We start from the raw sequence: 53,396 nt of genomic DNA, 5'->3' as shown, positions 1-53,396 counted from the left end.
AGGCGATCCGCATGGGCACCTCGCTGGAAGACGTGCACGCAATGTGCAAGATCGACCCGTGGTTCCTCGAGCAGATCGCCGGCATCCTCGACATGGAGGCGCGCATCCGCGAGCACGGCATCCCGCAGGACGCCGCCAATCTGCGTATGCTGAAGGCGATGGGTTTTTCCGACGCCCGCCTCGCATCCCTGGTGAGGAAGGACGTCGAAGAGATCCAAAAAATTCGCGAAAAACTCGACGTTCATCCGGTTTACAAGCGCATCGACACTTGCGCCGCCGAGTTCGCTTCGCCCACCGCCTATATGTACTCGACCTATGAGGTGCCGTTCGCCGGCGCGCTCGCCAACGAGGCTCAGGTATCGTCGCGCAAAAAGGTCGTTATCCTCGGCGGCGGCCCCAACCGCATCGGCCAGGGCATCGAGTTCGACTATTGCTGCTGCCACGCCGCCTTCGCGCTGCGCGACGCCGGCTTCGAGGCGATCATGATCAACTGCAACCCGGAGACCGTGTCGACCGACTACGACACCTCCGACCGGCTCTATTTCGAGCCGCTGACGCCGGAGGACGTGCTGGAGATCCTGCGCGCCGAACAGGCGTCGGGCGAGCTGGTCGGCGTCATCGTCCAGTTCGGCGGCCAGACGCCGCTGAAGCTGGCGGATGCGCTGGAAAAGGCCGGCATCCCGATCCTCGGCACTTCGCCCGACATGATCGACCTCGCCGAAGACCGCGACCGCTTCCAGAAGCTCTTGCACAAGCTCGGCCTCAGCCAGCCGAAGAACGGCATCGCCTACTCGGTCGAGCAGGCCCGCCTAGTCGCCGGCGAACTCGGCTTCCCGCTGGTGGTGCGCCCGTCCTATGTGCTCGGCGGCCGTGCCATGCAGATCATCCACGACGAGAGCATGCTGCAATCCTATCTGCTCGACACCGTGCCCGGCCTAGTTCCGGAGGACATCAAGCAGAAATACCCCAACGACAAGACCGGCCAGATCAACACGCTGCTCGGCAAGAACCCGCTGCTGTTCGACACCTATCTGTCAGGCGCCATCGAGGTCGATGTCGATTGCCTCTGCGACGGCAAGTCGACCTACGTCTCCGGCATCCTGGAGCACATCGAGGAGGCCGGCATCCATTCCGGCGACAGTGCCTGCTCCCTGCCGGTGCACTCGCTGCCCTCGGAACTGGTCGACGAGCTCGAGCGCCAGACGGCAGCCCTTGCCCGCGCGCTCAATGTCGGCGGCCTGATGAACGTGCAATATGCGATCAAGGACGGCACCGTCTATGTGCTGGAGGTCAACCCGCGCGCGTCGCGCACCGTGCCGTTCGTCGCCAAGACCATCGGGCGGCCGATCGCCAAAATTGCCGCCCGCATCATGGCCGGCGAAAGCCTGGAAGACGCCTTCGCCCATTACGGCGCCATGCCCGACCCGCGCAATCCCGGCCACATCGCGGTCAAGGAAGCGGTGTTCCCCTTCGCCCGCTTCCCCGGCGTCGACATCTTGCTCGGCCCGGAAATGCGCTCGACCGGCGAGGTCATGGGCCTCGACCGCGATTTCGCGCTTGCCTTCGCCAAGAGCCAGCTCGGCGCGGGTGTTGATCTCCCCCGCGCGGGCACGCTGTTCGTCTCGGTGCGCGATGAGGACAAGAAGGGCATCCTGCCGGCGGTCAAGCGCCTTGCCGGCCAGGGCTTCAAGGTGCTCGCCACGTCAGGCACCGCCCGCTTCCTCGCCGAAAACGGCGTCGCCGCCGAGAAAATCAACAAGGTGCTGGAAGGCCGCCCGCACATCGAGGACGCCATCCGCAACCGCCAGGTGCAGATCGTCTTCAACACCACGGACGGCCAGAAGGCGGTCTCGGACTCGAAGTCGCTCCGCCGCGCCACGCTGATGCAGAAGGTGCCGTATTACACGACGCTGTCGGGCGCGGCTGCGGTGGCTGAGGCGATTGCGGCGCTGCGGGCGGGAAGCCTCGAGGTGAGACCGCTGCAGGAGTATTTTGCCTAGGGCGATTAGCCAATCTCCCTCCTTGTGGGGGAGATGGCCGGCAGGCCAGAGGGGGGCGCTGTCCCGCCGGCGCTTGTGAACCTGCCACTATCCGCTCAGCGCTGATACCGACAAACGATTAATCCGCCGCATCCAGCATGAAACGGCGGTCGGCTTGCTTCCTCCAAACATACATCCTCACGTCACGCTCACGCCGATCGCCTTTTGCATCGAACGTCAGATCGCCAACCACGGTAGGGATCGGCTGGCCTGATCTTATGGAAGCGGCAACAGCCCTTGGTGCCTGGACTCCAGCCATTTTGATACCATTGGCGATCACTTGAACAGCCGCGTAAGTCTTCAACGTATAGGCTTCCGGCTCGAAACCTTGCGATCGAAAGCGCCTGACGACGTCCTGTGCGGCTGGGTTATCACGGTCCTCGAATGAAAACATGATCAGGGTGCCTTCAACTGCCGGCCCCGCTATTGCCGACAGATCTTTGACCATAGCCCCGTCCCCGGAAATGAACTGGACTTTCAATCCGGCCTCGCTGGTTTCCCGAATAAGCCGCCCGAAATCATCGGCGAGCCCCGCGAAAAAGACCGCTCCGATCTTTGCGGCCTCGATCTTGGCGACGAGTCTGGAGAAGTTGGCTTGTCCAGGCTCAATCCTACTGAACAGCTTTTCGGGTCGGCGCTTGGCCAACAATGCCTTTCTCGCTTTTGCGGCTAAGCCATCGCCATAGGGTGTGCCGTCGCTCACAATCGCCAGATTTCTTGCGGAAAAGTGTCCTGCCATATACTCGCCAGCAAATGTGCCCTGCACATCGTCTCGTCCCGCCGTACGGATGGTGTTCCATAGCTTGGCGTCGGTGAGTGCAGGATTCGTCGATGCCGGACTCACCATCAACGTGTTGTTCTTCGCGTAGATGATCGACGCCGGGATTGAAGCGCCGGAATTGTAGTGGCCAATGACGAAGCGAACACCGCCTTTTGCCAGCTTCCTAGCGACGGAAATTGCCGCGTCCGGCCTGCCCTCGTCATCAAGAAATGTGAGTGTTATCTTCCGCCCACCGATGCCGCCCTCACCGTTGATATCGTCCGCTGCCAGTTGGGCACCACGCCGCATCTCCTCGCCATAGACGGCCCAATCTCCGGTCATCGGCCCGACCACCGCCATAGGGATGTCGGATGATTCCGCGACGGCAAGGCGGGGTGCAATTGTCGCCAGCAAGGCAAACACCGCCAATCCAAGCAAGCGCAAAAGGACAAATCTCTTCGGCAATTTGCTCAATGACTCACCCTCCGTATCCCCGGGCGAGATCTGAGGAGGAATTCACTTGAAACACAAGCAGAAATTGCCGCTTTTCTCTAGGCACCATATGATCCCAGCGCGTAAATAAAAACAGCTCAGCCGCCTGCTTGTCCCACCCCGATCAGTTGGACTAGCCGAGAAAACCAATAAACCGCCCCGCAAACAGCACGGACGTCCACAACACCAGCGAAAGCGCCGCCAGGACGATGGCGACCCCACCAGCCGGCTCGTCACCGCCTTTTGCGCGGCGCATGAAGACGAGGAAATTGGCGCCGGCGAGGAGGATGAGTGTCATCTTGGCGAGGAAGATCGGCATCGCCGCATATTCGCTCGCCCTGACTGAAAACAGCAGCGAGCCCGTGACCAGCGCACCGCCGAACGCGCCCAATGCGGTGCGGCGCAGCAGCGCCACGAACGCCGGCTGCGGCAGTGAGCGGAAGGCGCCCAGGATCCTGAGGTCCATCAGCCAGACGCTGGTCAGCAGCGCGCCGATCGACATGATGTGCAGCGCGTTGACAATGGGGTAGGCGACGAAGGAGGCCTTCAGTCCCCGCACAAGCGCGAGTTGCTCGATGCCGGCGAAAAACCCGTCCATTCAGGCCGGCGGCACGCGGTCGGGATAGACATCATAGGTCTTGCCGCCGACGATGATGCGGACTGCCTTCATGCGCTTTTCGCTCTCGTCGCGCGAGCGGTGGCCGATCGCGGTCACCTCGTCGCCGACCTTGGCAACACCTTCCGTGAAGCCGGCGGCAATGGTGCGGGAGGGCGGAGCCATCTCCACCCGCCAGACCGCTCCCTCGGCGTCGACATCCAGCGTGGCGTGCGGATTGCCGATATAGATGGCCGTGATCCGGCCCTTGAGTTCGAAAAACCCGTCCTGCGTCCACGACCAGCCATGATGGGCATAGGCTGCGGTGGCGGCGGCCAAGATCACCGCCGCGGCCAGCGCGACGCTCCGGTTGAAAGGTGACTGCATCGCTCGTCTCCTCGGTTCCGGCATTAGAGGGTAGGTCAGCGCGCGGCAGCGTCAAATCACATGAGGGCCTTTTGGGGCGCTGCGCTCCACAGCCATGGTAACGGCATGGATCCTAGGGTCTGCGCTCCGCTTCGCGTTCGCTCCGCCCTAGGATGACGAAGCGAGGGGAGGTTCCAGCCAATCTCCAACGTCCGCGATTGGCCTTATGCACTGTACCTTCGTCATCCTAGGGCGGAGCAGGAGCGAAGCGACGTCGCGGAGACCCTAGGATCCATGCCGTTACCTTCGAGCGTCGGAGCCTCTGCTGAACATCGCCGCACTTACCGAGGCGCTTGCCCCGAACCTCACCCCGCCCAATCCACCTCGACCATTCCCAGCCGCTGATAGAGCCTGACGGCGGCGGCGTTCTCGACCGTGTTGGTCTTGAGGTCGACATGCACCGCGCCCCTTGCCTGAAACACCGCAAAGGCGTGCCGCATCAGCGCCTCGGCGATGCCCTTGCCGCGCGCCTCGGGATGGACGGCAAGGTCCTTGACGAAAGCCCGCGTCCAGCAGAGTGCCGCGCCCGCCAGCCGGCCCTTGCGGTCGATGACCAGGAAACACAAAGCGGGATCGAATTCGGCGTCGCCCGAAATGCGCGGCCACCATTCGTCGAACGGCCCGTCGGCTCCGTCGTCGAACACCGCGGTCAACAGCGCATGCAGAGCAAGCGCATCGGCGGCTTCGAAGCCGCGCATGAAAAAACCTTCTGGCCAGCGCGGCGCCAGAAGCGTGTCGTCGAGGACCTTGCGCAGTCTTATTTCGTTTGGCGCCGGCGGACGCGGCTCAGGCATCGGGCTGCATGCGGCGGCGCAGGCGGTCGCTGCCGAGGCCGGTTTCGCCCAGCATCCCCCTGCGTTTGGCGTCGTAATAATAGCCGCTCTGGTAGAGCCGGTCGGCGCGCTTGGGGTTGCCGCCTGAGACCAGCCAGGCGCCGCGCAGATATTTCACCGCATATTTCAGATTGGTCTCGGCGTCGAACAGGCCGCTCGCCGGCCCGTTATAGCCCATGCCGCGCGCCGTCGCGTGCTTGATCTGCATCAGCCCCCAATGGCCGCGATTGTAGGCTTTCGGGTTGAAGGTGCTCTCGCGGTTGACGACGCTGCGCACCAGATCGACCGGCACCTGGTAAAGCGCGGAATATTTCTCGATCAGCCGCTCGATCTCGCTGCGGCCGCCGGCGTTCGACTGGCCCTCTGCCAGGTCGGTCGCGGCCAGAGCGGCCGGGTTCTGCGGCACGGTGTACGAAACCGGCTGAACGCCGGGCATGGCGGCGGTCTGTTCGGTGACCGGCATGGCGAAAGCGGCCGTTGCGATGGCTGGCTGGGCATCGGCCGTCATGACGGCTGGCGCAGAAGCCGCCAGCGGCGGCGGCCCGGCAAAGGCGGCGGCCGGCTCGACCGGCAGCGCTGCCGTCTGGGTGAGGCCGGACGGTTCCGGCAGGACCGAAACCGTGTCGGGCAGCGCCAGCGTGAAGCCGGCATCGGTGTTGGCAGAGTTTTCCGTGAAGGCGGGCGCCGAGGTCACCGGCGAAGTCGAGGTGCAACCGCTGAGAGCGGCCACGGCCAACACCGCCGCAAGGACGGGAAAGAGGAATTTTGCTGGCAAGCGGCGCTCGGGTCCGGTTCGTCGGGTGTTAAGAAGTCCTTACACCAGCATCTTTCCCCCGGCAATCCGCGGTAGGCGGTGGTTTTCGGGTGGCGAGCCGGGCCGGGAAATGCGATATTGTTCTGGATTTGTACTTCGAAGGATTCCGGAAAGGAGCACGCCATGGACGCCTCTCATGCCACCGCCGGCCACGCGGTATTCGAAACCGTGCTCGGCTTCATGGGCATCGCCTGGAGCGATGCCGGGCTGACCCGGCTCTGCCTGCCGCAGCGCAGTCGCGACGCGGTGGAGCGCCGGTTGCTGCGCCATGCCTCAGACATCGACCAGGCAGCCAAGCCCGAGCCGCAATGGGTTACGGAGCTGATCGCCTCGATCAAGGCCTATGCCGCCGGCGAGGATATCGATTTCTCCGGCGTGCCGGTCGATCTCAGCGGCGTCGACGAGTTCCGCCTGGCGATTTATGACGCGGCACGAAAGCTCGCCTTCGGCGAAACCACCACCTATGGCGAACTGGCCAAACGCGCCGGCCATGCCGGGCTGGCGCGTGAGACGGGCGCCGCACTCGGCGCCAACCCGGTGCCGCTGGTCATCCCTTGCCATCGCATCCTTGCCGCCGGCGGCAAGATCGGCGGATTTTCCGCGCCCGGCGGCTCGGCCACCAAGGAAAAGATGCTGGCAATGGAAGGCGTACGCGTCGGCCCGCCGCCGCCGGCACAAGTGTCGTTCGGGTTCTAGGTGTGCTGATATTCAGGTGACGCCCGCACCCCTGGGACGTCAACCGCCCCTAATCCGGAAGCAGGCGCCGGCGGAAACGCCGGTCGATCTCCACCCGCTTGCATTTGTAGACGGTGCAGGAATTCGTGTCGGCACTCGGCACCGAGGCCCGCGCCCTGACCTCGCCGATGTCGCAGAATTGCTGGCTCCGCACATAGCGGTCGTAGAGCGCCAGCCCCGGCACGCGCGCCGATCTGTAACGCAGGATGACGGCGCCCTCGCGCGCGATCGTCGCCTGCACCTTGCCGCAGCTCACGCGCGTCGGGTCGTAGCGCGAGACCGCCTGCGCCTCGGCGGCCACCAGCGTCAGGCAAGCGGCAAGCAGAACGATTTTCATGGCCCTCTCCCCCAAAACCCGGTCGCGCCCGAAGCCGGCGCGGTCTTCCCGCGTCAGGCGCGCAACGACGACGCTCTCACGCGATTGGGGCGGCCGTTGGGCAGCGTTGCCGCCGCGCCATTTTCCGCCCCGTCTTGTTTTTCGCGCGAAAGCATATTATATGCGGTCCATTGATATTTCGGCCGATCGATCCGGGCCTCGCGATATTCGCGTTTGCTGACGTTCTATCTCCAAAATCTCGATACAAACCGGCTGGGTTTCGGTCCAGTCAAACTAAAGCAAACGTAAAGGACTATCGAAATGGCAACAGGTACGGTCAAGTGGTTTAATTCCACCAAGGGTTTCGGCTTCATCCAGCCTGACAGCGGCGGCGCGGACGTTTTCGTTCACATCTCCGCAGTCGAGCGCGCTGGACTGTCGACCCTGGTCGAAGGCCAGAAGATCAACTTCGAGATCGAGCAGGACCGCCGCACTGGCAAGTCGTCCGCTGGATCTCTGAGCAAGGCAGCCTGATTTTGCGAATGGTGCGCGCCGGGCGATAGCCCGGGGCGCGCGGCAAGTCACGGATGTACTGGCGGTCGCGCGAGAAGCGCGCCGGAGCGAAAGACCCCGACAAGTCGAAGCAGCAGATTGCTGCCGGCCCGGCCAAAACGCTCCCGATCAGGCTACCAAGCATGGGAAGGCGGGATTTTGTCCCGCCTTTTTGCTGTCTGGATTCCGATGAACCACCGCCTTGGTCCTGTGGGACCACTTTGTGGTGTTTTTACCCCGGTCATGGTACCATCAACCCATGAGCAAGCTTGAACAGATTGAGAAATCCGTCGCCGAACTAAGCCCCGAAGAGCTCAAGGCGTTCGCCGCATGGTTCGAGGCGCTGCAGGCCGACATGTGGGACCAGCAGTTTGAAGGCGATGCCAAGGCCGGCAGGCTGGACAGGCTTGCCGAGCAGGCCTTGGCTGATCATCGCGCCGGCCGGACTCGGCCTCTGTGAAGCATTTTGCCACTCCCTCGTTTTGGGAGGCTTACGCAAAACTGCCCTCGTTGATCAAAGCAAAGGCGAACAGACGTTTCGCCAAACTGAATTCTGAGCCGTTCCACCCGTCGTTGCATTTCAAACAGGTCGGGCGCTGTTGGTCGGCGCGGGTTGATGTCAATTACCGCGCCGTAGCTGTTCGCGACCACGATGACGTGGTCTGGTTCTGGATAGGCACCCATTCGGAATATGATCGCCTGCTGAAATAGCCGCGCGTCCATTCACGCCACGGGCCGAAAGCCGCTAGCGCGACGTCCGGAGCGAGCCGCGAAGCGGCGATAAGCGTGAGAACAGAATTAAGGCAGCCACTCCAGCGGCACATGCCCCGGGTCGGCCTCGACCCGTTGCAGCCAGGCGGCGACCGCCGGATAGGCGTCGAGCTGAAAGCCGCCCGTCTCGGCCGTATGCGTATAGGCATAGAGCGCAATGTCGGCGACGCTGAGCGCACTGCCGGCGAAGAAGCTGCTCCCGGCCAGGTGCTTATCCATGACGCCGAGCGCCTTGTTGCCGCGCTCCAGCGTCAGCGCCAGCCGCTCGGGCGACGCGTCCTTGGCTCTTTCAGGGAAGGTCAGCAGCGCTCTGCGCACGGCGATATAAGGCTCGTGGCTGTATTGCTCGAAGAACAGCCACTGATAGGCCAGCGCGCGTTCGTATCTGTCCGCCGGCAGGAACCGCGTGCCTTCGGCGAGGTAGAGCAGGATGGCATTGGATTCGGCCAGCCGGCGGCCGTCGTCGAGTTCGAGCAGCGGCACCATGGCGTTCGGGTTTTTCGCGACATAGTCGGGCTTGCGCGTGTCGCCGGTGTGCGAGCTGACCTCGACATTGGTGAAAGCGATGCCGAGCTTGGCCATCAACAGGCGCGGCTTGTAGCAATTGCCGCTGTCGATCATTCCATAGAGTATCATCGGTGCTCCACCTTACTCGCAACCACCCGTCTCAGGGCTTGATCCAGCCTCTATCGCGGCAGCGGCGGCTTCATCCAGTGATTTGTTTTGGCGTAACCATCAGCGCCGCTGATGCATTTATCCGAACAAGGGAATGACGTTGCTATCCCTGCCAAGCAGCCTGTCGATCGACAGCGGCTCCTCGTCGAACAGCGTTCCGGCCAGCGCCGGCCGGGCGAGGTAAAAACCTTGCAGCAGGTCGACGCCGCCGTCCAGCGCGACGCGCAGATGCGTGGCGTTCTCGATGCCTTCGACCAGCACCTTGGCGCCACGGTCGTGCAGCGTCGAAACCAGCGGCCGGAAAAACCGCTCGGCGGCGGCATGGCGGCAGAATTCGGCGAACCAGGTGCCGTCGATCTTGACGATGTCGGGCTGCACCAGAGCGACCCTTTCTTCCGTCGAATGCCCGGTGCCGAAATCGTCGATGGCGATACGGACGCCGTCGCGCCGCATCTCACGCGCCAGGCTGACAAGCACCTTGTCGCCGGCCGCCTGCTCGGTGATCTCGCAGACCAGCATGCCGGGATGCAGGCCGAAATCCGCCAGATGCCTGGTCATCAGCCTGATTTCGGCCAGCGCCCGTGCGGGGTCATCGTTGATCAGCGGATTGTAGTTGAAGAACAGGTCGAGCCCGTCGACGCCGATGTTGCGGAAGTTGCGCAAATGCAGCACCCGACATATGGTTTCGACAAACAGCCGATCCGCTGCCGGCAGGCCTTCGAAGAACATTTGCGGCGCCACCGGCCTGCCTGCACGATGCGGCTCGATCAGTCCCTCGACCGCGACGGCGGCGAGAAATCTGCCGCGCGGCGCGAAGACCGGCTGGTAGGCGCTCCTCAGCCGGAATGCGCCGTAGACGCCATATTCGATGCCGACCTCGTCGGCAAAGATCGCTTCGCCGACCTTGCGCCGCATATCGGCTTGCCCGGTCACGATGCCACCCTGCGGCCAAAGGGCCGCATCGGCCGTCGCGATGGCGGAACCGCCGCAGGCACCTTCTCCGCATCGGCCGACACCGCGGCCGCCTGCCCGCTCGTGTCGAAGACGCGGAAGCTGGTCGGCGCGAGCTCAGGGCGTGCCAGCACGTAGCCCTGCACCATCGAGGCGCCCGACTTTTCGGCAAGCTCGAGCTGCCAGCCCGTCTCGATGCCCTCGAACACCGTACGGATGCCTTGCTCTTCGAAGCTGGTCACCATGGCGGTCAGCAAGGCGAAGCCGGCACCGGATTCCATCAGCGTCATGATCCAGTCGGCATCGAACTTGACGATGTCCGGCCTGAGTTCCTTGATGCGATTGATGTCGGATTCGTCGGCGCCGTAATCGTCGACGGCAATGCGCAAACCGTTGCCCCTGAGCGCCTCGACGAAATTGTAGAGCGTTTCCTGCGACGCCGATTTCTGCTCGGTGACCTCGCAGACGACGCGGCGCGGATCGATGTCGGCCTCGTGCAGCACCAGCCGCATGTCGCGCAGTGCCTTGTCGGCGATGCCGCGGTCGGTGAACACCGACGGATCGAAATTGATGAAGATCGAGGCGTCTCGCGGTAGGCAGGCGCCGGCGTTCAGAAGGTGCAGCGTCCGTGTCAGCGCCTCGATATGCAGGCGGTCGACCGCCGGACAGCTGTTGAAGAAACTCATCGGCTGCTGCGGCTCGCCGTCGCGGAACGGCCGGATCAGCCCTTCGAAGGCGACGACGGAAAGCTTGCCCTTGTTGAAGGCGAAGATCGGCTGGAAAGCGCTTTGCAGCGTATAGAGCCCCCAGACACCGCTGGCGGTGCCGTCATCATGGCGGATGATATGGGCAAGCTCGATGCTGCGCGTCACGGTTCCTCGCTGTACGAGACTGGCAGACCGGCCACGGTCCTGCCCGTTCAAGCTTTTACCGATCGTTGATGAATTTATTGTTGCCAGCATTGCGCGCTGGCTCATCCGACAATGCCTGCGCTGGGCTTGCGCCGGGGCTTGCGCTTGACCAGATGATGCGACATGAGAGGCGCCGCGGCGCCTTCGCCGCGCCGGTCCTTTCTGGAGATATCTCTCATGGCCTTTCTTGCCGACGCCCTTTCGCGCGTAAAGCCTTCCGCGACCATCGCGGTGACGCAGAAAGCGCGCGAGCTGAAAAACGCCGGCCGGGACGTGATCGGGCTGGGCGCCGGCGAACCGGACTTCGACACCCCCGACAACATCAAGAACGCCGCAATCGAGGCGATCCGCCGCGGCGAGACGAAGTATCCGCCGGTCTCCGGCATCGTGCCGCTGCGCGAAGCAATCGCGAAAAAGTTCAAGCGTGAGAACAATCTCGACTACCGGACGGAGCAGACCATCGTCGGCACCGGCGGCAAGCAGATCCTGTTCAACGCCTTCATGGCGACACTGAACCCCGGCGACGAGGTGATCATCCCGCGGCCCTATTGGGTGAGCTATCCCGAAATGGTAGCGATCTGCGGCGGCACCTCGGCCTTTGTCGAGACCTCGATCGACAACGGCTTCAAGTTGACGGCGGCCGTGCTGGAGAAGGCGATCACGCCGCGCACCAAATGGCTGTTGATGAACTCGCCGTCCAACCCCTCGGGCGCCGCCTATACCGAAGCGGAGCTCAAGAGCCTGGCTGACGTGCTGTTGAAGCACCCGCATGTCTGGGTGCTGACCGACGACATGTACGAGCATCTGACCTATGGCGACTTCGTCTTCAAGACGATCGCCGAGGTCGAGCCTAAGCTTTATGAGCGCACGCTGACCATGAACGGCGTGTCGAAGGCCTATGCCATGACCGGCTGGCGCATCGGCTATGCGGCAGGCCCGGTGCCGCTGATCAAGGCGATGGACATGATCCAGGGCCAGCAGACCTCCGGCGCCTGCACCATCGCCCAATGGGCGGCGGTCGAAGCGCTGAACGGCCCGCAGGATTTCATCCCGAAGAACAAGGCGATCTTCCAGGGCCGGCGCGATCTCGTCGTCTCGATGCTCAACCAGGCGCGCGGCATCACCTGCCCGTCGCCGGAGGGTGCTTTCTACGTCTATCCCTCCTGTGCCCAGCTGATCGGCAAGAAGACCAAGAGCGGCAAGGTGATCGACAGCGACGAAACCTTCTGCTCGGAACTGCTCGAGGCCGAGGGCGTGGCGGTTGTTTTCGGCTCGGCCTTTGGCCTCGGCCCGAACTTCCGCATCTCCTACGCCACATCGGAGACACTGCTCGAAGAGGCCTGCACGCGCATCCAGCGCTTTACTGCCTCGCTGGCCTGAGACGTTTCAGCCGCCATACTGCTCGTCGCTGACCTTCTCCAGCCAGTCGACATGCAAGCCGTCGAGCGCCTCCTGCATGGCGATGTGGGTCATCGCCGATTTGGCCGCGGCGCCGTGCCAGTGCTTTTCGCCGGCCGCAAAGGAGACGACGTCGCCGGCCCTGATCTCCTGGATCGGCCCGCCCCAGCTTTGCGCGAGGCCGGCACCGGACGTGACATAGAGCGTCTGGCCGAGCGGATGCGTGTGCCAGTGGGTGCGGGCGCCGGGCTCGAAGCTGACCAGCGTGGCCCTGAGCCGCGCCGGCGCCTCTTTCTCGATGATCGGCGTCTGCAAAACCCGGCCGGTGAAATATGTCTCCGGCGCAACGATCGTCGGCACGCTGCCGCAGGCAATGATCTTCATCGTCGCAATCCTCGATTTGATTCCTCGGTGTGCGGACTTAGACCCTACCACTTTCGTCCGATGCCGGCTGCATGTCCTGCCCGGCTACGGGCAAGGCGAGGCCAGAACAGGCCGGTGCGCGTGCGGTAGGCGTTGTAGGCATCGGCCAGCCTTGTCCGCGAAAATTTTCGCTCTTCGTCCAAGGCCGCGATCACATAGATCGTAACGATGCCGGCGACCGGCACCACCGCCCACACCGACCAGGTCGCGATGCCCCATCCGATCCAGAAGATGATGTAGGACGTGTAGAACGGATGGCGGACATGGAGATAAGGGCCTTCGGTCACCAGGCTGTCGGGATTGTCCGGATCGAACGCGAAACGCAGCCGCGCCTTGCGCGAGACCGAGATCGCCCACCAGAAAAGCGCCGAGCTTGCCAGTTCGATGGCGAGCCCGACGATCTTCGCTGCAACCGGCTGCCGCTCGATCCACAGCAGTGCAAGAAAGAACAGCGCCGTGCCGACGACGACGGCCGAAATGATCATGGCGCCTTGAGACATGCTCGATGACTGGAAATGCGCGCGCATCGACCAGGCATATTGGCCGAGCGTGGCGATGCTGCTGATCGAGAGGAGAAGGTCGAGTGTGGATTCCATCATCAGGGTCCCGGGGTTAGCTGTGGTGGATTCGCTGCATCATACCCGGCGCAAGCCGAGAAATCATTTCTTAACCACCGTTCTAAACAACATGGTGATCTCGGCATGCGATGTTGACCTCGAGACAATCCGAAGGTCCAACCAGATATGGCCGTTTCCCACCGCACGATCCGCACGCCGCAAGCGGATTTGCGCCTCAGCCAGTCGTCGGGACGCGGCATCCCGCTTGTCCTGATCCACGGCTCGGGCAGTTCGCGCGCCGTATTCGCCCGCCAGTTCGACAGCCCGTTGGCCGCTGCCCATCGGTTGATTGCTTTCGACCTGCCCGGCCATGGCGAATCGTCTGACGCCCGCGATCCGGCGACGGACTATACCGCCTCCGGCCTTGCCCAATCGGCGGCTCATCTCCTCGATGCTTTGGGGATCGGCCGCGCCGTCGTCTTCGGCTGGTCGCTTGGCGGGCACGTGGCAATCGAGCTCGCGAGTTTCCACCGCGCCGTCGGCGGGCTGATGCTAACCGGCGCGCCGCCGGTATCCAAGGGCCCTTTCGGCATGCTGCGCGGCTTCCATGCGCATTGGGACATGCTGCTGGCGTCCAAAAAGACCTATTCCGAACGCGATGCCGAGCGCTTCGAGGCGCTGTGTTTCGGCGACACGGCAGATCCGTCCTTCCGCAAAACCATCCTGCGCACCGACGGCCGGCTGCGCGCCGCGGTGACGCGCGGCATGCTCACAGGCAAGGGCGCCGACCAGCGACAGGTGGTCGAGCAAGCCGCATTTCCGGTCGCCATAGTCAATGGCGAGAACGACCCCTTCGTCCGGCTCGGCTATTTTGAGACGCTGGCCTACGGCTCGCTGTGGGAGCATTGCCACATCATCCCCGGCGCCGGGCATGCGCCTTTCTGGGAGCGTGCGGACCTGTTCAATCCGTTGCTCGCGCGCTTTGCCGAGACGGCGGCAGTGCAGCGCGTGGACGCAACCCCGCTGGCGTCGCGGCGCACCGGCACCGGCTGAACGTCAACTTCCAATCCCTTCAACTTCAAATCCCTTGCCCTCCCGGCCTGCCCGTGGGACGATGCCCTTTGGGTAGGTGGCAAATTGAAAAAAGCCTCGCCCGCGACGGCCGACAGGCCGGCCGCCGCTCACAGGGAAACGCCTGAGTGGAGGTCAGCCATGGGTACTCGCGCCGGAGGACGACGCACGGGACCGAAATGCATTGCCATAGTCGGTCCCTTCGCAAGCGGTAAGACGACACTTCTCGAAGCCATACTCGCCCGTACAGGCGCCATTCCCCGCCAGAATCCCCTTTCGTCGGGAAATACCGTTTCCGATCATTCGCCCGAGGCGCGTGCCCATGCGATGAGCGTCGAGGCGACCTTCGCTACCACCGAATTCATGGGCGAGCCGTTCACCTTCGTCGATTGTCCCGGTTCCATCGAATTCTCCTTCGAAGCCGAGCCGGTGCTGGCCGCCTGCGACGTCGCCGTGGTCGTCGCCGAAGCCGACGAGAAGAAGATCCCTGCCCTGCAGCTGATCATGCGCAAGCTCGATGATCTCGGCGTGCCGCGCATCCTTTTCCTGAACAAGGTCGACAAGGCGATAGCAGGCGTGCGCGACACGCTGAAGATGCTGCAGCCTGCAAGCTCGGTGCCTCTGCTGCTGCGCCAGATCCCGCTGCGCAAGGACGGTGTCGTCATCGGCTCGATCGACCTCGCCTTGGAGCGAGCCTACATCTATCGCGAATATGCCGAGAGCGAGGTCGCGCAGATCCCGAGCGACGACAAGGCGCGCGAGCTCGAGGCGCGTTTTTCCATGCTGGAGACGCTCGCCGACCATGACGACCGGCTGATGGAGCAATTGCTGGACGAGATCGAACCGCCAAAGGATGCGATCTTCGACGATCTTGCCGCCGACCTGCGCGACGGCATAGTGACGCCGGTGCTGATCGGCACCGCCGAGAAGGGCAATGGCGTGCTGCGCCTGTTGAAGACAATCCGTCACGACGCACCCGACATCGAGGCGACGCGCCGGCGTCTCGGCGCGCCCGATGGCAATGCCACCGTGGTCCAGGTGATGAAGACCGTCCACACCCCGCATGGCGGCAAGCTGTCGGTGTCGCGCATCCTGTCCGGCCAGGTCGCCGACGCCGCCGAGCTGTTCCTTTCCGATGGCGAAACGGCAAAGGTCTCCGGCATCTACAAGATGCTCGGCAAGGACCAGTTCAAGCTGACTTCGGCCAAGGCCGGCGACACGGTCGCGCTCGGCAAGCTCGACGCCGTCAGGACGGGCCAGACGCTGAGCTCGACCAAGGGCGGCATCAAGCCGCTGGTCACGCTGGCGCCGCCCCAACCGGTCTTCGCCTTCGCTCTGCGGCCGAAAGAGCGCAAGGACGAGGTCAAGATGTCGGCGGCCATCCAGCGCCTGGCCGAGGAAGATCCCTCGCTCAACCTGCATCACAACCAGGATTCGGCCGAAACCGTGCTGTCTGGCCATGGCGAGATGCATCTGCGCGTGGTGCGCGAGCGGCTGGAAGGCAAGAACCAGATCCCGGTCGAAGGCCATGTGCCGGCCGTGCCCTACCGCGAGACGATCCGCAAAGCGACGCAGCAGCGCGGCCGCCACAAGAAGCAATCGGGTGGCCACGGCCAGTTCGGTGACGTGGTGATCGAGATCAAACCGCTGCCGCGCGGGTCAGGCTTCCAGTTCACCGATACGATCACCGGCGGCGTCGTGCCGAAGACCTACATCCAGTCGGTCGAGACCGGCGTGCGCGATTACCTGAAATCCGGGCCGCTCGGCTTCCCGGTCGTCGATGTTGCCGTCAACCTTTCCGACGGCTCCTACCATGCCGTCGATTCCTCCGATATGGCCTTCCAGATGGCGGCGAAGCTGGCGATGAAGGAAGGTATGGCCGCGTGCTCGCCGGTGCTGCTCGAACCGGTGATGAAGGTCGAGATCGTCACGCCGTCGGATGCGACGTCGAAGATCATCGCGCTGATCCCGCAGCGGCGCGGCCAGATCCTCGGCTACGACGCGCGGCCTGATTGGCCGGGATGGGACGTTGTCGAGGCGACCATGCCGCAGGCCGAGATCGGCGACCTCATCATCGAGCTGCGCTCTGCCACTGCGGGTGTCGCCAGCTACCGGGCCGTCTTCGACCACATGGCCGAACTCACTGGCCGGCTGGCCGACGAAGCGCTGAACGCCAACGGCAAGGCCGCCTGAAACAACAGCTTGCGGCCAGAACACAAGGAAACGGCGCCCGGATCATCCGGGCGCCGTTTCGTTGCGGACCGTCTTCGTGGGAGGCGAAACGGCAGGTCCGCCGCATGCTTGCCGCCGGTGCCTGGCGGCGGAGGAAGGTTCGGACGCGGTAGCCGCCTGAGCCCGGGTCGTCCGAGTGATGCCCCCATCCCCCGGACGAGCCACACCGCGTCCTATGCTCTGCTTAATCGATTTGGCGCGCCCGCGGCATGTTACCCGAGGTTACATGTCACTGTTACGCGCCAGTTCCGGCCGATTTTCTGGCGATGTGTTGGTTTCGGGCAACAAAAAAGCCGGATCAATGAAGACCCGGCTGAGTTTGATTGGAAGTGCCTGTTAAGGCTAACCTCCAGAGGGGAACACTCGAGAGCGCTAATGGGAGGAGAACGCGCTCAGGAGATGATCTATATATGTGCTCTTCATGCCCAAGAAACAAGCATCTATTTTGCAACACACACATGCAAAAAGGCGCCGGCTGTGGTCCAATCCGGCCCGAAGCGCAATAGGACCAGTTGAATCGCTGAAATGCAGCCTGCGGCAAGGCAAAAATCGATCTGCAGCCGCGAATCGGCAGCGATTCTTGCTCGGAAAGTCGAAAAACGCAGGATGACGTGGAATCGTGCAGCACGCGTTTGTTTTTTCGGCAGCCAGACCTTGCTGGGTGCATGTCGCCCAAAAGCCCGCCATCGGCGTCGCAACCTAGGCTGACTATCGACGCACTCTAAAACGACCAGCTGCGCGCCTTGGCGATGATGAAATCGCGGAAGACATGCAGCTTCGCCTGGTTCTTCATCGCGTCGGGATAGGCGAAATAGGTGTCGAAAGACGGCACCTCGGTCTCGGGCAGCAACTGCACCAGCCCCGAATCCTTGCTGACCACGTAATCCGGCAGCATGGCGATGCCGGCGCCGCCTTGCACCGCCCGCTTGATCGACAGGATGTCGTTGATCTGCAGCGTCGGCACCCTTTGCCCGCCTTCGAAATCGCCGACCGTTTCCAGCCAGTTCAGTTCCGACAGATGCGCCGGCACCGGCACGCCGAAGGTGACGATGCGATGGGCCTTCAGCTCGGCGATCGAATTCGGCTTGCCGTATTTGTTCACATAGGAGGGCGCCGCGTAGAGATGGAAATGCACGGTGAACAGGCGGCGCTGGATGAGGTCGGGCTGCTGCGGCTGGCGCAGCCGGATGGCGCAATCGGCCTGGCGCATTGTGAGGTCGAGCTCCTCATTGGCGAGGATAAGCTGCAGGCTGACCTCAGGATAGAGCTCGATGAATTCCTGCACGCGCTCGGTCAGCCAGCCGGCGCCGAGGCCGACCGTGGTCGTCACCCTGAGCACGCCGGAGGGCCGGTCCTTAGTCTCGGTCAGCCGCGACTTGATGGTTTCGAGCTTCATCAGCACGTCGTGCGCCGTGCGGAACAGCATCTCGCCCTGTTCGGTCAGCACCAGGCCGCGGGCGTGGCGATTAAACAGCGGCACGCCGACGTCATGCTCGAGCGCGCTGACCTGCCGCGAGATCGCCGATTGCGACAAATGCAGTGTTTCCGCGGCATGGGTGAACGACCCCGCTTCTGCTGCGGCGTGAAACACGCGTAGCTTGTCCCAATCCAACGCCATGATTTCCCCTCGTCCTGTTTTCTGGCGTCCGCCTGTTTTGGCGTCTGAATGAAAAATCAGGCTTTTGCGCGGCTTTTCTCAGCCGCTTGTTCAACAATCACTCCGCCGCTTCGCGGTGAACCTCGATCCCCGCCAAATATTTTTCCGCCTCGAGCGCGGCCATGCAGCCAAGCCCGGCCGCCGTCACCGCCTGGCGGTAGATATCGTCGGTCACGTCGCCGGCGGCGAACACGCCCGGCATGTCGGTGCGGGTCGAATCCGGTGCCGTCCACAGATAACCGTTCGGCTTCTGCTTCAGCTTGCCGGCAAACAGCTCGACCGCCGGTGCGTGGCCGATCGCCACAAACACGCCGTCGACCACGAGATGCATCTCCTGCCCGGTCACCACATTGCGCAGCTTCAGCCCTTCGACCGAAGGCGGCATCGGCGCCTTGCCGGGCCGGCCGGTGATCTCGTCGACGACCGTATCCCAGATGACGCGGACATTGTCCTTCTGCAGCAGCCGCTCGCGCAGGATGCGCTCGGCGCGGAAATCGCTGCGCCTGTGGATGACGGTGACGCTCTTGGCCAGGTTGGAGAGATAGAGCGCTTCCTCCACCGCCGAATTGCCGCCGCCGATCACCGCGACATCCTTGCCGCGATAGAAGAAGCCGTCGCAGGTGGCGCAGGCCGAGACGCCAAAGCCCATGAAGGTGTGTTCGCTCGGGATGCCCAGCCACTTCGCCTGCGCGCCGGTGGCGATGATCAGCGCGTCGGCGGTATAGGTCGTACCGGAATCGCCCTTGGCGCGGAACGGCCGCATATTGAGGTCGACCTCGGTGATGATGTCGTTGACGATGTCGGTGCCGACATGCTCGGCCTGCTTGAGCATTTCGCTCATCAGCCATGGGCCCTGGATCGGGTCGGCGAAGCCCGGATAGTTTTCGACATCGGTGGTGATCATCAGTTGCCCGCCCTGCTGCAGGCCGGCGACCAGCATTGGCTTGAGCATGGCGCGGGCGGCATAGATCGCCGCCGTATAGCCGGCAGGGCCGGAGCCGATGATGAGAACAGGCGCGTGCTTGGTGATCATGAAAAGCCTCTGCGGGGGAGCAGCCATGGATTGTGGCATGAACTCTCGTCGATTGTTGCGCGTAATGTAAGTGTTGCCTGCGACGCCAGCAAGGCAAGTTGCCGTTCGTCCCCGGAAAGCTTCCGCACCGGCGACGGCGACAAGCAACCGGTAGCAAGATGATGCGAAAAATCCTCGATCCACCGGATGGAATAGACAGCAAAGTCGTTTAACTACAAAGTCGCGAAAGATTCTTTCGCGTCACCACGGAAGCCCGCACGGAAGCCGCCATGCCGATCAAGGCCGATCTCGATGCCATCGACTGGAAGATCCTGCGCGAGCTTCAGCAGGACGGGCGCATGACCAATGTCGAACTGTCGAGCCGCGTCGGCATTTCGGCGCCGCCATGCCTGCGCCGCGTCAGGCGGCTGGAAGAAGCCGGCATCATCCGCGGCTACCGCGCCTTGCTCAACGCGCCGGCGCTCGGCCTTGACGTCGTCGCCTTCTGCCTGATCGGCCTGCATCACCAGGCCGACGCCGAGCTCAAGACCTTCGCCGAGCGCACCCGCGGCTGGCCGATCGTGCGCGATGCCTGGATGGTGTCGGGCGAGTCCGACTTCCTGCTGCATTGCGTGGCGAGCGACCTCGGCACCTTCCAGACCTTTGTCATCGAGGAACTGGCCTCGGCAGCCAATGTCGATACGGTGCGAACCGCGCTGACCATCCGCCGGGTCAAGGATGAAGGGCTAGTGGCGTTCCACGCCTGATCCGGACCGCAGCAACGGAAGCTTTGATATTCGACAATAGGAATTCTAAAACACTTTAGAATATTAATTCCAATATTAATATTCTAATAAATCTCGTCGATTCAGGCAAAACTTCCAATATAATCGCCAGTTTAATTCGTATTATCGTCTGCACTTACACTCCGAAATTAGACAGGCGAAGCGTTGAGCACGACAGCACCGACACGCTCAATGTCGGCAAGCGACTGGGGGCAGTTGCTGCTTCTGGGTTTTCTGTGGGGCGGCACCTTCTTCTTCGCGCGTATCGCGGTAGCCGAGATTCCGCCACTGGCCCTTGTCCTTTATCGGGTGTCGATCGCCGCCTTGGTTCTGCATTTATGGCTGAGGACATGTGGCATTTCGTTCGCTCCCGCACTGGCGAGGTCCGGCTCCTTCCTGTGCCTGGCTTTGCTCAACAACGTGATTCCGTTCTCTCTGATCTTCACAGGACAAACCGAGATTGGTGCGGGTCTTGCCTCTATCTTCTACGCAACAACACCTCTGTGGACGATCCTCATTGCAAACCTGCTGACGGCGGATGAGAAATTGTCGGCAACCAAGCTTGCGGGAGTGGGGCTCGGAATCGCCGGAGCCGCCATCATGATCGGCCCCGGGCTGCTGTCCAATCTTGGTGGCCCTGCCTGGGCGAAGCTCGCCGTGATCGGGGCGGCCATCTCATACGGCTTCGGCGTCGTCTACGCCAAGCGGTTCAAGAACATGAAGCCATCGGTGGTGGCGACCGGCCAACTCACTGCCTCCACCATAGTCATGTTACCGATCGTTTTCCTTCTCTACAGTCCGGCGGCGATCGTGACGTCAAGCGTCCCCATATGGGCGGCAGTGGCTGTTCTTGCGGTCTTCACGACGGCGCTGGCATTCATCCTCTATTTCAACCTGATCGCCTCGGCCGGAGCGACAAACGCTTCCCTCGTGACGCTTCTGGTGCCTGCCAGCGCGATCCTGCTTGGCACAGTGTTTCTCGGGGAAAGGCTGGAGCCGTTCGAGTTCGCGGGGATGACATCGATCATTGCAAGCCTGCTCATCATAGATGGCCGGCTTTTTCGCCGCTGGATGAGGCAAAAATCCTAAACTTCGCGACATTGGCAGAAGCCAACTAATTGTGCTCTGACCCAAGCGCCTCGGTCGATACGGTGCGAACCGCGCTGACCATCCGCCGGGTCAAGGACAAAGGGCTGGTGGCACTTTCAGCTTGAGAGACCAGGCAAAGCGCCTGCGAAACAAAAACCCGGAAACAAAAAACCCGCCTCGGCGGGCGGGTCGTTGGTGGAAATCATCACCATACCCAAATTAGTAGCATAGCTGCCGGCACAAAGCAAGAACAAAATTGTCTTCAGCGTTGAAGATTGGCGAAAACCGAGGCTACATCCAATCTCCCCCCTCGTGGGGGAGATGTCCGGCAGGACAGAGCGGGCGTGAAGGAACGCCAACCTCGTTCACCTGCGACCAGCCGATAACATGTCTGAGGGCATGATTGAAAATCCATCGACAGGTCGGCGGGACAGCGCCCCCCTCTGCCCTGCCGGGCATCTCCCCCACAAGGGGGGAGATCGGCAGCTTCAGCGCTGGCGCCTAATCGAATACCCAATCACCCCGCGTCGCAGAGGCGCGTTTCGACCATTTCGCAGAGATGGTGGTAGAGGCACAAATGCCCCTGCTGGATGATCGGCGTCGAGGTCGAGGGTACGTTGAGCAGGATGTCGGATAGCGGCTTCAGCTTGCCGCCGGTGTCGCCGGTCAGGCTGATGACCGTCATGCCCATCATGCGCGCCTGCTGGGCGGCGGCGAGAATGCTTGGCGAATTGCCGCTGGTCGAGATGGCGAGCAGCACGGCGCCCGCCGAGCCATGCGCCTCGACCTGGCGCGCAAACACCGTGTCGAAGCCGTAGTCGTTCCCCCAGGCTGTCAGCACCGCCGCATTGGCGGGCAGCGCGATGACGTTGTAGGCCTTGCGCTCCCTGAGGAAGCGGCCGACCAGCTCGCCGGCAATGTGGATGGCATCGCTGGCCGAGCCGCCATTACCGGCGATCAGCAACGCCTTGCCCTGCGAAAGCGCGGCGACGACGGCGCTGACCGCCCGCTCCATCTCGCTGGTCAGGTCGCGCTCGACCATCGCCAAAATCGCGGCCGCCGAGCGGGCCAGGTAATCGTTCAGTTCGGACATGAAATCCTCAGTTCCCGGCGCGCAATCTGCCGATGGTGCCGGTCGTGCTCTTGCCGGCAACGAGATCGACCAGCACGACGCGCCCGCCGGCCTTCTGCACGACATCGGCGCCAACCACCTGATCGACCGTATAGTCGGCGCCCTTGACCAGTATGTCGGGGCTCAGCGCCTCGATCAGCGAAAGCGGCGTATCCTCCTCGAAGATGACGACAGCGTCGACGGAGGCAAGTGCTGCCAGCACGCAGGCCCGGTCATGCTGGTCGTTGACCGGGCGCCCCGGCCCTTTCAGCCGGCGCACCGAGGCATCGCTGTTGAGGCCGAGCACCAGCCGGTCGCACAGGCTGCGCGCCGCGTGCAACAGACTGACATGGCCGGCATGCAGGATATCGAAACAGCCATTGGTGAAGCCCACGCTCAAGCCCTCGTCCTTCCAGCCCGCCACCAGCCGCGCGGCGGCGGCGGCATTGAGGATGGCATCCTTGTGGGCAACCGGACCATGCGAGCGAAACAGCGCGCCGGTGAGTTCCTCGATCGTCAGCCGCGCCGTGCCGCGCTTGCCGACGACAACGCCGCCGGCGGCGTTGGCGATCGATCCGGCCATGACGCGATCCGCCCCTGCAGCAAGCGCCAGTGCAAACGTCGCGATCACCGTGTCGCCGGCGCCTGAAACGTCGAACACTTCGCGCGCCTGCGTGGCGATATGCCGGGCGTCGTCCGCACCGATGACGCTCATGCCCTTTTCGCTGCGCGTCGCGACGACGAAATCGAAACCGTGCGCCGCAATCAGCTGGCGCGCCGCCGCCTCGATCTCGTCGTCGGCGAACACCGCGCGGCCGACCGCCTCGCCGAGCTCCTTACGGTTGGGCGTGATTGCCGTCGCGCCGGCATAACGCGCATAGTCGCTGCCCTTCGGATCGACCAGCACCGGCTTGCCCGCTTCCCGACAGATCGAGATCAGCTCGCCGGCGACGCCGTCGAGCAGCACGCCCTTGCCATAGTCGGACAGGATGACGATGTCGGCGCGCGCCAGCGCGTCGCGGAAATGCCCGACCATCATCGCCCGCTCGGCATCGCCCAGCGGCTTGATTTCCTCTTCGTCGAAACGCAGCACCTGCTGGTTGAGCGCGCTGAAGCGGCTTTTCGACGACGTCATGCGATCGGCATCCTGCGCCAGCCCGCCGGTGTCGACGCCAAACTCGTCGAGCATGCGCATGAGGTTCTTGCCGGCCTCGTCAGCACCGATCACTGAGACCGGTATGGCGGCGGCGCCGAGCGAAACGATATTGGCGACGACATTGCCGGCGCCACCCATCGCCAGCGTTTCGCCGCGCCCGTGCAGCACGGGGATCGGCGCTTCCGGCGAAATGCGCTCGATTACGCCATTGACGAAACGGTCGAGGATGAAATCGCCGACCACCAGCACGGTGGCGCTGCCGAAGCGCGAGATGGCGCGGTGAAGAGGTTCGGGTGAAGGCAGCTTGATCATGTCAACGCGCGGGAGAGCCGATTTCAGTGACAGGGAAATTCGATTGGCAGGGCCGGCCGTTCATGGCGATGCCGATATACCGCAATTCCAGCCAACGCAACGGCAGGCCTTCGACCGATCGCGGCAGCGCGACGGTGCGTCAGCTTTTCTGCAACGCGACATGCACGCCCAGCCCGACGAGCACCGCACCGCCGGCGCGCCGCATCAGTCGTTGCGCCCGGCTCGAGCGCCGCAGCCTGGCGGTCACCGCGCCGGCCAGCATCACGCAAACAATGTCGGCCGACGAGAACATCAAATTGACGATCGTTCCAAGCACGACGAACTGCAGCCAGACCGGAAACCCTGCCGAGGCATCGATGAATTGCGGCAGGAACGCCATGAAGAAAATCGCCGTCTTGGGATTGAGCACCTCGACGGCAACGCTCTCGAAAAAGGCGCGGCGGGCGGATTTCGGCTGAATTCCCGGCAAAACCGCATCGCCTTGCGCCTTGGCGCGAAACAGCGAAACACCGAGCCAGATCAGATACAGTGCACCGACCAGCTTGACCGCCATGTAAAGCACCGGCACGGCATGGAAAAGCACCGACAGGCCGACAGCGGCGGCGAAGACATGCACATAGCCGCCGAGATGGATGCCGAGCGCCGCCATCAGGCCGGACCAGCGGCCGCGCGCCATGGTTTGCGCGGCGGCATAGAGCATCGCCGGACCGGGGATATAGGCGAAGATCGCCGTGGTGGCGAAAAAGGCGACAAGCAGTTCGGTTGACGGCATTACCTTGCTCCTGTCGCGGGTCGGCCGGCAGGCCGACCGAAACGAGACCTTTGCGGCGCCACTATGACGCTCATCCTGCCGCCCCGCCACCTGCTTTGTCGACAGCCCGGCCCGCCTCCCCTATAAGGCCAGAATCCTACAAGGGCTACAACCGGCACAAGGTACCAGAGGCTTTCATGATCATCGTCACGGGCGGCGCCGGCATGATCGGTTCCAACATCGTCGCCGCGCTCAACGCCGACGGTTTCAGCGACATCCTCGTCGTCGACGACCTCACCGACGGCCACAAGATCGCCAATCTCGCCGATCTCGAGATCGCCGATTATCTCGACAAGGACGATTTCCTGGCGCGGATGGAAGCCGGGGACCTCGGCCGCATCGAGGCCGTCTTCCACCAGGGTGCCTGCTCGACCACCACCGAATGGAACGGCAAGTTCATGATGGAGGTCAACTACACCTATTCGAAGCACTTGCTGCACGCCTGCCTGGCCCTGCGCGTACCCTTCCTCTATGCCTCGTCCGCTTCGGTCTATGGCGGCGGCGCCGAGTTCCGCGAGGATCCGCAATACGAACGCCCGCTCAACGTCTATGCCTATTCGAAAAAGCTGTTCGACGACTATGTCCGCCGCACCGTGTTCGATACCGACCATTCGCCGGTGGCGGGCCTGCGTTATTTCAACGTCTACGGACCGCGCGAGGCGCATAAGGGCGCCATGGCCTCGGTCGCCTTCCATTTGTTCAACCAGGTCGAACGCGGCGAAAACCCCAAGCTGTTTGGCGCCTATGATGGTTTCGGGCCCGGCGAGCAGAGCCGCGACTTCATCCATGTCGGCGATGTCGCCGACGTCAATCTGTGGCTGTGGAAACGCGGCTCGAGCGGCATCTTCAACTGCGGCACCGGCAAGGCCCAGCCGTTCCGCGCCATTGCCGAAACGGTGATCGATACGCTCGGCCAAGGCCAGATCGAATTCATCGAGTTTCCCGACCACCTCAAGGGCAGCTACCAGAGCTTTACGCAAGCTGATATGTCCCGCTTGCGCGCAGCCGGTTACAATGGCCAGTTCCGCACAGTGGAAACCGGCGTCAGAGACTATGTCGAATGGCTGAAAGCCCAACGATCCTCGTGATCGGCCCACGCTGGGTGGGCGACATGGTGATGGCGCAGTGCCTGTTCCAGGCGCTGAGGGAGCTTCACCCGAACGCCGCCATCGACGTGCTGGCGCCGGCCTGGGCAGCCCCCCTGGTCAAGCGCATGCCCGAAATACGCCAGCAGATCGATCTGCCGCTGAAATCCGGCGCGTTCGAATTCCGCATCCGCAGGCGCTTCGGCCGGCTGCTGCGCGGCCGCTACGACATGGCCTATATCCTGCCGGGCAGCTGGAAGTCGGCGCTGATCCCGTTCTTTGCCGGCATTCCGCGCCGCGTCGGCCATCTCAAGGAAATGCGCTACGGGCTGCTGACCGACATCGTGCCCTTGCCCGATCGCCTGAAACGGCGCACCGCGCAGGCCTATTTCGGCCTTGCCCAGAGCGGCGCCTTCCGGGCTCCCAAGCTTGCCGTCGATCAGGACAACCAGGCGGCACTGCTCGGCCGTTTCGGGCTGACGGCGAGGAAATTCGTGGCACTTATGCCCGGCGCCGAATTCGGCCCGGCCAAGCGCTGGCCGAGCGAACACTATGCCGGCCTTGCTCGCGAGATGATGGCGAAGGGGTTTGGCGTGGCGCTGTTCGGATCGAAGAATGATGCCGAAGTGACGGCTGAAATCGCCGCGCTGGCTCCCGGCGCCGTCGATCTCGCCGGCCAGACGCGGCTGGAGGATGCCATCGACCTGATCGCCGCGGCGAGGCTCGCCGTCTCCAACGACAGCGGGCTGATGCATGTCGCCGCCGCGGTCGGCACACCGGTCGTCGCCGTCTATGGCTCGACCTCGCCCGACAACACGCCGCCGCTCGCCGAGCGTCGCGAACTGGTCTGGCTCGGCCTGTCCTGTTCGCCGTGCCACAGGAAGACCTGCCCACTCGGCCATCTCAACTGCCTGAAGACGCTGGACGTCGAACGCGTCGTGGCGGCGGCGGAGCGGCTGCTGGAAATGCCGGCCGCCGCATGAAGGTGCTGATCGTCAAGACGTCGTCGATGGGCGACGTCATCCACACCTTTCCCGCGATCGAGGATGCGCGCCGCGCCCGGCCCGGCCTGTCGTTCGACTGGTGCGTGGAAGAGGCCTTTGCCGGCATCGTGGCGCTGCATCCAGCCATCCAAACCATCCACACCGTGGCGATCCGGCGCTGGCGCGGGAAGCTGCTCGAGCCCGGCACATGGCGGGAAGTGGTCGGTTTGCGCAGCGCCTTGCGCGCGTCCCGCTACGACCTCGTTCTCGATGCGCAAGGCCTGCTGAAATCGGCGCTGGTGGCGCGGTTGGCGGCAGCACCGATCGCCGGTTTCGACCGCTCGAGCGCCCGCGAGCCTTCGGCGAGCCTGTTTTATGGCCATCGCTACGCCGTGCCGCGCGACCTGCATGCCATCGAGCGCACGAGACGGCTGTTCGGGCTGGCGCTCGGCTACGAGCCGGATTTTTCCCGGCTTGACTCCGGCATCGTGCCGCCAGCCGGAAGATCGACTTTTGTCGGCGAAAAGACCGCCTTCCTGCTGCACGGCACCAGCCGCGAGGACAAGAAATGGCCGGTCGCGGACTGGATCGAAACCGCCCGCCTGCTGGTGGATAAGGGGATGACGCCGGTCACCACCTGGTCGAACGACCGGGAAAAGGCAGTTGCCGAGGCGATCGCCGGCGCCGTTTCGCAAACCGTGGTGGTTCCCAGGTCGCCGCTTGCCGAGATCGCCGCTGTCATCGGCGGCTCGGCGCTGGTGATCGGCGCCGACACCGGCCTGACCCATCTCGCCAGCGCCTTCGCCCTGCCGACGGTGGCGGTATTCCTCGCCACCGAGCCCGGCCTGACCGGCCCGTGCGGCCCATTCTCATCGACGCTGCTGGCCAGACCCGGCCTCGGCATCACGCCGGCGGCGGTGATGGCGGAAGCCGAGAGATTGCTGGCGCTTCGGGAGATTGGTCAGCTCAAGGTCGGCAGGGGCTGATCTTCGGGACGAACAATTCCGGAAAGTCGGCGCTGGCCCTCATCAGGCTGCCGCCATCTTCTCCCCGTATAGGGACGGGGAGAAGGACGCCTTCACCGGGGATTTCGCCAATCGGTGACGTTGCAGAAGCGGCGTCGAGGTTCCGGACAGCCCCTTCTCCCCATCACTATACGGGCAGAAGTGCCCGGCAGGGCGATGAGGGGCGGCGCTGCCCGTCGGGATTAAGGCGCCTACCGCTTTGTCCCTCAGATAAATTGCACCTGGACGATCTCGTAGCCCCTGGCGCCGCCGGGCGCGTTGACCTCGATGGCGTCGCCGACTTCCTTGCCGATCAGGGCACGCGCGATCGGCGAGGAGATCGAGATGCGGCCGGACTTCACGTCAGCCTCCTGGTCGCCGACGATCTGGTAGGTCTTTTTCTCCTCGGTATCCTCGTCGACCAGCACCACGGTGGCGCCGAACTTGACCTTGTCGCCGCTGAGCTTGGTGACGTCGATCACCTCGGCCCGCGCGATCAGATCCTCGAGTTCGTTGACCCGGCCCTCATTGAGGCTCTGCGCCTCTTTTGCCGCGTGATATTCGGCATTTTCGGAGAGGTCGCCATGCGAGCGCGCTTCGGAGATCGCCTCGATGATACGCGGCCGCTCCTGTTGCTGGCGCCAGCGAAGTTCTTCCTTCAATGACGCGAACCCCTCGCCTGTCATCGGGACCTTGTTCATATGCCTGACCTTTCCTGCCGCCGCCCCCGCAATCGGGAGCGACCTTGTCGATGGTACAAAAAGAAAACGGTCCGGCAGCCTCGGGCTAACGGAACCGTCTCACCACAATTTCGCAAGATATAGCAATCTTCGCGGGTTTTTCACGTCCAAAAAGTCGGTTTTTGAAAAATCATCCACCAATTGCGCGGCTGACCCGACGTCAAGCGGGTTTCCAAGATCGCATCGTGTGTACTGTGATGCCAAATCCCGGTTGTGCCAAACGTGCGCAGCACAGAAAAAAACCGGCTGCGATCGCTCACAGCCGGTTATGACGAGCGTTCCGGAGGATCAGCTCCTCATGAAATGATCGATCTGCTCCGACAGCATGCCGTATTCGCGAGATCCCTTGCCCGTGCGCTTCTCGATTTCGCGGAGCTGTTCCTGGGCGCCGGCAAGATCGCCGATCTGCAGGTGCGCCTCGCCGAGATATTCGCGCACCAGCGTGTAATTGGGGTCGATGCGCAGCGCTTCCTCGTAATAGCCGAGGCCGACGGTGATGCGGCCGGAATGGCGGTGCGAATAGCCGAGATAGTTGAGGATGCGCGGGTCCTGCTTGTTGGCGGCGAGGCTGAGCACGGCGATCGCCTCGTCATAGCGTCCATCCATCGCCAGCGCGCGACCGGCATCATAGATGCTGTCGTCGTCCAGCATACCTTGCTTCGGCGAGACACATTTCTTCTGCTTCTTGTCCCAGGCCTCCCCCTTCTTGCACTGGCTCTGGCCGCCGCCATTGCCGCCGCCGCCGCCACCACCTCCCCCGCCTTCACCAGCCGAAAACGCCGGAGCCGCAATCAGCGGCAGGGCGGCCATGGTCATGGCACAAATCAGCAATCGTCTGCGCATCGAACTCTCCTTGGAACCTGACAATGCAACACTAACGCCGGGCCGAAGCCGTTTCGTCCCCGGAAAATGCCATTCTATCTCAAAACCGCGATCTCTCCCAGCAAGGCCATCTTATCCCTGGAACAGAGGGCATCGGAAATCATGGTTCACGATCAACGCCGACGCGCAAGAGAACGTGACGAGCGCTGCAAATCCGCTATCATCGGGCCGACCGAGCACGAAGCAGGGAGACGGCCGGTGCAGCAACGCGTTGAACGAGACTGGGAGCTTTCGATCGGTCCCGACACCGTGCGCCTGTTCATCCTGAAGGCGAAGGCGCTCAGCGCCGCCGTCAACGAAGACTATGCCGACGGCGCCGAGCACGAGGTAGAGCTCGACGGCAACGCGCACGACAACCACCATCACGACGGCCTTGCCGAGGAAAGCTCCGAAAATCTCACCGAGGAGGAACTGCGCGAACTGATCGACGACCTCAATGTCGACGAAGCGGCCGAACTGATTGCGTTGGCCTGGGTCGGCCGCGGCGACTATGACGCGACGGAATGGACGGACGCGCTGACCGCCGCCCGCGAGCGCGCCAACAAGCGCACGGCAAAGTACCTGCTCGGCATGCCGCTGCTGGCGGACTGGCTCGAGGAGGGCCTGGAAGCGATCGGCGCGTGACTGCGCGGTTACCGATTGTGATCGCCGGCCCGCCTCGCCCAAGGCAACTTCCCTGCATTCTGGCCGTTGCGAAGTAATGGCGGCGTTTGGCTTTTTCAGATTGGGTAGATTGCTCCTGGCCGTTACGGCTACGTCGCTGACGGGACCCGCTCTGGCCAAGGCGCCCGAACTGCCGCAAACTGCACCGGTTCCGCAGTTCAACCAGGAAGCCACTCCGCCGTCGCCAGCCGACATCCCGGTCCCCGAACCGCGCCCGGCGGATGCCCCGGAGGCTGAGCCGCCCCAAAACGAGCAGCCGCAAAACGGGCAGCCCCAAAATGGCCAGCCCAAGACCCAGCAGCCGGAGCCGCCGGCGATTGCACCACAGCCTCCTGAAAAGCCGGCGCAGGCTGAGCCGCCGGCAAGCCCACCGGCCGCGCCACCAAACCCGGCCGAGGCAGACAAAAAGACGGAGCAAGAAATCCTTCCAGATCCTCGCTCGGCCGCCATTGCCGGGAAGGAAATGCCGGCCGAAGAATTGGCCTGCCGCAGGCGGCTGAAGTCCATGGGCGTCGATTTCGAGGAGCGCAAGCCCGAGCATGATACGGCGGTCGGTTGCTCGATCCCTTACCCGGTCGTGCTGAAAACGCTCGGCAAATCCATCGCCATCGGTCCCGAAACCGAGCTCAATTGCCAGATGGCGGAAGCGGCCGCCCGCTTTGCTGCTTCGGTCATCCAGCCTGCCGCAAAGGCCGAGTTCGGCACGGATATCAAATCGATCGGCCAGGCCTCCGCCTTCGTCTGCCGGCCGCGCCACGCCGGCGGCAAACTGTCGGAGCACGCCTTCGGCAACGCCCTCGACATCGCCAGCTTCACGCTTTCCGACGGGAAAGAGATCGATGTCGGTCCAACGCCGCCGCAGAAGGACGCGGAATTCCTGGATGCAGTGCGCAAGGCCGCCTGCGGGCCGTTCAAGACCGTGCTTGGCCCGGGCAGCGACGCCGATCATTCCCTGCATCTCCACTTCGACCTCGAACCGCGCCGCAATGGCGGCACGTTTTGCCAATGACGCCGGGCGCCGACAGTGGCGCCGCAATTTGGCCGCAGGCGTGAACGGCGCCGCTGATTTTTCCTTTACACTTCAGGTTTAGAGTCTGTGCCATCCAGGGACAGGGACCCTTCCGATGGCCGGGCTATTTGGCGCTGCGCTTGCCGCTGCGCGGCACACAGGACGCGCGCGCATGGCCGGCAGGCTTGCCGCCATGCTTGCCATTGCGGCGATCTCCGCCTGCAACACCGGCAGCGTATTGTCGCTGCAGCCGGCCGTCGATGTCCGCAGCCAGACCGCTGCCGTTCCGCCCAATTCCGACCCGCAAGATTCCGGCCCCCAAGATTCCGGCCCGGAATATTCCGGCATGCAGCGCCTCGTCCCGTCCAACCCCTATTTGACGGCCGCCTATCCGCGCTTGGACAACCCGATGTCGCCGGCCGAACAGATGCCGGCCGCAGAGATCGATTGCCGCAAGGAACTGAAGCGCCTCGGCGTCATCTACACCGACGTTGCGCCGATCCACGAAGGCCAGTGCGGCATCGACTATCCGGTCAAGGTCTCGGCCATCGGCAGCGTCGAGATGAAGCCGGCCGCGACGCTGACCTGCGACATGGCCGCCACCTTTGCCGGCTGGACCAGGAACGAACTCGTCCCGTCGGCCCGCTGGCGCTATTTTTCAGGCGTTAAGACCATTCACCAGGGCTCGAGCTATTCCTGCCGCAGGATTGCCGGCGAAGGTGTTTTGTCGGAACACGGCAAGGGCAATGCGCTCGACGTGATGAGCATCGAGCTCAACAATGGCGACGACATCGACGTCCGCAAGCCCGGCCTGTTCGCCTTCCGCGCACGCGGCTTCCTCAACAATGTGCGCGCCGACGGCTGCCAGTACTTCACCACCGTGCTCGGCCCCGGCTACAATTACGATCACCGCAACCATTTCCATTTCGACATCAAGAACCGCAAGAACGGCTACCGCGCCTGCCGCTGATTGCAGCCCCTGCCCAAGACTTGCTGCGGCGGTTAAGATCGTCGAGCCGTCGCGGATTCGCGGAACCTGCACCGGCGCGCGGCGGTTGTGCCATTAACGTCCTAAGAGGATGGCGTGGGGCATATTGACAGCTGTGATAAAGTGAATGGCCATGAACAAGAGCGTCTTCGCTTACATCAATCCGGCCATTCTCAAATGGGCCCGGGAACAAGCCAGCCTCACCCCCGAAGTAGCGGCGGAAGGCCTTGGCGTGTCCGTCGACAAACTGCTTGCCTGTGAATCCGGAGAAAAGCAGCTGACGTTCCCGCAATTCCTCAAGGCTGCGAATTTCTACAAGCGTGCGCCGGCGATTTTCTACCTCGACCAGCCGCCAAAAGGCTTCCAGCCAATTCAGGACTTCCGCCGTCTCCGCGAGACACCAGAGGATGCGTTCAAATCCGGCCTGGAATGGACCATTCGTCAAGCCCAGGAGCGCCGCGAGCTCGCGCTTGAGCTGCGCGCCGATGTCGGCGACCCCATTCAGGAGTTCACCTTGAGGGCGACCGTCAACGATGACGTGGAGAACCTAGCCAAGGTCATCCGCGATTATCTCGGCGTGCGCAAGATCGACCAGCAGGGCTGGCGCGCCAAAGCATTTGACAACTGGCGGGCAGCGATTGAGGCCAAGGACGTGCTGGTATTTATGGTGCCCCGACTCGCCCTGACCGAAATGCGCGGCGTCGCGATAGCCGATGCAAGGTTGCCCATCATCCTCATTAATTCCAAGGACCGCACCAACGGCCGCACGTTCACGCTTTTGCACGAGTTCTGCCATTTGGTGGTCCGCGCCAGCGGCATCAGCGGCCTCGACTTTGTGGCCCCCGAGCCGGCCAAGGCCATAGTCGAGCAATTCTGCAATGCGGTCGCTGGCGCCACCCTCGTGCCCCGCGATTGGTTGTTGGGCGAGCCTCTGGTCCGTGCCAAGGGCCAGGACGTGACTTGGGATAACGACGAACTGGCTGCCCTGGCGGCCCGTTTCGGCGCCAGCCGCGAGGTTGTCCTGCGCCGGCTGCTAACCCTCGGCCGGACAACTAACGCCTTCTATGAAAGCCGCCGTGCGGCCTTCCAGAAGGAATATGACGCGCTTGACCAACGCACCTCCTCCACCGGCGGACCGCCGCGTCACCTGACCGTACTGAGTCAGCTAGGTCGGAGTTACACGCGTCTGGTGTTCCGAGGCTACTACGATCGCCAGCTGACGCTAAGAGACGTGGCCAACCACCTCAACATGCAGGTCAATGCCGTTCCCGATATCGAGCGCGCTGCCTTCGGCATGAACGGATAGGTCGGTGGCAACGGTCTATTGCATCGACACATCGGCGCTGATAGCCGCCTGGTACGAACGCTACAAGCCGAAACGCTTTCCGAAACTGTGGAATCAGTTCGACGCCTTGATTGGCGAGGGCCGCTTGGTGTCGTCGCTCCTGGTGTTGAACGAGTGCGAAAAACGCTCACCCGACTTGCACGAGTGGTTGAAAGAGCGCGAAGCCATGTTCATCGCCCCTGACCAGATGCTGCAACAGCGGGTGCACTATGTCCTCAACACCTACACAGGGCTGGTCGCGGCCGGCAAGCAGAAGTTTGCGGCCGACAGCTTCGTCATCGCGACGGCGGATGTGCGTGGCTACACGCTGGTCACCGAGGAAACGGGCCTAGACAGCCTCCGGAAGATCCCCGGCGTTTGCAATGCCATGGGAATTCCCTTCTGCAATCTGATGCAACTGTTTGATGCGGAAGACTGGACGATCGGCTAGGCGCCGACGGCTGCCAGTATTTCGTGCAAAAGCGCCCCGATCAGCTGCGTTGCGTGCCGCCGGTGGAAGCCTTGATGTGCTGCGCCACCAGACCCTGGACGTGCCACAAGTTTCTGTCGCGGATTCCGCTTTCCTCGAGCATGCTGACGGTGCGGAACAGATACTGGGCGGACGAACCCCAATGTCCGGCTGCGCGCGCCAATGTCTGTGCCACCTGATCGAGCGGCAGCCGCCCGGCATAAGCTTTGCCGTCGGGCGCCGCGACGAAGGCCAGGGCGCGTAGCGGACCGTCGCCACGCGCCGGTTTGCCCTTCATCACGCCCTCATTCGTGCTAGCCGGTTCTACGCCATTTCATGCTAAAATATGACGATAGACCGGCTGAGCGCCGCTTGCCAAGGATTTCCGGCCTGCCAGTTTGAGCGCCAATGCATGAGCCAACGAAGCCTTCGACGACGTGCAACGACCTGGCTGGTGGCATGCTGTGCCGCTTATCTTTCGCTCGCCTATTTCGCCGCGCCTGAGTTCTGGACGTTGCGGGACCGCAATTTTCGCAATCAGCAATTCGAGATGGTGACGCACACGCCGCAAGGCATTCCGGGCGATCCGATCAATGTCGGCCTGGTCGGCACCAAGAAGGAGCTTGTCCATGCTTTTGCCGTCGCCGGCTGGGATACGGCAGACGCGATCACGCTGAAGACCGCGATCGAGATCGGCGAAAGCGTGCTGTTTAACCGCCCCTATCCCGATGCGCCGGTCAGCCGGCTGCTGTTCGAAGGCCGCGCCCAGGACCTCGCCTTCGAAAAACCGGTCGGCGCCAGCGCCGACCGGCGCCACCACGTCCGCTTCTGGCAGACCGATGCGACCGGCGACGACGGCCGGCCGCTTTGGCTGGGCTCGGCAAGCTTCGATCGCGGCGTTGGCCTCAGCCACGATACCGGCGCGATCACCCATCACATCGGCCCCGACATCGACGCCGAGCGCGACGAGTTGATGCGCGACCTCGCCGCTGCCGGCATACTGATCTCGACCAGCCAGATACCAGGCGTCGGCGCCACAAAGGCCGGGCGCAACGGCGAAGGCGATCCCTATTTCACGGACGGCAAGGCCATTGTCGGCGTGCTGTTGCAACTGCCGTAGGCGCCATCAGCCTTCCCGTCTGACAGCCATTTTCGTCGACGAGGTCAGGGCACGGTGATCACGATCTTGCCGAACGGTCCCGTCTCCAATCGCTCAAATGCCTGCGGCACCTCGTCGAAGCCAAACACCTTGTCGATCACCGGCTTGATCGCAAGCGTCTCGATCGCCTGGTTCATCCGCTCGAAAGCGCGGCGGTGGCCGATCGATATGCCCTGTACGACGATCCGGTTGCGCAGGAACGGAATGATCGGGAAACTAAGCTCCATGCTGCCGAGAAGGCCGATGAGCGACAGCCTGCCGTCGGCGCCCAGCGCATTGAGCGAGCGCCGCGCATTGTCGCCGCCGACCATTTCCAGCACATGCCTGACGCCGGCGCCGTTTGTCAGCTTGCGCGCCGCCTCGTCCCATGCCGGCTGGCTGCGATAATTGATTCCCTTCCAGGCGCCGAGCGCCTTCGCCCGCTCGAGCTTCTCGTCGCAGCTCGAGGTGACGATGGCGCGCAGGCCTAAGGCGGCGGCAAATTGCAGCGCAAACAGCGACACGCCGCCAGTGCCCTGGATGAGAACGGTTTCGCCCGGGATCGGCTTGGCCGCCTCGACCAGCGCGAACCAGGCCGTCAGCGCCGCGATCGGCAGCGTCGATGCCTCGACGTCGCTGAGCGACGGCGGCGCCGCCACGGCGGCATTCTCATGAAACAGCACATGCTCGGACAACGTGCCGGGCAGCGACGAACCCAACGTGTACTTGTGCAGTACGGGCGGCGCGTCGCCGTCCGGCCAATCGGCGATCACTTGGCCGAGCACGCGCTGCCCGATGCCGAAGCGGCTGACTTTGCCGCCGATCGCCACCACCTCGCCAACCGCGTCCGATGTCGGCACGAACGGAAAGCTGAGGTCCGGTATCAGCACGCCATCGACGATCATCCTGTCCTTGTAATTCAGCGATACCGCTGTGACGCGCACCAGCAGGTCATGCCGCCCGGGTTGGGGCAGCTTGCCCTCAGCCGGCTTCAGCCTGGACAGACCGAAACCGTTCATCTGCCAGGATTTGTTTTCGGTGCTCATTTGGTTCGCGCTCCGCGGTTGATGGCTGCGCGGACATTTACGCCGTTTCACTATGGAGAAAAGAGCTTCTATGTGGCATGTTTTGCAACGGATTAATGAGTGAAACTCTACAATAGGAGCGCTTCATTGGAATCGGCCAATCTGCAGGGCATCGTCGCATTCGTTCATACCGTGGAGGCTGGCAGCTTCACCGGCGCCGCTGTCCGGCTGCATGTCACGAAATCGGCGGTCGGCAAGTCGATCGCACAGCTGGAACAGCGATTGGGCGTTCGCCTGCTCAACCGTACCACCCGTAGCCTCAGCCCAACCAGCGAGGGCGTGAGCTACTATGAAGCCTGCGTCAGGGCGCTGGCCGAGATCGAAGCCGCCCAGTCACTGCTCGCTTCCCGCAAGCAGGTGCCTTCCGGGCGGCTGCGCGTCGACCTGCCTCTGGCTTTCGGCCGGCGATGCGTCGCCCCGGTGCTGTTCGACATTTCCAAAAAATTCCTGGATCTGACGATGGAAATCTCGTTCAACGACCGGCGCGTCGACCTGATCGAGGAAGGCATCGATCTGGCGGTGCGCATGGGCGATCTCGACGACAGCCTTTCGATCGCCGCGCGCCGCATCTATGCCCAGCGTTCGGGCATCGTCGCCGTCCCCGCCTATCTCGACGCCCATGGCAGGCCGCAATCGATCGAGGATCTCGCCAGGCATAGCCTCATCGGCTACGGCCGCGACGGCGCTGTCCATCCCTGGACCGTCAGGCATGCCGACGGCCGTCTCGAAAAATTCGCGCCCAAGGCGCGGCTGGTGCTCGGCCACGGCGAACCGATGCTCGATGCGGTACTGGCCGGCTGCGGCATCGTCTTTCTGCCGACATGGCTGACGGCCGACAGCATCAGGCGCGGTGAGCTCGAAATGGTTCTGTCGGACTGTCTTGTCGAAAATACCGCGGTGCATGCCATCTGGCCGGTAACACGCAACCTCGCGCCAAAGGTGCGCGTCGTTGTCGACACCCTGATCGAGCATTTTTCCGCGCCGCCCTGGGATGCCGCTTGATTGCTCCGCCGGCTAGTTGAAAAGACAAAGGGCCATTGCTTAAGGTTTGCGCTGCCAGGGCGGCGCCGACTTCGACAATTGATAACCTCCAACACGAATTGGGCATTATCTTTTCTGTCTGAAGCGATTGCCCTGAAAAATCGCGACCGTCCTATTTTCGAAAACCGCGTGGCAATGCTATGGACCCGGCATGCTTTATGCTGAAATTGCCATCGTGGTCGTCCTCATCTGTGTGAACGGCCTTCTGTCGATGTCCGAGCTCGCCATCGTCTCGTCGCGGCCGGCGCGCCTCAAGGCGATGATCGACCGCAACGTCAAGGGCGCTGGCCGGGCTCTGGCGCTCGGCGCCAATCCGGGCAAATTCCTGTCCTCGGTGCAGATCGGCATCACTTTGGTCGGCGTCTTGTCCGGCGCCTTTTCCGGCGCCACGCTTGGCGAGCGGTTGGCCACCTTCCTGGTGTCGGCCGGTATCCGCGAAAGCCTCGCCGACCCGCTCGGCGTCGGCATCGTCGTCGCCCTGATCACCTATGGCTCGCTGATCATCGGCGAACTGGTGCCCAAGCAGATCGCCTTGCGCGACCCCGAACGGGTCGCCGTCAGGGTCGCTCCGGCAATGACCATCCTCGCCAGCTTCTCGGCGCCGCTGGTCTTCCTGCTCGACTTTTCCGGCCGTGCCCTCCTGTGGCTGCTTGGCCAGCGCGGCCAGAGCGAGGAGAAGGTCACCGACGAGGAGATCAAGATGCTGGTCGCCGAGGCCGAGCACCACGGCACCATCGAATCCGACGAACGCCGCATGATCGCGGGCGTCATGCGGCTCGGCGACCGTGCCGTGCGCGCGGTGATGACGCCGCGCACCGAGGTCGACTGGATCAATTTGCAAGCTGACGAGGCCGCCATCAGGAAGCTGCTGATGGATACCCAGCATTCGCGCCTGCCGGCCGGCGACGGCGGCGTCGATGCCATGATTGGTGTCGTCCAGACCCGCGACGTGCTGGCCGCGATGCTGGGCGGCCGCGCCCTGGACCCGCGCCGGCACGTGCGCACCGCCCCGATCGTGCATGACCAGGCCGACGCGCTGGATGTGCTTGCGACGCTGAAGGAATCCGACGTGCCGATGGCGCTGGTGCACGACGAATACGGCCATTTCGAAGGCATCGTCACCCCGGCCGACATACTGGAAGCGATCACCGGCGTCTTCCGCTCGGACCTCGATGCCGGCGACGAGGAAAACGCCGTCAAGCGCGAGGACGGCTCATGGCTGCTCGCCGGCTACATGCAGGCCGACGAGATGGCGGAGGTTCTCCGCATCGATCTGCCCGAGAACCGCGACTACGAAACCGTCGCCGGCTATGTGCTGTCGCATATGCACCATCTGCCGGCGACCGGCGAATGCGTCGACGCGCAAGGCTGGCGCTTCGAGGTCGTCGACCTCGACGGCCGCCGCATCGACAAGCTCATCGCCACCCGACTGCCCGGCGCCCACCGCGAGGTCGTGCGATAGGAGGCGGTGCGGTTGGGTCCTGACCCATTGCGGACGTGGAGCCGTATTTCGCGGCGACTGCCGCCGACCGTAGGTCAGAGCCAAGCTTGGCAATCGCAGGATTTAGCGATCAATCGATTGCCTCGATGCCTTGCGCCTTCAGCCGTTCGATATGGTCCTTCATCTCTTTCAGCCGCTCGGGGGAGTGGCCCTGCCACTCGGCGACCTCGCCCGTGATCCTGAGCGGCTCACGGGAGCGATAGGACTGCGTCGGATTGCCGGGAAATTTCTTGCCCGTAAGATTGGGGTCGTCCATGATCGGGCCGGTTGGCTCCACGATATAGACCCTTTCCCGTCCGTCACCAGCGGCCAGCTCTGCACCCCAGATGGCCGCATCCAGAGTGCCGGTCAGATAGACCCAGGCTGCCTGCTTTCTCGCGCCGTAATTGGAGCTGTAGCCGGCTTCTATCAGGTCTCCCGGTTTAAGGTCGACCCGGGTGCCGTGGTAGAATTGGCGTGCGTTGTCGGGGGCTGTCATCGGCTCGCTACCCATCCTCGCTGTCTCAGGCATCATGGTGCCGTGGTGCGCACTATTTCATGCACGTCACCAAATCAAGCATCTGGCCGTGCGGTTATCGGCTCCCGACACCCATTCCGGTTATGCCGCCCGATGCACGCTATCGGTCGGCTGCCGGTGCAGGTATTATCGGCGCCCTGTACGTTGCTAGGGTGGAAAAATGGATCTGCAAACCTTCAGGGATTCGATTGCGAAACCACAGCCGCCAGACGGTTTGAGCCCTGCCCTGCAGGCGCTGTGGTGGGATGCAAAGGGCAATTGGGCTAAGGCGCACGAGTGCGCGCAGCGGCGCGACGATACTGCGGGCATGCACGTGCATGCCTATCTCCACCGCAAGGAAGGCGACCAGTCGAATGCCGAATATTGGTATCGCCGCTGCAACGCCGCGCCATCGACCTTAAGTCTTGACGAGGAATGGGAAGAGTTGGCGCGTGCACTTTTAGGGCAAAGCTGACGCCTGCTCGGCCCCTCGCAAAATAGCCGGTCCTGCAACCACTTGCCGGGGCTTCAGCTGGCGCCCTGTGGCATGTCCCTGCCGTTCCATTCCGCAGTGCGCGCCCGCGCCTCTTCGGCGATCAGCTTGAACTCCCGCATCTTCGCAGCCTCGATGGCGAATGCGCTGCTTGGCAGGACGCCGGGGTCCTCCTGACTGTTCTGAAACTGAAAACGGGCCTCCAGCTCGGCCCATATTCGCTCGGGTGCCGTATCCTTGCTGGCAAGCAGTGCGACGACCAGCGCCAAAGTCTCGCGCTGGGCGTTCAGCCGCCCTTCGATCTCTTCATTCGGCAATTCGGACATGCGGGTCGCTTCCAGTTTCTGGCTCAACGGCAAAATCGCACCCTTGTTCCGGAATTCAGCGCCTGCGCGGTCGGGCTGAGCGGCAGATGCTCGCGATCGCTGTCGCGCTGATCTTTTCTCCTCCGTTCTATTGACTCCTCAATATATGACGTGTCATACGATGACATATCATCTAATGGAGAGGAAAAAATGAAAGTACATGCCATCCGGACCGGGTCGGTCCGCATCAAGACGGCCCAGATCGAAGGACGCGGCCATGGGCTTGCCAGCATCTTTGCCGACAGGAACTGGTCCGGCTGGTTGCCGACCTTCGCCTGGGCCATCGAGCATGACGAAGGCGTCATTGTTGTCGACACTGGACAGGCGGCGCATCTGCTGAACGGGCACGGACGCTCGCTGCATCCGTTCTTTCGCTGGGAAGTGCACTTTCGTATCGAGCCGGAAGAAGAGATCGGGCCGCAGCTGCGTGGCCTGGGCATCGGGCCGCGCGACGTCAAACGGGTGGTGCTCACGCATCTGCACATGGACCACGATGCGGGCTTGGTGCATTTTCCCCATAGCCAGATACTCGCCGCCCCCAGTGAGATCGACACGGCGTCGGGTTTCATGGGAATGCTCCGCGGCTACCTGCCGCAGCGCTGGCCCGACTGGTTCAACCCCATACGGCTCGAGCTCGACGATGGACCGTTCGGCCAATTTGCGGCGAGCAAGCGCTTGACCAAAGCGGGCGACGTCGTGGCGATCGCAACTCCTGGTCACACTGCCGGTCATCTTTCGGTGCTGGTGGAGGATGGCGACGCAACGCTCTTTCTCGCCGGCGACACGTCTTACAACCAGGCACTGATGCTTGCCGGCAAGGTGGACGGCGTGGGACCCGATACAAAAATTGCCGCCGCCACCCTGCGAGCCGTCCGGCACCTCGCCGAGCAGCAGCCGACGATCTATCTGCCGACCCATGATCCGGAGAGCGCCGTGCGGCTGGCGACGCGTCAGCTGGTGACCGCCCCGGTCGAACTGGGAGCGGCGGCATGAAACCAGAAGAGGAGCTCCGATTCCTCATTCTCGGCGCCCAGCGCGAAGGCAACAGGCTGCTTACCGACTTGCTCTCGCCGCTTGGCGTCACCCCTTCCCAGGCTGAAGTCATCAGCTGCCTGAAGGCCGGCGGACCAATGTCGCTCAATGCTGTTGGCAAGCTGCTGGTCTGCGAGACCGGCAGTCCCAGCCGGCTGGTAAGCACGCTGGTCGAGCGGGCGCTCGTCGTCAGGCGGGAAAACTCCGACGATCGCCGGCAGGTGGAGCTCGAACTGACACAGGAGGGGCACCGGCTCGCCGCCGAAATCCGGCAGGTCGAATCCCGGCTTTACGGATGGCTGGGCCAGCGGCTCACGCCGAACGAGGTCACAACCGCCGTCGGGCTGCTGCGAGTTCTGGTCGCCGGAACAGCCGCCGGCAACGCAATCGCCCGGCGCGATGGGCCATCATCCGATCTCCCGAAGGAATAAGTCACAAATGTTCGACATATCAATCGAGATCGACAGGCCTGCCCAGACCGTCTTCCGTCATATCGAGGATATTGAAGCGGCTCCGGCCTGGTACTCGGCTGTGCAGTCCGTAGCCAAGCTCACGGCCGGCCCGGTCGGGCGGGTCCTCGAAAACATCGTGGAGGTCACCGAGTTCGAAGTCGATGCACTGCTGACTTTGTCCAGCTTGAGCGGGCCGACGCCATTCACCTACCGCTTTCGGCTGGGCCGACAGGCCACAGAACGCATCTCCACCTCGAGGGTTCGATTACCGGAAAAGGGCTTCCCGGGCCGATGGCGCTTCTCGCGCCGCTCGCGTCCAGCTTCTTCGAACGCGGCATGCGAATAAATCTTGAGAGCCTGAAGCGAATTGTCGAGACTGCTCGTCCAGCAGAGTGATCCCTGAAGTTCTGTTGCAACTCTGTGCCAGCGTCTGCACGCATCGCCATTTCGCTCCTCAAGCGACCTTGGGCAAGCCTTCCAAACAAAGCCATTTATGTTTCCTGTCAGGCCAGTGGAGCGTTGCCGGGGCCGGAAAATGCGGGTCCTCCAGACAGCCGACCGAGACCGACAGCGCATCCTTCAATCCTTCTGCCCGCATGAAAACGACCGATCCGCAAATGGTGCAGAATGTCTGCTCCAACCATTGTCCCGACGACCAGGTTCTGCGCCAGAATCTGGTCTCCCCTTTCTGTCCGACGAGGGCCGCGTCGGCGTAGATGGCCCGGTACGAAAACGCCGTCCCGGTGCATCGCTGACACTCCAGCCAACTGCACGCGATGCGCCTGCCGGCGGAGCTGCGTCGCGGTCACAGGAGCCGATGCAGGAGCGAGGCCGCTAGGGCAGCCGGCAATCATGAGCGAAACCCAGGCGCTGTTGGCAGCTGACCATCTCAAGCGGACGCTATGAAACCTTCTGATTTTTAAGCCGTTATCGCCGGATGCCCGAGGCTAGATTCAAGCCGAAATCGGTTGACGCCGCCCAATTGCGCGATGCCGAGAGGTCGCGCCACGAGAAACACTCGACTGTCGAAGCCGCGTCCGAGGTCGTCGGCGAGGCCGCGCCGCCGCCGGATTTCATCGAACCCGATCCGGAGCTGACACCCGAAGAGGCTGAGCAGGCGCGCAAGAGGTACCTGCTGAAGCGTTTCTGGATCAGCGCGCGCGGTTACTGGGGCAGCATTGGCGATAGGCTCGCTTGGCCATGCACGATCGGGCTGTTGGTCCTGATCGTCACCAATGTCGGCTTCCAGTATGGGATCAATGTCTGGAATCGCGCAATTTTCGACGCCATTGAGCAACGCAACGCCCATACCGTATATCGGCTGAGCGCCGTTTTCGTGCCGCTCGTGCTCGGAAGCACAAGCCTTGTGGTGGCACAAGTCTTCTTTCGTATGACGATACAGCGCCGCTGGCGCTCCTGGCTCACCACCGCAGTCATCGCGCGTTGGCTCGCAAGTGGCCGCTACTATCAGCTGAACCTCGTCGGCGGCGACCACAGCAATCCCGAAGCCCGCATCGCCGAGGATTTGCGGATTGCCACAGAATCGCCCGTCGATTTCATTGCCGGTGTCATCGTCGCATTTCTGTCGGCCTCGACCTTCATCGTGGTGCTGTGGACGATCGGCGGCGCCTTGACCCTGCCGATTGCAGGTTCGACCGTCACCATTCCCGGCTTCCTGGTCGTCACCGCGGTAATCTATGCCGCAATCACGTCCACCTCGATGGCGGTCATCGGCCGCCATTTCGTCCACCTCTCCGAGGAAAAAAACCAGGCGGAAGCTGAGTTCCGCTACACGCTGACGCGCGTGCGGGAAAACGGCGAGAGTATCGCATTGCTCGGCGGCGAGGAGGAGGAGCGCAGCGGCATGGACAAGACATTCGCCCATGTGCTCAGGCAGTGGGCGCTCCTTGCAGGCCAGCACATGCGCACAGCGCTGGTGTCGCAGGGGTCGAGCCTGTTTGCGCCGGTCGTGCCGGTTCTGCTTTGCGCTCCAAAGTTTCTCGAAGGCAGCATGACACTTGGACAGGTAATGCAGGCTGCCTCGGCCTTTGCCATCGTGCAGGGCGCGTTCGGATGGCTGGTCGACAACTACCCCCGTCTCGCTGATTGGAATGCCTGTGCACGGCGCATCGCCTCGCTGATGATGTCGCTCGACGGGCTTGAGCGGGCGGAACAGAGCAACACCCTTGGACGCATTAAGCGCGGCGAAACCGAAGGCGATGCGATGCTTGGGCTGAACAATCTCTCCGTGTCGCTCGACGACGGTACCGCCGTGGTCAAGGAAACCGAGGTCGTGATCAAACCAGCCGAGCGGGTGCTCGTTGCCGGCGAATCCGGCTCAGGCAAGAGCACGCTGGTGCGGGCCGTCGCAGGCCTGTGGCCGTGGGGTAGCGGCAGCGTCAACATCCACGCCGACAGACGGTTGTTCATGTTGCCGCAACGGCCTTACATCCCCACCGGGACGCTTCGCCGCGCAGTCGCCTATCCAGGCGCCGCCGACAACTGGACGCTGAAAAAGATCAAGGCGGCTCTCGACAAGGTGGGACTCGATTATCTCAACGCCAAGATCGAAGAGGACGCGCCATGGGACCAGACCTTGTCGGGTGGCGAAAAGCAGCGGCTCGCCTTCGCGCGTCTTCTGCTGCACAGCCCCGATATCATAGTGCTGGATGAAGCAACCTCAGCACTTGATGAGAAGAGCCAGGACAAGATGATGGAGATGATCATTCGCGAATTGCCGAAGGTCACCATCATCAGCGTAGCGCATCGCGCCGAGCTGGAAACCTTTCATAGCCGCAAGATCACGTTGGAGCGTCGCGAGGGCGGCGCAAAGCTTGTCAGCGATATCGATCTCGTCCCGCGCAAGGGCAGACGGAACTTGCTTGTGCGCCTCCTGAGGCACCGGGGCGCCCAACCGAAAGCCAGCACGCCCTTGAGCAAAGCGGCGCTGCCCCAGACAAAGCTGCCCCAGACAAAAAAGTGAAGGCCACCGGTCGGGACCCGGCGGACCGTCGCCCGTTCGAGTCACTGCCCACATCTGGTCTTAAAAGTGCCAGCCGTGATACCTTGATGCCGTGCAGGTGTTGCTGTCGGAACGTCAGATGGCACGAGCGCATTCCATTTTCGTAGTGCAACGCCGAGGCTGGCTGTGCAAAAGCCCGGATTGACTTCAAGGCCCGGGTTGATTTCAAAAGCCCAGGTTGTTTCCAAAAGCCCAGGTTGATCAAAAGCCCAGGTTGATTCAAAAGCAAAGGGACCAGCAATGACAATCGCCAAGAACACGATCTGCCTTTGGTATGACAAGGACGCCGAGGCTGCGGCCCGCTTCTATGCCGAGACTTTCCCCGACAGCTTGGTGAAATCCGTCCACCGCGCTCCCAGCGACTACCCGTCCGGCAAGGCGGGCGACGTGCTGACGGTCGAGTTCACGGTCGCCGGCATCCCCTGCCTCGGCCTCAATGGCGGTCCCGCGTTCAAACACAACGAAGCCTTCTCCTTCCAGATCGCCACCGACGATCAGCAGGAGACCGACCGCTACTGGAACGCCATCGTCGGCAATGGCGGCCAGGAAAGTGCCTGCGGTTGGTGCAAGGACAAATGGGGCATCTCCTGGCAAATCACGCCGCGCGTTCTGACCGAGGCGATGGCTGCCGGCGGCGACGAAGCAAAGCGCGCATTCGAGGCGATGATGGAGATGAAGAAAATCGACGTTGCCGCGATCGAGGCGGCGCGGCGCGGCTGATAGTGCTGGGGTGACCCGAAGCAGAAGTCGGTGCATCACCCGGCTGAGGAGATCATCGACAAGATCAGAGCGGAGCGGCTGGGAATGCCGCCGTGCCCATCATGTCCAGGCAGGCGTGCGATGGTGTTGAACTGCGCCGAGTTTTACGACGCCGAGCTGCGACGGCACAACGAGGTCTTCAGGGCTGCCGTCAAGGCGGGAACGCGTGATCGCGTGCTCGATATCGGATGCGGCTCGGGACAATCTTCTCGCGATGCTGCCCGCGTCGCGGTGGAAGGCAGCGTGCTCGGGGTGGACGTATCGGCCGAGATGCTCGAGTTCGCCCGGAGGCGTAGCGCGGACGAGGGATTGCGAAACGTCGCCTTCGAGCGCGGCAATGCGCAATTGCTGGCGTTTCCGCCTGCCGGCTTCGATCTGTGCATCAGTCGCTTTGGCGTGATGTTCTTTGCCGATCCGGCGGCGGCGTTCGCCAATATCGGCCGGGCGATGCGACCAGGGGCACGTCTTGTGTGGATGGTATGGCAGGGCCAGGACCGCAACGAGTGGGCGACTGCCATTCAGCGGGCGATTGCGCCGGGGACCGCCATATCGGCAGCCGCCGCCACCCCGTTTTCGCTCGGTGACCCCGTCATCACCGCGGAGGTCTTGCGTGCGTCCGGTTTTGTTTCGGTCGACTTTGCCGAAGTGCATGAACCGGTTTTCTATGGCCTGGACGTCGATGCGGCTTATGACGCTTTGCTTGGCCTGCAACTGGTGAAGGATCCGCTGGCTAGCGCGGATGTGGATGTCGCTGCGGCGCTGCGGCGGTTGCGCGAACTGCTCGACGCGCGCTTGACCGCGGACGGCGTGCTTTTCGACTCGCGTGCCTGGATCATCACCGCAGTTCGGGCGAGCTGATAGTAGCGGTTTTTCGGACATTGATCTGTAGGCGAACTGTCCCCTCGGCTCGGCCTTCCCGTCACCCTATTTGCGGCGTGACTTCTGAAAGCAGCCAATCCCGAAAAGCCCTGACTTTGCGCTGACGGATCGCCGCTGGCGGGTAGACGAGATAGAAGCTGGAGGGGGATTTCAGGGCGTGGCCGAAGGGCCGGACAAGTCGCCCGGCGGCAAGGTCGGCTGCAACGAGCATGGTCCGGCCCAGCACCACCCCTTCGCCTTGTGCTGCCGACTCCATCGCAAAGGTGGCAGAGTCGAAGGTAATCCCGCTCTGCGGGTCCACGCCGTCGACCCCGGCGCTTGCGAGCCAGGTCGCCCAGTCGATCGGAAAGCTGTCACGGATCAGCGTGTGATGTTTAAGATCCTGAGGAGTGCGGAGCGGATGTGCACCCTCAAGAAGCTTTGGGCTGCACACTGGAAACACCTCCTCGCCGGTCAAGAACTCTGACGTGAGCCCCGCATAATTTCCGCTGCCATACCGGACCGCGACATCGATGCCGTCGCCGAGGAAGTTGGTCAGCTTCCCGCTCGTCGAAACCCGCACATCGATGTCGCCATGCGCACGGTGAAAGCGATAGAGGCGTGGCACCAGCCATCTCCCCGCGAAGCCATCGGAGGTACTGACGTTCAGTGTCGAGCTCGAATAGCGGGCCGTTGCTGCAGCGGTGGCGGCAGCCAACTGGTCGAGCACCTCGCGCACCGCCCGCGCATAGGGCTCGCCGACGGCGGTCAGGCTCACCGAACGCGTACCGCGCTCGAACAGCTGCACACCGAGCTGATCCTCAAGGTTCTTGATCGCCCGGCTGATGGCGCCGTGGGTGACATGAAGTTCCTCTGCCGCCTTGGAGAAACTCAACAGGCGCGCCGCCGCCTCGAAGCTCGGCAAGGTGGTGAGGGGAGGCAGTTTCCGGGGCATGATCGATACCTGCATGTGTGAGCGATGCTCACACATTGTCGCCGATAAGTCGTTTGTCGTCCAGACCGGAAGACGGCATGTTTGCTCACGTAATCAGCCATCCACCGCCGCTGCAAAAGGCAAGTCTGATGTGACTGATACTCTCGCTGACGAAAGTCGCGGGGCAACCGCCCACATCCACGGAGAGCACCATGAGCGCCAAACGAGTTGAACCCATCGTCGACGTCCTGACCGGCATGGCCGGCCGCATCCTCGCCTCGAGCAGCCGGCGCCGGACCGAGCGGCTGATTGCACGCTTCTCGACCCGCCGGCTCGAAGACCTCGGGTTTGCCCGCGACTGGGACGGCTCGATCTATCGGCAGTCGGACCGCCGCTAGCCTGAACGAAAGTAACGGCGGACAGGTTCTTCGCGAAAGATCGCTGTCGCAAGGAATTAACGGAGAACGGACATGGCCACCATCCATCCATTCCTCTGGTTCAACACCGACGCCAAGGAGGCCCGCGATTTCTATCTCTCGGTCTTCAAGAACGGCAAAGTGCTCGAGACGATCGAATACACCGACTGGGTGTCCGGAACCAACAAGACGGTCCCGCATGCCACCTTCGATTTCGAGCTCGAGGGACTGCACCTTACAGCGCTCAACGCCGGGCCGCAGCCGCCCTTCAACGAGCGGCTCTCGCTCTACATCGAGACCAAGGACCAGGCCGAGACCGACTACTACTATGAGGCGCTCACCGCCGGCGGCGGCAGGGAACAACCCTGCGGCTGGCTCACTGACAAGTTCGGCGTCTATTGGCAGGTCATCCCGGAAATCCTGCCGCGGCTCAGTGCCGATCCGGATCGCGAAAAGGCCAACCGCGTCCGGCAGGCGATGTATGGGATGCGCAAGATCATCATCGCCGACCTCGAAGCCGCCTACGCCGGCAAGGCTTGACCCTCACCTACATCGCAAACGAATGGAGACCTCCCGTGACATCGCTCGTGGACAGGAAAGTCATCGTCGTCGGAGGCAGTTCCGGCATCGGTCTTGGCGTCGCGGAAGCTGCGCTCAACAGCGGAGCTAAGGTCGTGATCGTCGGGCGGTCGCACGAGAAACTGCAGGCCGCCGAACGGGCGCTCAATGCGGGTAATCGCGTGACAAGCTTGGTCGCCGACATGACCGACGAAGCGGGCGTCGCTCGCCTGTTCGACAAAGTCGGTGCGTTCGATCACCTCGTATCGACAGCCGGAACACTGCCGCCCGGCGACCCCATCGAGCGCGCCGACATGGAGGCGGTGCGGCGCTTCGTCGACAACAAGCTGATTGGCGCCGTCATGCTCGCCAAGCACGCGGTGCGCACCCTGAGGGCCGACGGCTCCATGACCTTCACGTCGGGTATCAACAAGGACAAGCCGCCGGTGCCGGGAGGCTCAGTCGTCGCGGCGATTGCCGGCTCATTCAGCTACTTCGCCCGCGCCCTGGCGCTCGAACTGGGCCCGACGCGCGTCAATGTCGTGTCGCCCGGATGGGTCGACACACCGATGTGGGACATCGTTGGAGAAGCCAAATCCGGCTTCTTTGCCGACATGGCTGCCCGGTTGCCATCGAGAAAAATTCCGACCGCTGCGGACGTCGCCGCCGCCTACCTCTACCTCATGGAAAGCGACTTCACGACCGGCGAGACAATCCGCATCGATGGCGGCCATAACCTGATCTAGCCGCCATTTGCACGGCGCCTGAATGGGTTGAGGCGGCATGACCGCTAGTCCGGCGCACTCCTGCCGAAGGTGGCGAGCGCCGGCGGCGTCATACCGGCGTAGCTCAATCGGGGTTTACATCGGCAGCCAGGCACCTAGTGTTAACGTTTCGCGCCGTGCACTTTGAGTGCGTGGATGATCGAGGACGGGACCGTGAGCTCTGGCCGGCCCCTCAAAACCTTCCAAAAGGATGACTACCATGACACAGGCCAAGAATGGCGACACCGTGCGCATCAATTACAATGGACGCCTGGCAGACGGCACCCAATTCGATTCTTCCGGCAGCGAACCGCTGCAATTCACGCTGGGTGAAGGACAAGTGATCCCCGGTCTTGAAACCCATGTCGAGGGCATGGAGGTGGGCGCGAAAAGCACCGTGACTGTTCCCGCCGAGGCCGCCTATGGCCCCCACCGCCCCGAAGCGGTGATGACCGTTGACCGCGCCCGCGTACCAGACAACATCAACGTCGATATCGGCACTCGATTGCAGGTCAGAACCCCAGAAGGGCGCCCCATGCCGGTAACAGTCGTCGGCGTGGACGACGCCAGCGTCAAGCTCGACGGCAATCATCCGTTGGCCGGGCGGGATCTGGTGTTCGACGTTGAACTGGTCGAGATCGTTCAGGCGGCGTAGGGCACGGTCAAGGCCGTGTTGGCTACGACCTGGGGTGACGCACTTGCGCCGGAGATTTCGGCGGTGCGTCACCTGTCGGAGGGAAAGACCGCGAGCAGCGCGGCGTTCGCGGTCGGTTACGAAAGCGTGTCACAATTCAACCGGGGGTACGGTCGTCTGTTCGGTCTCGCTTGACAGCGGACTTCTCGTGACCGCAAAATCTCGTGATGCGGGCGATTGGTTGGAATAGAATTGCGCGTGTCGGGGCAATCGTGCTGATGATCGGCACAAATGTTCCTGTGCCGGCACGTTCCGACTCGCTCCTTCTCACAAGCCCGTCCCAGCCAGCCAATGTCGGCGATGCGATGCTGGCGGCTGCCAATTATCATGATTCCGGCGACTATGATCGCGACCTTGCCGCAGTGGCGAAGCAGGCCGGCGACTGGGTCGTCAAGCGCGCGACGGAGGTGCCTCGCCCCGCACTGGTGCTCGACATCGACGAGACGGCTTTGGCCAACTGGGAAGTGATCACACGTGACAATTTCGGCCGCCCGATCAGCGGCGCCTGCGACATCGCAATCGACGGTCCCTGTGGCTGGGCCGCCTGGGACCAGCTTGCGAAGGATCCGGCCATTGACCCGGTGCTGGAGGTCTTCCGGCAGGCGCGAACGGCGAAAGTCGCGGTATTCTTCATCACCGGACGTCCGGAGGACCAGCGTCAGGCAACCGAACAGAACCTGCAGTCGGCGGGCTATGCCGGCTATGAGCACCTTTACATGGTCCAGCCTGGAGCCAAATATGGTTCCGCCGCAGATTTCAAGGCACCCATAAGAGCCGAAATCGAAAAGGCCGGCTACACGATAATTGCCAATGTCGGCGACCAGCCATCCGACTTGTTCGGGGGGCATGCCGAGAAGCTGTTCCTGTTGCCAAATCCGTTCTATCGGGTTCGCTGACGGCCGGAACGGCACAAGCCCGGATCCCCGGCTCCTTGCCGAGCACTACTAGGGTATCAAGACGACCTTGCCGGTCGCGCCGCGCTCCTCCAGCAGGCGATGCGCCTGACTGGCCTGGTCGAGCGGGAAGCGACCGCCGTTGGTCACTTTAAGCTCACCACTTGCCGCCAGATTGAAGAGCCCCGACAGGTCGTCACGGAGCACGTCTGGAGAGAGCAGCGGCAGCAGTGCAAAACCTCTCAGCGACTGGTTGCGGCCGATCATCGCCTCCATCTCCGGGCCGCCGAGCGCGTATCTGCCAAGTGCGGCAAACACCAGCTCTCCGCGAGGTGCTAGAGCCTCCAGCGCAACCGCGGTCAGCGGGCCGCCGATAATGTCGTAGATTATGTCGACGCCGGCGCCGCCGGCCGCTGCCCGGACGCGCTCTGGCCAGTCCGTTTTGCTGTAGTCGACGGCAACGTCGGCCCCCAGCGACAAAGCAAGATTGAGCTTGGCCTTGCTGCCGGCAGCCGCGATGACATTGCTCGCCCCTGCCCGCTTCGCAAGCTGGACAAGCAACGAACCGACGCCGCCCGCGGCAGCGGCGACCAGCACCGATTTGCCGGCCGGCGGGCTTTGCCGCGACAGATGCAACGCCGTCAGTCCTTGCACCATCAATGCCGTCGAGGCTTCGAACGAGAGCGCATCCGGCAAGGGCACGGCCAGGCTTGCGTCAATCGTCACATAATCGGCATAGCCGCCTAACGGGCGGCTCGAGGCGAACAACGGCGCGGCGACGCGCGTGCCGAGCAAGGACGCATCCACCCCATGCCCGAGCGCCTCCACGATCCCGGCGGCCTCGACGCCAAGGATCATCGGCAGTTGCGGCGTCACCGCGTAGCGATCTGCGCGCATCAGCACTTCGAAGAAATTCACCCCGGCCGCACGAACGCGGACCAGGACCTCGCCGGCTTGCGGCTCGGGCTTCGGCACCTCAACCATTTCGAGAACGTCAGGGTCGCCGAAACGGTTCAGTTGAATGGCTCTCATCACATGCACCGATCGTTATTGGCATCGGCCGCTGTTTGCCACTATCTGCCTGGCTTCGACCACACACCGATTTGTCCGCCGCTGACCGGGAGGTGACCATGGCCAAGCTGATCAAGAGACTGCCGATGCTGCCGGCCGAGCGCGCGCTGAAAGTGATTTCGGGCCGCTGGAAGGCGATCATCCTCTACCATCTCTTCGACGGGCCGCGGCGGCTGTCGGCGCTGCAAGGATTGATGCCCAATATCACGCAGAAAGTGCTGATCCAGCAGCTTCGCGACATGGAAGAGCACGGCCTCGTTCGCCGCGAGATCTTTGCCGAGATCCCCTCGCGCGTGGAATATTCGGCGACGCGGCTCGGCCTCAGCCTCGAGCCCATCCTGCTGGCACTTTGCCAGTGGGGTCAGCACCACGCCGACGAGTTGAATGAGATGGACCGCCTTGCCGATTGCATCATCAGGCCAAGGCAAGCGCAGGACGCGCATGCCGTCTGAAAAAAAACGGGCGGCGCATGCGCCGCCCTGAATCCTTGGGAAAATTAATCCTTGGGAGGATTGTTCGAACCTGCGCTCAGGCCGCCTTGACTTCCTCGGCGACGGCATCGGCCTGACGCGCCGTCTTCAGTACCCTGGCCCACCATGCAATGTCGTTGACGAGCGCGGTTGCCGCCTGGTTGAGGTGCTCGAATTCATCGAGCTTCTTCTCACCTTGCTTGACGGCAAGGAAATCGGCCCAGGCGATGTGGACGGCGGACTTCACCGGCGCCATCTGCAACTCGACCGCATGCAGCCTCAGCTGCTCGACCGCACGCGCGCCACCAACGCTGCCATAGCCGACGAAGCCGGCCGCCTTCTTGTTCCACTCGTTGGCGGCGTAGTCGATGGCGTTCTTCAGCACGGCCGTCGGGCCATGATTGTATTCGGCGGCGGTGAAGATGAAGCCGTCGAATCCGGCGACCTTCTTTTGCCAGCGCTGCGCCACTTCGTTCTGCGACGGCGCCCAGGCGGAGGATGCGACCTCATCGAAGAACGGCAGCGGGAAATCGCGCAGGTCGACGACTTCGACATCGATGTCGGCATGCGACCTGGCGATCTTGGCAATCCATTGGGCCGGGACGTCGGCAAAGCGCGCGGCGCGGGTCGAACCAATGACGATGGCGATTTTGGGTTTTGACATAGAGGGGCTCTCCTTACAGGAATACTGGTATCGTTTAGATACCTGCGCTATATGAGTAACTGGCCGCTCAATGTGCAAGGAGGCACTTTTTTGTTACCAAGGCACCCGCACCGCACCGAGGACTGCCGCGCCATCTCGGAAATCCTGCAGCGCGTCGGCGACAAATGGACCGTGCTCGTCGTCGGCAAGCTCGGCGACGGGCCGCTGCGTTTCAACGAGCTGCGCAGCGCGGTCGGCGGCATTTCACAGAAGATGCTGACCACCACTTTGCGCGGGCTCGAGCGCGACGGCTTCGTCACGCGCACCGTGTTCCCGACCATCCCGCCGCGGGTCGACTACGAATTGACCGACCTTGGCTACGAGCTTCTGGTGCCGGTCGGTGCACTCGGCGAATGGGCGCGCAAGAACACCGAGCGTGTCAAGGTCGCGCGCGAAAAATTCGACACCATGCACAGCTGAGCCCTTGCGCTGCAAGGGTTTGAACCTGACGGGGATCCTCCGGATGAGCCCTACTGCTGTAATTGCATCTTGCTCTTCGGCAGCTTCTCGATCCGGTTCCATTTCGGGTTGGGACTGACCACCTTGCCGCCAATCGTGCAGGTCGTGGTCGTCTCCTTCCGGCAATTGCTCACCGTCGTACCGCTGGTGTCGCATTTCGTCGCCGAGCAGATCTCGCACTTGGCCGCCTGCCCGTTGATGGTGCGGTTTTCCGACGTGCAGGTGGCGCCTGGATCGCCTTTTTTGACCTCGGCAAAAGCGCTTGCGGACGACAGGCAGAGCAAGGCTGCAAACGCACCGGCCAGGGCAGCGTTCAGCATGTGTTGACGCATTGTCTTTCCTCCCAAGATCCCGTCGCTCGCGCTGCAGGCGCGCATGCGGGAACCCGTTGGTCAAAGACCACGCCGGATCGCTGCCCGCATCCCCCGCGCGGGAGAGACGGCTGTTTAAATCCATCTTCTGGAATCAGGCCGGTCAGCCTTCCGCGGGAACCGCCTTCGGCTTGCCTTCGCCGTCCAGCGCCACCATGACGAAGTCGGCATGGGTGACCTTCTCCATCAG

At 63.0% G+C, this 53,396-nt stretch carries 64 protein-coding genes and 1 pseudogene (2 of these 65 only partly in view); 36 read left to right on the top strand and 29 right to left on the bottom strand.

Going from position 1 to position 53,396, the window contains the following annotated elements:
* Window positions 1-2,000, top strand: the 3' portion of a protein-coding gene (gene carB / locus NKH29_RS16455; protein ID WP_352546843.1) for a carbamoyl-phosphate synthase large subunit. It extends 1,504 nt beyond the left edge of the window; only the last 2,000 of its 3,504 coding nucleotides appear in the window; its start codon lies off the left edge, out of view; its stop codon occupies window positions 1,998-2,000.
* 118 nt (window positions 2,001-2,118) lie between these two features.
* On the opposite strand, the gene NKH29_RS16450 is transcribed toward carB, so the two are convergent.
* The 5 genes from NKH29_RS16450 to NKH29_RS16430 form a co-directional block, all read right to left on the bottom strand.
* A complete protein-coding gene (locus tag NKH29_RS16450) occupies window positions 2,119-3,273 on the bottom strand; it encodes a branched-chain amino acid ABC transporter substrate-binding protein (protein ID WP_051409674.1) in 1,155 nt (384 codons plus the stop codon).
* 151 nt (window positions 3,274-3,424) lie between these two features.
* Window positions 3,425-3,889 (bottom strand): hypothetical protein, encoded by a 465-nt coding sequence (locus NKH29_RS16445; protein WP_023719365.1) that lies wholly within the window; start codon window positions 3,887-3,889, stop codon window positions 3,425-3,427.
* Window positions 3,890-4,273: a DUF6152 family protein gene (locus NKH29_RS16440; RefSeq protein WP_023719366.1), complete on the bottom strand. Its 384-nt coding sequence runs from the start codon at window positions 4,271-4,273 to the stop codon at window positions 3,890-3,892.
* 344 nt (window positions 4,274-4,617) lie between these two features.
* Window positions 4,618-5,106, bottom strand: coding sequence for a GNAT family N-acetyltransferase (locus NKH29_RS16435; protein WP_023719367.1), 489 nt, complete (start codon window positions 5,104-5,106; stop codon window positions 4,618-4,620).
* Entirely contained in the window at window positions 5,099-5,875 is a 777-nt protein-coding gene (locus NKH29_RS16430) for a transglycosylase SLT domain-containing protein (protein WP_353000137.1), read from the bottom strand. Before NKH29_RS16430 ends, NKH29_RS16435 begins: the two co-directional genes overlap by 8 nt.
* Window positions 5,876-6,082: 207 nt before the next feature.
* On the opposite strand from NKH29_RS16430, the gene NKH29_RS16425 reads away from it, so the two are divergent.
* Complete coding sequence (locus NKH29_RS16425) at window positions 6,083-6,655, top strand: methylated-DNA--[protein]-cysteine S-methyltransferase (protein WP_352846715.1); 573 nt, start codon at window positions 6,083-6,085, stop codon at window positions 6,653-6,655.
* Between the two features lie 49 nt (window positions 6,656-6,704).
* On the opposite strand, the gene NKH29_RS16420 is transcribed toward NKH29_RS16425, so the two are convergent.
* Window positions 6,705-7,031, bottom strand: a complete 327-nt coding sequence (locus tag NKH29_RS16420) for a hypothetical protein (protein ID WP_353000135.1) — start codon at window positions 7,029-7,031, stop codon at window positions 6,705-6,707.
* Between the two features lie 300 nt (window positions 7,032-7,331).
* Here NKH29_RS16420 and NKH29_RS16415 point away from each other — a divergent pair, with 300 nt between their 5' ends.
* The 3 genes from NKH29_RS16415 (at window position 7,332) to NKH29_RS16405 (ending at window position 8,273) form a co-directional block, all read left to right on the top strand.
* Window positions 7,332-7,544 (top strand): cold-shock protein, encoded by a 213-nt coding sequence (locus NKH29_RS16415; protein WP_023678332.1) that lies wholly within the window; start codon window positions 7,332-7,334, stop codon window positions 7,542-7,544.
* A 277-nt stretch (window positions 7,545-7,821) separates the two neighbouring features.
* Window positions 7,822-8,022 carry a hypothetical protein gene (locus tag NKH29_RS16410; RefSeq protein ID WP_352495012.1) on the top strand — a complete coding sequence of 67 codons (201 nt, stop codon included), beginning with the start codon at window positions 7,822-7,824 and terminating at the stop codon, window positions 8,020-8,022.
* Complete coding sequence (locus tag NKH29_RS16405) at window positions 8,019-8,273, top strand: type II toxin-antitoxin system RelE family toxin (protein WP_352791406.1); 255 nt, start codon at window positions 8,019-8,021, stop codon at window positions 8,271-8,273. Before NKH29_RS16410 ends, NKH29_RS16405 begins: the two co-directional genes overlap by 4 nt.
* An 87-nt stretch (window positions 8,274-8,360) precedes the next feature.
* On the opposite strand, the gene NKH29_RS16400 is transcribed toward NKH29_RS16405, so the two are convergent.
* From NKH29_RS16400 to NKH29_RS16390, 3 genes are all read right to left on the bottom strand, one after another.
* Window positions 8,361-8,969 (bottom strand): glutathione S-transferase family protein, encoded by a 609-nt coding sequence (locus NKH29_RS16400; protein ID WP_353000134.1) that lies wholly within the window; start codon window positions 8,967-8,969, stop codon window positions 8,361-8,363.
* 117 nt (window positions 8,970-9,086) lie between these two features.
* Window positions 9,087-9,941 (bottom strand): EAL domain-containing protein, encoded by an 855-nt coding sequence (locus tag NKH29_RS16395; RefSeq protein ID WP_353000132.1) that lies wholly within the window; start codon window positions 9,939-9,941, stop codon window positions 9,087-9,089.
* Window positions 9,938-10,831 (bottom strand): EAL domain-containing protein, encoded by an 894-nt coding sequence (locus NKH29_RS16390; RefSeq protein ID WP_023719375.1) that lies wholly within the window; start codon window positions 10,829-10,831, stop codon window positions 9,938-9,940. The genes NKH29_RS16395 and NKH29_RS16390 overlap by 4 nt, the downstream gene beginning before the upstream one ends.
* A gap of 216 nt (window positions 10,832-11,047) precedes the next feature.
* Here NKH29_RS16390 and NKH29_RS16385 point away from each other — a divergent pair, with 216 nt between their 5' ends.
* Window positions 11,048-12,250 (top strand): pyridoxal phosphate-dependent aminotransferase, encoded by a 1,203-nt coding sequence (locus NKH29_RS16385; protein ID WP_023719377.1) that lies wholly within the window; start codon window positions 11,048-11,050, stop codon window positions 12,248-12,250.
* A gap of 6 nt (window positions 12,251-12,256) precedes the next feature.
* On the opposite strand, the gene NKH29_RS16380 is transcribed toward NKH29_RS16385, so the two are convergent.
* Window positions 12,257-12,652 (bottom strand): (R)-mandelonitrile lyase, encoded by a 396-nt coding sequence (locus tag NKH29_RS16380; protein WP_023719378.1) that lies wholly within the window; start codon window positions 12,650-12,652, stop codon window positions 12,257-12,259.
* Window positions 12,653-12,696: 44 nt separating this feature from the next.
* A complete protein-coding gene (locus tag NKH29_RS16375) occupies window positions 12,697-13,290 on the bottom strand; it encodes a methyltransferase family protein (protein ID WP_245278596.1) in 594 nt (197 codons plus the stop codon).
* Between the two features lie 144 nt (window positions 13,291-13,434).
* On the opposite strand from NKH29_RS16375, the gene NKH29_RS16370 reads away from it, so the two are divergent.
* Both NKH29_RS16370 and NKH29_RS16365 read left to right on the top strand, forming a co-directional pair.
* Entirely contained in the window at window positions 13,435-14,301 is an 867-nt protein-coding gene (locus tag NKH29_RS16370) for an alpha/beta fold hydrolase (RefSeq protein ID WP_353000130.1), read from the top strand.
* Window positions 14,302-14,460: 159 nt separating this feature from the next.
* On the top strand, window positions 14,461-16,512 hold the full coding sequence (locus NKH29_RS16365; protein ID WP_353000128.1) for an elongation factor G: 2,052 nt from the start codon (window positions 14,461-14,463) through the stop codon (window positions 16,510-16,512).
* A 760-nt stretch (window positions 16,513-17,272) separates the two neighbouring features.
* Here NKH29_RS16365 and NKH29_RS16360 read toward each other — a convergent pair.
* Together NKH29_RS16360 and trxB are read right to left on the bottom strand one after the other, a co-directional pair.
* Window positions 17,273-18,169, bottom strand: a complete 897-nt coding sequence (locus NKH29_RS16360; RefSeq protein WP_023719100.1) for a LysR family transcriptional regulator — start codon at window positions 18,167-18,169, stop codon at window positions 17,273-17,275.
* 97 nt (window positions 18,170-18,266) lie between these two features.
* Window positions 18,267-19,241, bottom strand: coding sequence for a thioredoxin-disulfide reductase (gene trxB / locus NKH29_RS16355; RefSeq protein ID WP_353000126.1), 975 nt, complete (start codon window positions 19,239-19,241; stop codon window positions 18,267-18,269).
* Between the two features lie 269 nt (window positions 19,242-19,510).
* On the opposite strand from trxB, the gene NKH29_RS16350 reads away from it, so the two are divergent.
* Together NKH29_RS16350 and NKH29_RS16345 are read left to right on the top strand one after the other, a co-directional pair.
* Window positions 19,511-19,987, top strand: coding sequence for an Lrp/AsnC family transcriptional regulator (locus NKH29_RS16350; protein ID WP_352494920.1), 477 nt, complete (start codon window positions 19,511-19,513; stop codon window positions 19,985-19,987).
* Between the two features lie 210 nt (window positions 19,988-20,197).
* A complete protein-coding gene (locus tag NKH29_RS16345; RefSeq protein WP_353000125.1) occupies window positions 20,198-21,094 on the top strand; it encodes a DMT family transporter in 897 nt (298 codons plus the stop codon).
* A gap of 517 nt (window positions 21,095-21,611) precedes the next feature.
* Here the strand turns inward: NKH29_RS16345 and NKH29_RS16340 are convergent.
* The 3 genes from NKH29_RS16340 to NKH29_RS16330 form a co-directional block, all read right to left on the bottom strand.
* Complete coding sequence (locus NKH29_RS16340) at window positions 21,612-22,187, bottom strand: D-sedoheptulose-7-phosphate isomerase (RefSeq protein WP_352791417.1); 576 nt, start codon at window positions 22,185-22,187, stop codon at window positions 21,612-21,614.
* A gap of 7 nt (window positions 22,188-22,194) precedes the next feature.
* A complete protein-coding gene (gene rfaE1 / locus NKH29_RS16335; RefSeq protein ID WP_353000123.1) occupies window positions 22,195-23,673 on the bottom strand; it encodes a D-glycero-beta-D-manno-heptose-7-phosphate kinase in 1,479 nt (492 codons plus the stop codon).
* A gap of 139 nt (window positions 23,674-23,812) precedes the next feature.
* Window positions 23,813-24,445 (bottom strand): LysE family translocator, encoded by a 633-nt coding sequence (locus NKH29_RS16330; RefSeq protein ID WP_023719109.1) that lies wholly within the window; start codon window positions 24,443-24,445, stop codon window positions 23,813-23,815.
* A 176-nt stretch (window positions 24,446-24,621) separates the two neighbouring features.
* Between NKH29_RS16330 and rfaD the strand changes: the two genes are divergently transcribed.
* Genes rfaD through waaC form a run of 3 tightly spaced genes read left to right on the top strand, consistent with a single transcriptional unit; the run spans window position 24,622 to window position 27,538 of the window.
* A complete protein-coding gene (gene rfaD, locus NKH29_RS16325) occupies window positions 24,622-25,572 on the top strand; it encodes an ADP-glyceromanno-heptose 6-epimerase (protein WP_352592456.1) in 951 nt (316 codons plus the stop codon).
* Entirely contained in the window at window positions 25,545-26,552 is a 1,008-nt protein-coding gene (waaF, locus tag NKH29_RS16320; protein WP_353000121.1) for a lipopolysaccharide heptosyltransferase II, read from the top strand. The genes rfaD and waaF overlap by 28 nt, the downstream gene beginning before the upstream one ends.
* Window positions 26,549-27,538, top strand: coding sequence for a lipopolysaccharide heptosyltransferase I (gene waaC, locus NKH29_RS16315; RefSeq protein ID WP_353000119.1), 990 nt, complete (start codon window positions 26,549-26,551; stop codon window positions 27,536-27,538). The genes waaF and waaC overlap by 4 nt, the downstream gene beginning before the upstream one ends.
* Window positions 27,539-27,783: 245 nt before the next feature.
* Here the strand turns inward: waaC and greA are convergent, their stop codons facing one another.
* Together greA and NKH29_RS16305 are read right to left on the bottom strand one after the other, a co-directional pair.
* Complete coding sequence (gene greA / locus NKH29_RS16310; protein WP_023719113.1) at window positions 27,784-28,257, bottom strand: transcription elongation factor GreA; 474 nt, start codon at window positions 28,255-28,257, stop codon at window positions 27,784-27,786.
* Between the two features lie 327 nt (window positions 28,258-28,584).
* Window positions 28,585-29,139 (bottom strand): tetratricopeptide repeat protein, encoded by a 555-nt coding sequence (locus NKH29_RS16305; protein ID WP_353000117.1) that lies wholly within the window; start codon window positions 29,137-29,139, stop codon window positions 28,585-28,587.
* Window positions 29,140-29,376: 237 nt separating this feature from the next.
* On the opposite strand from NKH29_RS16305, the gene NKH29_RS16300 reads away from it, so the two are divergent.
* The 5 genes from NKH29_RS16300 to NKH29_RS16280 all read left to right on the top strand — a co-directional run bounded on the left by NKH29_RS16300 (window position 29,377) and on the right by NKH29_RS16280 (window position 33,613).
* Window positions 29,377-29,802, top strand: a complete 426-nt coding sequence (locus NKH29_RS16300; RefSeq protein ID WP_023719115.1) for a DUF3775 domain-containing protein — start codon at window positions 29,377-29,379, stop codon at window positions 29,800-29,802.
* Between the two features lie 76 nt (window positions 29,803-29,878).
* Entirely contained in the window at window positions 29,879-30,850 is a 972-nt protein-coding gene (locus NKH29_RS16295) for an extensin-like domain-containing protein (RefSeq protein WP_352483137.1), read from the top strand.
* A 115-nt stretch (window positions 30,851-30,965) separates the two neighbouring features.
* The gene (locus NKH29_RS16290) at window positions 30,966-31,820 is read left to right on the top strand and encodes an extensin-like domain-containing protein (RefSeq protein WP_353000116.1); all 855 of its coding nucleotides are present in this window, start codon (window positions 30,966-30,968) and stop codon (window positions 31,818-31,820) included.
* 145 nt (window positions 31,821-31,965) lie between these two features.
* A complete protein-coding gene (locus NKH29_RS16285) occupies window positions 31,966-33,144 on the top strand; it encodes an ImmA/IrrE family metallo-endopeptidase (protein ID WP_352859290.1) in 1,179 nt (392 codons plus the stop codon).
* A 4-nt stretch (window positions 33,145-33,148) separates the two neighbouring features.
* On the top strand, window positions 33,149-33,613 hold the full coding sequence (locus NKH29_RS16280) for a DUF4411 family protein (RefSeq protein WP_353000115.1): 465 nt from the start codon (window positions 33,149-33,151) through the stop codon (window positions 33,611-33,613).
* Window positions 33,614-33,653: 40 nt separating this feature from the next.
* Here NKH29_RS16280 and NKH29_RS16275 read toward each other — a convergent pair whose 3' ends face one another.
* A complete protein-coding gene (locus NKH29_RS16275; protein WP_502906488.1) occupies window positions 33,654-33,929 on the bottom strand; it encodes a gamma-glutamylcyclotransferase in 276 nt (91 codons plus the stop codon).
* A 114-nt stretch (window positions 33,930-34,043) separates the two neighbouring features.
* Between NKH29_RS16275 and NKH29_RS16270 the strand changes: the two genes are divergently transcribed.
* A complete protein-coding gene (locus NKH29_RS16270; protein WP_352963829.1) occupies window positions 34,044-34,751 on the top strand; it encodes an LssY C-terminal domain-containing protein in 708 nt (235 codons plus the stop codon).
* Window positions 34,752-34,795: 44 nt separating this feature from the next.
* Here the strand turns inward: NKH29_RS16270 and NKH29_RS16265 are convergent, their stop codons facing one another.
* Window positions 34,796-35,815, bottom strand: a complete 1,020-nt coding sequence (locus NKH29_RS16265; RefSeq protein WP_353000113.1) for a zinc-dependent alcohol dehydrogenase family protein — start codon at window positions 35,813-35,815, stop codon at window positions 34,796-34,798.
* A 126-nt stretch (window positions 35,816-35,941) separates the two neighbouring features.
* Between NKH29_RS16265 and NKH29_RS16260 the strand changes: the two genes are divergently transcribed.
* Entirely contained in the window at window positions 35,942-36,856 is a 915-nt protein-coding gene (locus NKH29_RS16260) for a LysR family transcriptional regulator (RefSeq protein ID WP_353000111.1), read from the top strand.
* A gap of 190 nt (window positions 36,857-37,046) precedes the next feature.
* Window positions 37,047-38,357, top strand: a complete 1,311-nt coding sequence (locus NKH29_RS16255; RefSeq protein ID WP_353000110.1) for a hemolysin family protein — start codon at window positions 37,047-37,049, stop codon at window positions 38,355-38,357.
* A 109-nt stretch (window positions 38,358-38,466) separates the two neighbouring features.
* Here the strand turns inward: NKH29_RS16255 and arr are convergent, their stop codons facing one another.
* On the bottom strand, window positions 38,467-38,874 hold the full coding sequence (gene arr / locus NKH29_RS16250) for an NAD(+)--rifampin ADP-ribosyltransferase (RefSeq protein ID WP_502895871.1): 408 nt from the start codon (window positions 38,872-38,874) through the stop codon (window positions 38,467-38,469).
* Window positions 38,875-39,073: 199 nt separating this feature from the next.
* Between arr and NKH29_RS16245 the strand changes: the two genes are divergently transcribed.
* A complete protein-coding gene (locus NKH29_RS16245; RefSeq protein WP_352910590.1) occupies window positions 39,074-39,367 on the top strand; it encodes a hypothetical protein in 294 nt (97 codons plus the stop codon).
* Window positions 39,368-39,420: 53 nt separating this feature from the next.
* On the opposite strand, the gene NKH29_RS16240 is transcribed toward NKH29_RS16245, so the two are convergent.
* Complete coding sequence (locus NKH29_RS16240) at window positions 39,421-39,711, bottom strand: hypothetical protein (protein WP_352494910.1); 291 nt, start codon at window positions 39,709-39,711, stop codon at window positions 39,421-39,423.
* A gap of 189 nt (window positions 39,712-39,900) precedes the next feature.
* On the opposite strand from NKH29_RS16240, the gene NKH29_RS16235 reads away from it, so the two are divergent.
* The 3 genes from NKH29_RS16235 to NKH29_RS16225 are packed head-to-tail and all read left to right on the top strand — an operon-like array spanning window position 39,901 to window position 41,580.
* On the top strand, window positions 39,901-40,743 hold the full coding sequence (locus NKH29_RS16235; protein ID WP_352494909.1) for an N-acyl homoserine lactonase family protein: 843 nt from the start codon (window positions 39,901-39,903) through the stop codon (window positions 40,741-40,743).
* Window positions 40,740-41,213, top strand: coding sequence for a MarR family winged helix-turn-helix transcriptional regulator (locus tag NKH29_RS16230; protein WP_023719127.1), 474 nt, complete (start codon window positions 40,740-40,742; stop codon window positions 41,211-41,213). The genes NKH29_RS16235 and NKH29_RS16230 overlap by 4 nt, the downstream gene beginning before the upstream one ends.
* Before the next feature lie 7 nt (window positions 41,214-41,220).
* Complete coding sequence (locus NKH29_RS16225) at window positions 41,221-41,580, top strand: SRPBCC family protein (RefSeq protein WP_352910586.1); 360 nt, start codon at window positions 41,221-41,223, stop codon at window positions 41,578-41,580.
* A 108-nt stretch (window positions 41,581-41,688) separates the two neighbouring features.
* On the opposite strand, the gene NKH29_RS16220 is transcribed toward NKH29_RS16225, so the two are convergent.
* Window positions 41,689-42,012, bottom strand: a complete 324-nt coding sequence (locus NKH29_RS16220; protein ID WP_084642673.1) for a GFA family protein — start codon at window positions 42,010-42,012, stop codon at window positions 41,689-41,691.
* A gap of 159 nt (window positions 42,013-42,171) precedes the next feature.
* Here NKH29_RS16220 and NKH29_RS16215 point away from each other — a divergent pair, with 159 nt between their 5' ends.
* The gene (locus NKH29_RS16215; RefSeq protein ID WP_352483128.1) at window positions 42,172-44,217 is read left to right on the top strand and encodes an ABC transporter ATP-binding protein/permease; all 2,046 of its coding nucleotides are present in this window, start codon (window positions 42,172-42,174) and stop codon (window positions 44,215-44,217) included.
* A gap of 41 nt (window positions 44,218-44,258) precedes the next feature.
* Here the strand turns inward: NKH29_RS16215 and NKH29_RS16210 are convergent, their stop codons facing one another.
* Entirely contained in the window at window positions 44,259-44,510 is a 252-nt protein-coding gene (locus tag NKH29_RS16210) for a hypothetical protein (RefSeq protein ID WP_156948077.1), read from the bottom strand.
* On the opposite strand from NKH29_RS16210, the gene NKH29_RS16205 reads away from it, so the two are divergent.
* Window positions 44,503-44,976, top strand: coding sequence for a VOC family protein (locus tag NKH29_RS16205; RefSeq protein WP_352483215.1), 474 nt, complete (start codon window positions 44,503-44,505; stop codon window positions 44,974-44,976). The genes NKH29_RS16210 and NKH29_RS16205 overlap by 8 nt on opposite strands.
* Window positions 44,977-45,096: 120 nt before the next feature.
* On the top strand, window positions 45,097-45,873 hold the full coding sequence (locus NKH29_RS16200; RefSeq protein WP_023719131.1) for a class I SAM-dependent methyltransferase: 777 nt from the start codon (window positions 45,097-45,099) through the stop codon (window positions 45,871-45,873).
* Between the two features lie 61 nt (window positions 45,874-45,934).
* On the opposite strand, the gene NKH29_RS16195 is transcribed toward NKH29_RS16200, so the two are convergent.
* Entirely contained in the window at window positions 45,935-46,828 is an 894-nt protein-coding gene (locus tag NKH29_RS16195) for a transcriptional regulator GcvA (RefSeq protein ID WP_023719132.1), read from the bottom strand.
* A 191-nt stretch (window positions 46,829-47,019) separates the two neighbouring features.
* Between NKH29_RS16195 and NKH29_RS16190 the strand changes: the two genes are divergently transcribed.
* The 6 genes and pseudogenes from NKH29_RS16190 to NKH29_RS16170 all read left to right on the top strand — a co-directional run bounded on the left by NKH29_RS16190 (window position 47,020) and on the right by NKH29_RS16170 (window position 50,135).
* Complete coding sequence (locus NKH29_RS16190) at window positions 47,020-47,205, top strand: DUF1127 domain-containing protein (RefSeq protein WP_352483125.1); 186 nt, start codon at window positions 47,020-47,022, stop codon at window positions 47,203-47,205.
* Window positions 47,206-47,277: 72 nt separating this feature from the next.
* A complete protein-coding gene (locus NKH29_RS16185) occupies window positions 47,278-47,763 on the top strand; it encodes a VOC family protein (protein WP_352483124.1) in 486 nt (161 codons plus the stop codon).
* 35 nt (window positions 47,764-47,798) lie between these two features.
* Window positions 47,799-48,527 carry an SDR family oxidoreductase gene (locus NKH29_RS16180; protein ID WP_023719135.1) on the top strand — a complete coding sequence of 243 codons (729 nt, stop codon included), beginning with the start codon at window positions 47,799-47,801 and terminating at the stop codon, window positions 48,525-48,527.
* 238 nt (window positions 48,528-48,765) lie between these two features.
* Complete coding sequence (locus NKH29_RS16175; protein WP_352494904.1) at window positions 48,766-49,200, top strand: FKBP-type peptidyl-prolyl cis-trans isomerase; 435 nt, start codon at window positions 48,766-48,768, stop codon at window positions 49,198-49,200.
* 72 nt (window positions 49,201-49,272) lie between these two features.
* Window positions 49,273-49,374, top strand: a pseudogene (locus tag NKH29_RS32640) (AraC family transcriptional regulator); the annotation flags it as partial.
* Between the two features lie 83 nt (window positions 49,375-49,457).
* Window positions 49,458-50,135: an HAD family acid phosphatase gene (locus tag NKH29_RS16170; RefSeq protein ID WP_352846665.1), complete on the top strand. Its 678-nt coding sequence runs from the start codon at window positions 49,458-49,460 to the stop codon at window positions 50,133-50,135.
* A 48-nt stretch (window positions 50,136-50,183) separates the two neighbouring features.
* On the opposite strand, the gene NKH29_RS16165 is transcribed toward NKH29_RS16170, so the two are convergent.
* Window positions 50,184-51,164 carry a quinone oxidoreductase family protein gene (locus NKH29_RS16165; RefSeq protein WP_353000107.1) on the bottom strand — a complete coding sequence of 327 codons (981 nt, stop codon included), beginning with the start codon at window positions 51,162-51,164 and terminating at the stop codon, window positions 50,184-50,186.
* Window positions 51,165-51,262: 98 nt separating this feature from the next.
* Here NKH29_RS16165 and NKH29_RS16160 point away from each other — a divergent pair, with 98 nt between their 5' ends.
* Window positions 51,263-51,655: a winged helix-turn-helix transcriptional regulator gene (locus NKH29_RS16160; protein WP_352483120.1), complete on the top strand. Its 393-nt coding sequence runs from the start codon at window positions 51,263-51,265 to the stop codon at window positions 51,653-51,655.
* A gap of 76 nt (window positions 51,656-51,731) precedes the next feature.
* Here the strand turns inward: NKH29_RS16160 and NKH29_RS16155 are convergent, their stop codons facing one another.
* On the bottom strand, window positions 51,732-52,337 hold the full coding sequence (locus tag NKH29_RS16155; RefSeq protein ID WP_023719141.1) for an NADPH-dependent FMN reductase: 606 nt from the start codon (window positions 52,335-52,337) through the stop codon (window positions 51,732-51,734).
* 90 nt (window positions 52,338-52,427) lie between these two features.
* Between NKH29_RS16155 and NKH29_RS16150 the strand changes: the two genes are divergently transcribed.
* Window positions 52,428-52,796, top strand: coding sequence for a winged helix-turn-helix transcriptional regulator (locus NKH29_RS16150; RefSeq protein ID WP_352856864.1), 369 nt, complete (start codon window positions 52,428-52,430; stop codon window positions 52,794-52,796).
* A 50-nt stretch (window positions 52,797-52,846) separates the two neighbouring features.
* On the opposite strand, the gene NKH29_RS16145 is transcribed toward NKH29_RS16150, so the two are convergent.
* Both NKH29_RS16145 and NKH29_RS16140 read right to left on the bottom strand, forming a co-directional pair.
* Entirely contained in the window at window positions 52,847-53,212 is a 366-nt protein-coding gene (locus tag NKH29_RS16145) for a hypothetical protein (protein WP_245278591.1), read from the bottom strand.
* A 97-nt stretch (window positions 53,213-53,309) separates the two neighbouring features.
* A protein-coding gene (locus NKH29_RS16140) for an acyl-CoA thioesterase (protein WP_023678380.1) crosses the window boundary here: on the bottom strand, window positions 53,310-53,396 show its 3' portion. 309 nt of this gene lie beyond the right edge of the window; only the last 87 of its 396 coding nucleotides appear in the window; its start codon lies beyond the right edge, outside the window; the stop codon is at window positions 53,310-53,312.

Origin of the sequence: Mesorhizobium sp. M1295, assembly GCF_040318135.1 — a bacterium.
Lineage (GTDB): Bacteria > Pseudomonadota > Alphaproteobacteria > Rhizobiales > Rhizobiaceae > Mesorhizobium.
Note: the sequence above shows the minus strand (reverse complement) of the source record. Positions and strands in the feature narration are given on the sequence as shown.

What these genes read in the sequence shown, in the direction of transcription:
- NKH29_RS16295 (WP_352483137.1), top strand. Translation starts at nt 29,879, where the DNA reads ATGGCGGCGTTTGGCTTTTTCAGATTGGGTAGATTGCTCCTGGCCGTT.
- NKH29_RS16215 (WP_352483128.1), top strand. Translation starts at nt 42,172, where the DNA reads ATGCCCGAGGCTAGATTCAAGCCGAAATCGGTTGACGCCGCCCAATTG.
- NKH29_RS16235 (WP_352494909.1), top strand. Translation starts at nt 39,901, where the DNA reads ATGAAAGTACATGCCATCCGGACCGGGTCGGTCCGCATCAAGACGGCC.
- NKH29_RS16190 (WP_352483125.1), top strand. Translation starts at nt 47,020, where the DNA reads ATGAGCGCCAAACGAGTTGAACCCATCGTCGACGTCCTGACCGGCATG.
- NKH29_RS16435 (WP_023719367.1), bottom strand. Translation starts at nt 5,106, where the DNA reads ATGCCTGAGCCGCGTCCGCCGGCGCCAAACGAAATAAGACTGCGCAAG.
- NKH29_RS16175 (WP_352494904.1), top strand. Translation starts at nt 48,766, where the DNA reads ATGACACAGGCCAAGAATGGCGACACCGTGCGCATCAATTACAATGGA.
- NKH29_RS16225 (WP_352910586.1), top strand. Translation starts at nt 41,221, where the DNA reads ATGTTCGACATATCAATCGAGATCGACAGGCCTGCCCAGACCGTCTTC.
- NKH29_RS16330 (WP_023719109.1), bottom strand. Translation starts at nt 24,445, where the DNA reads ATGCCGTCAACCGAACTGCTTGTCGCCTTTTTCGCCACCACGGCGATC.
- NKH29_RS16400 (WP_353000134.1), bottom strand. Translation starts at nt 8,969, where the DNA reads ATGATACTCTATGGAATGATCGACAGCGGCAATTGCTACAAGCCGCGC.
- NKH29_RS16285 (WP_352859290.1), top strand. Translation starts at nt 31,966, where the DNA reads ATGGCCATGAACAAGAGCGTCTTCGCTTACATCAATCCGGCCATTCTC.
- NKH29_RS16420 (WP_353000135.1), bottom strand. Translation starts at nt 7,031, where the DNA reads ATGAAAATCGTTCTGCTTGCCGCTTGCCTGACGCTGGTGGCCGCCGAG.
- waaF (WP_353000121.1), top strand. Translation starts at nt 25,545, where the DNA reads ATGGCTGAAAGCCCAACGATCCTCGTGATCGGCCCACGCTGGGTGGGC.
- rfaE1 (WP_353000123.1), bottom strand. Translation starts at nt 23,673, where the DNA reads ATGATCAAGCTGCCTTCACCCGAACCTCTTCACCGCGCCATCTCGCGC.
- NKH29_RS16290 (WP_353000116.1), top strand. Translation starts at nt 30,966, where the DNA reads ATGGCCGGGCTATTTGGCGCTGCGCTTGCCGCTGCGCGGCACACAGGA.
- trxB (WP_353000126.1), bottom strand. Translation starts at nt 19,241, where the DNA reads ATGATCACCAAGCACGCGCCTGTTCTCATCATCGGCTCCGGCCCTGCC.
- NKH29_RS16160 (WP_352483120.1), top strand. Translation starts at nt 51,263, where the DNA reads ATGGCCAAGCTGATCAAGAGACTGCCGATGCTGCCGGCCGAGCGCGCG.
- NKH29_RS16185 (WP_352483124.1), top strand. Translation starts at nt 47,278, where the DNA reads ATGGCCACCATCCATCCATTCCTCTGGTTCAACACCGACGCCAAGGAG.
- NKH29_RS16425 (WP_352846715.1), top strand. Translation starts at nt 6,083, where the DNA reads ATGGACGCCTCTCATGCCACCGCCGGCCACGCGGTATTCGAAACCGTG.
- NKH29_RS16265 (WP_353000113.1), bottom strand. Translation starts at nt 35,815, where the DNA reads ATGAGCACCGAAAACAAATCCTGGCAGATGAACGGTTTCGGTCTGTCC.
- NKH29_RS16370 (WP_353000130.1), top strand. Translation starts at nt 13,435, where the DNA reads ATGGCCGTTTCCCACCGCACGATCCGCACGCCGCAAGCGGATTTGCGC.
- NKH29_RS16445 (WP_023719365.1), bottom strand. Translation starts at nt 3,889, where the DNA reads ATGGACGGGTTTTTCGCCGGCATCGAGCAACTCGCGCTTGTGCGGGGA.
- NKH29_RS16345 (WP_353000125.1), top strand. Translation starts at nt 20,198, where the DNA reads ATGTCGGCAAGCGACTGGGGGCAGTTGCTGCTTCTGGGTTTTCTGTGG.
- NKH29_RS16350 (WP_352494920.1), top strand. Translation starts at nt 19,511, where the DNA reads ATGCCGATCAAGGCCGATCTCGATGCCATCGACTGGAAGATCCTGCGC.
- greA (WP_023719113.1), bottom strand. Translation starts at nt 28,257, where the DNA reads ATGAACAAGGTCCCGATGACAGGCGAGGGGTTCGCGTCATTGAAGGAA.
- NKH29_RS16200 (WP_023719131.1), top strand. Translation starts at nt 45,097, where the DNA reads ATGGTGTTGAACTGCGCCGAGTTTTACGACGCCGAGCTGCGACGGCAC.
- NKH29_RS16275 (WP_502906488.1), bottom strand. Translation starts at nt 33,929, where the DNA reads ATGAAGGGCAAACCGGCGCGTGGCGACGGTCCGCTACGCGCCCTGGCC.
- NKH29_RS16155 (WP_023719141.1), bottom strand. Translation starts at nt 52,337, where the DNA reads ATGTCAAAACCCAAAATCGCCATCGTCATTGGTTCGACCCGCGCCGCG.
- NKH29_RS16240 (WP_352494910.1), bottom strand. Translation starts at nt 39,711, where the DNA reads ATGTCCGAATTGCCGAATGAAGAGATCGAAGGGCGGCTGAACGCCCAG.
- rfaD (WP_352592456.1), top strand. Translation starts at nt 24,622, where the DNA reads ATGATCATCGTCACGGGCGGCGCCGGCATGATCGGTTCCAACATCGTC.
- NKH29_RS16415 (WP_023678332.1), top strand. Translation starts at nt 7,332, where the DNA reads ATGGCAACAGGTACGGTCAAGTGGTTTAATTCCACCAAGGGTTTCGGC.
- NKH29_RS16340 (WP_352791417.1), bottom strand. Translation starts at nt 22,187, where the DNA reads ATGTCCGAACTGAACGATTACCTGGCCCGCTCGGCGGCCGCGATTTTG.
- NKH29_RS16305 (WP_353000117.1), bottom strand. Translation starts at nt 29,139, where the DNA reads ATGCGCAGACGATTGCTGATTTGTGCCATGACCATGGCCGCCCTGCCG.
- NKH29_RS16360 (WP_023719100.1), bottom strand. Translation starts at nt 18,169, where the DNA reads ATGGCGTTGGATTGGGACAAGCTACGCGTGTTTCACGCCGCAGCAGAA.
- waaC (WP_353000119.1), top strand. Translation starts at nt 26,549, where the DNA reads ATGAAGGTGCTGATCGTCAAGACGTCGTCGATGGGCGACGTCATCCAC.
- NKH29_RS16245 (WP_352910590.1), top strand. Translation starts at nt 39,074, where the DNA reads ATGGATCTGCAAACCTTCAGGGATTCGATTGCGAAACCACAGCCGCCA.
- NKH29_RS16195 (WP_023719132.1), bottom strand. Translation starts at nt 46,828, where the DNA reads ATGCCCCGGAAACTGCCTCCCCTCACCACCTTGCCGAGCTTCGAGGCG.
- NKH29_RS16440 (WP_023719366.1), bottom strand. Translation starts at nt 4,273, where the DNA reads ATGCAGTCACCTTTCAACCGGAGCGTCGCGCTGGCCGCGGCGGTGATC.
- NKH29_RS16270 (WP_352963829.1), top strand. Translation starts at nt 34,044, where the DNA reads ATGAGCCAACGAAGCCTTCGACGACGTGCAACGACCTGGCTGGTGGCA.
- NKH29_RS16410 (WP_352495012.1), top strand. Translation starts at nt 7,822, where the DNA reads ATGAGCAAGCTTGAACAGATTGAGAAATCCGTCGCCGAACTAAGCCCC.
- arr (WP_502895871.1), bottom strand. Translation starts at nt 38,874, where the DNA reads ATGACAGCCCCCGACAACGCACGCCAATTCTACCACGGCACCCGGGTC.
- NKH29_RS16255 (WP_353000110.1), top strand. Translation starts at nt 37,047, where the DNA reads ATGCTTTATGCTGAAATTGCCATCGTGGTCGTCCTCATCTGTGTGAAC.
- NKH29_RS16145 (WP_245278591.1), bottom strand. Translation starts at nt 53,212, where the DNA reads ATGCGCGCCTGCAGCGCGAGCGACGGGATCTTGGGAGGAAAGACAATG.
- NKH29_RS16375 (WP_245278596.1), bottom strand. Translation starts at nt 13,290, where the DNA reads ATGATGGAATCCACACTCGACCTTCTCCTCTCGATCAGCAGCATCGCC.
- NKH29_RS16385 (WP_023719377.1), top strand. Translation starts at nt 11,048, where the DNA reads ATGGCCTTTCTTGCCGACGCCCTTTCGCGCGTAAAGCCTTCCGCGACC.
- NKH29_RS16365 (WP_353000128.1), top strand. Translation starts at nt 14,461, where the DNA reads ATGGGTACTCGCGCCGGAGGACGACGCACGGGACCGAAATGCATTGCC.
- NKH29_RS16165 (WP_353000107.1), bottom strand. Translation starts at nt 51,164, where the DNA reads ATGAGAGCCATTCAACTGAACCGTTTCGGCGACCCTGACGTTCTCGAA.
- NKH29_RS16230 (WP_023719127.1), top strand. Translation starts at nt 40,740, where the DNA reads ATGAAACCAGAAGAGGAGCTCCGATTCCTCATTCTCGGCGCCCAGCGC.
- NKH29_RS16170 (WP_352846665.1), top strand. Translation starts at nt 49,458, where the DNA reads ATGATCGGCACAAATGTTCCTGTGCCGGCACGTTCCGACTCGCTCCTT.
- NKH29_RS16380 (WP_023719378.1), bottom strand. Translation starts at nt 12,652, where the DNA reads ATGAAGATCATTGCCTGCGGCAGCGTGCCGACGATCGTTGCGCCGGAG.